The 57428-nt window shown below is 61.0% G+C and carries 49 protein-coding genes, 1 tRNA gene and 3 pseudogenes (1 of these 53 only partly in view); 29 read left to right on the forward strand and 24 right to left on the reverse strand.

The features are described from left to right. Positions 1 to 638: 638 nt before the first annotated feature. Together AB3X96_RS33710 and AB3X96_RS33715 are read left to right on the forward strand one after the other, a co-directional pair. Positions 639 to 1592, forward strand: a complete 954-nt coding sequence (locus AB3X96_RS33710; RefSeq protein ID WP_368593072.1) for a carbon-nitrogen hydrolase family protein — start codon at positions 639 to 641, stop codon at positions 1590 to 1592. 342 nt (positions 1593 to 1934) lie between these two features. Continuing rightward, complete coding sequence (locus AB3X96_RS33715; RefSeq protein ID WP_368593073.1) at positions 1935 to 2432, forward strand: RidA family protein; 498 nt, start codon at positions 1935 to 1937, stop codon at positions 2430 to 2432. Between the two features lie 303 nt (positions 2433 to 2735). Here AB3X96_RS33715 and AB3X96_RS33720 read toward each other — a convergent pair whose 3' ends face one another. Continuing rightward, positions 2736 to 3605 carry a sugar phosphate isomerase/epimerase family protein gene (locus tag AB3X96_RS33720; RefSeq protein WP_368593074.1) on the reverse strand — a complete coding sequence of 290 codons (870 nt, stop codon included), beginning with the start codon at positions 3603 to 3605 and terminating at the stop codon, positions 2736 to 2738. 329 nt (positions 3606 to 3934) lie between these two features. On the opposite strand from AB3X96_RS33720, the gene AB3X96_RS33725 reads away from it, so the two are divergent. The 5 genes from AB3X96_RS33725 (at position 3935) to AB3X96_RS33745 (ending at position 10154) form a co-directional block, all read left to right on the forward strand. Beyond that, a complete protein-coding gene (locus AB3X96_RS33725; protein WP_368593075.1) occupies positions 3935 to 4900 on the forward strand; it encodes a sugar ABC transporter substrate-binding protein in 966 nt (321 codons plus the stop codon). Positions 4901 to 4989: 89 nt separating this feature from the next. After that, on the forward strand, positions 4990 to 6111 hold the full coding sequence (locus AB3X96_RS33730) for a Gfo/Idh/MocA family protein (RefSeq protein ID WP_368593076.1): 1122 nt from the start codon (positions 4990 to 4992) through the stop codon (positions 6109 to 6111). A 462-nt stretch (positions 6112 to 6573) separates the two neighbouring features. After that, the gene (locus AB3X96_RS33735) at positions 6574 to 8157 is read left to right on the forward strand and encodes a sugar ABC transporter ATP-binding protein (RefSeq protein WP_368593077.1); all 1584 of its coding nucleotides are present in this window, start codon (positions 6574 to 6576) and stop codon (positions 8155 to 8157) included. Next, positions 8150 to 9160 (forward strand): ABC transporter permease, encoded by a 1011-nt coding sequence (locus AB3X96_RS33740; RefSeq protein ID WP_368593078.1) that lies wholly within the window; start codon positions 8150 to 8152, stop codon positions 9158 to 9160. Before AB3X96_RS33735 ends, AB3X96_RS33740 begins: the two co-directional genes overlap by 8 nt. A 13-nt stretch (positions 9161 to 9173) precedes the next feature. Continuing rightward, positions 9174 to 10154 carry an ABC transporter permease gene (locus AB3X96_RS33745; RefSeq protein ID WP_368593079.1) on the forward strand — a complete coding sequence of 327 codons (981 nt, stop codon included), beginning with the start codon at positions 9174 to 9176 and terminating at the stop codon, positions 10152 to 10154. Positions 10155 to 10565: 411 nt separating this feature from the next. Here the strand turns inward: AB3X96_RS33745 and AB3X96_RS33750 are convergent, their stop codons facing one another. After that, a complete protein-coding gene (locus AB3X96_RS33750) occupies positions 10566 to 11489 on the reverse strand; it encodes a LysR family transcriptional regulator (protein ID WP_368593080.1) in 924 nt (307 codons plus the stop codon). A gap of 299 nt (positions 11490 to 11788) precedes the next feature. On the opposite strand from AB3X96_RS33750, the gene AB3X96_RS33755 reads away from it, so the two are divergent. The 7 genes from AB3X96_RS33755 to AB3X96_RS33785 all read left to right on the forward strand — a co-directional run bounded on the left by AB3X96_RS33755 (position 11789) and on the right by AB3X96_RS33785 (position 17842). Continuing rightward, positions 11789 to 12670 carry an intradiol ring-cleavage dioxygenase gene (locus AB3X96_RS33755; protein ID WP_368593081.1) on the forward strand — a complete coding sequence of 294 codons (882 nt, stop codon included), beginning with the start codon at positions 11789 to 11791 and terminating at the stop codon, positions 12668 to 12670. Beyond that, positions 12667 to 13017: a Dabb family protein gene (locus AB3X96_RS33760; protein ID WP_368593082.1), complete on the forward strand. Its 351-nt coding sequence runs from the start codon at positions 12667 to 12669 to the stop codon at positions 13015 to 13017. Before AB3X96_RS33755 ends, AB3X96_RS33760 begins: the two co-directional genes overlap by 4 nt. Then, positions 13004 to 14080, forward strand: coding sequence for a maleylacetate reductase (locus AB3X96_RS33765; RefSeq protein ID WP_368593083.1), 1077 nt, complete (start codon positions 13004 to 13006; stop codon positions 14078 to 14080). The genes AB3X96_RS33760 and AB3X96_RS33765 overlap by 14 nt, the downstream gene beginning before the upstream one ends. Positions 14081 to 14123: 43 nt before the next feature. Next, a complete protein-coding gene (locus tag AB3X96_RS33770) occupies positions 14124 to 14408 on the forward strand; it encodes a YciI family protein (RefSeq protein WP_368593084.1) in 285 nt (94 codons plus the stop codon). A 151-nt stretch (positions 14409 to 14559) separates the two neighbouring features. Then, positions 14560 to 15363: an SDR family NAD(P)-dependent oxidoreductase gene (locus AB3X96_RS33775; RefSeq protein WP_368593085.1), complete on the forward strand. Its 804-nt coding sequence runs from the start codon at positions 14560 to 14562 to the stop codon at positions 15361 to 15363. Between the two features lie 471 nt (positions 15364 to 15834). After that, a complete protein-coding gene (gene iolG, locus AB3X96_RS33780; RefSeq protein WP_368593086.1) occupies positions 15835 to 16827 on the forward strand; it encodes an inositol 2-dehydrogenase in 993 nt (330 codons plus the stop codon). A 106-nt stretch (positions 16828 to 16933) separates the two neighbouring features. Further along, the gene (locus tag AB3X96_RS33785; protein ID WP_368593087.1) at positions 16934 to 17842 is read left to right on the forward strand and encodes a LysR family transcriptional regulator; all 909 of its coding nucleotides are present in this window, start codon (positions 16934 to 16936) and stop codon (positions 17840 to 17842) included. Positions 17843 to 18297: 455 nt separating this feature from the next. On the opposite strand, the gene AB3X96_RS33790 is transcribed toward AB3X96_RS33785, so the two are convergent. Both AB3X96_RS33790 and AB3X96_RS33795 read right to left on the reverse strand, forming a co-directional pair. Further along, a complete protein-coding gene (locus tag AB3X96_RS33790; RefSeq protein ID WP_368593088.1) occupies positions 18298 to 18723 on the reverse strand; it encodes a heme-binding protein in 426 nt (141 codons plus the stop codon). A 24-nt stretch (positions 18724 to 18747) separates the two neighbouring features. After that, the gene (locus AB3X96_RS33795; protein ID WP_368593089.1) at positions 18748 to 19761 is read right to left on the reverse strand and encodes a zinc-binding alcohol dehydrogenase family protein; all 1014 of its coding nucleotides are present in this window, start codon (positions 19759 to 19761) and stop codon (positions 18748 to 18750) included. 96 nt (positions 19762 to 19857) lie between these two features. Between AB3X96_RS33795 and AB3X96_RS33800 the strand changes: the two genes are divergently transcribed. Further along, positions 19858 to 20829 (forward strand): LysR family transcriptional regulator, encoded by a 972-nt coding sequence (locus AB3X96_RS33800; RefSeq protein ID WP_368593122.1) that lies wholly within the window; start codon positions 19858 to 19860, stop codon positions 20827 to 20829. 9 nt (positions 20830 to 20838) lie between these two features. Here the strand turns inward: AB3X96_RS33800 and AB3X96_RS33805 are convergent. From AB3X96_RS33805 to AB3X96_RS33820, 4 genes and pseudogenes are all read right to left on the reverse strand, one after another. Further along, positions 20839 to 21258, reverse strand: a pseudogene (locus AB3X96_RS33805) (filamentous hemagglutinin); the annotation flags it as partial. 137 nt (positions 21259 to 21395) lie between these two features. Beyond that, positions 21396 to 22271: an amidohydrolase gene (locus AB3X96_RS33810; RefSeq protein WP_368593090.1), complete on the reverse strand. Its 876-nt coding sequence runs from the start codon at positions 22269 to 22271 to the stop codon at positions 21396 to 21398. Positions 22272 to 22322: 51 nt separating this feature from the next. Next, positions 22323 to 23615 carry an MFS transporter gene (locus AB3X96_RS33815; RefSeq protein ID WP_368593091.1) on the reverse strand — a complete coding sequence of 431 codons (1293 nt, stop codon included), beginning with the start codon at positions 23613 to 23615 and terminating at the stop codon, positions 22323 to 22325. A gap of 61 nt (positions 23616 to 23676) precedes the next feature. After that, positions 23677 to 24399, reverse strand: coding sequence for a GntR family transcriptional regulator (locus AB3X96_RS33820; RefSeq protein ID WP_008922347.1), 723 nt, complete (start codon positions 24397 to 24399; stop codon positions 23677 to 23679). 167 nt (positions 24400 to 24566) lie between these two features. Between AB3X96_RS33820 and AB3X96_RS33825 the strand changes: the two genes are divergently transcribed. The 3 genes from AB3X96_RS33825 (at position 24567) to AB3X96_RS33835 (ending at position 28460) form a co-directional block, all read left to right on the forward strand. Further along, complete coding sequence (locus AB3X96_RS33825) at positions 24567 to 25871, forward strand: MFS transporter (RefSeq protein WP_368593092.1); 1305 nt, start codon at positions 24567 to 24569, stop codon at positions 25869 to 25871. A gap of 740 nt (positions 25872 to 26611) precedes the next feature. Then, on the forward strand, positions 26612 to 27265 hold the full coding sequence (locus tag AB3X96_RS33830; RefSeq protein ID WP_176107311.1) for an isochorismatase family protein: 654 nt from the start codon (positions 26612 to 26614) through the stop codon (positions 27263 to 27265). A gap of 181 nt (positions 27266 to 27446) precedes the next feature. Next, entirely contained in the window at positions 27447 to 28460 is a 1014-nt protein-coding gene (locus AB3X96_RS33835; protein ID WP_368593093.1) for an SLAC1 anion channel family protein, read from the forward strand. Positions 28461 to 28729: 269 nt separating this feature from the next. Here the strand turns inward: AB3X96_RS33835 and AB3X96_RS33840 are convergent, their stop codons facing one another. Continuing rightward, on the reverse strand, positions 28730 to 29980 hold the full coding sequence (locus AB3X96_RS33840) for an aminotransferase class I/II-fold pyridoxal phosphate-dependent enzyme (RefSeq protein ID WP_368593094.1): 1251 nt from the start codon (positions 29978 to 29980) through the stop codon (positions 28730 to 28732). Between the two features lie 568 nt (positions 29981 to 30548). Between AB3X96_RS33840 and AB3X96_RS33845 the strand changes: the two are divergent. Then, positions 30549 to 30682, forward strand: a pseudogene (locus AB3X96_RS33845) (acyl-CoA dehydrogenase); the annotation flags it as partial. Positions 30683 to 30713: 31 nt separating this feature from the next. Here the strand turns inward: AB3X96_RS33845 and AB3X96_RS33850 are convergent. The 3 genes and pseudogenes from AB3X96_RS33850 to AB3X96_RS33860 form a co-directional block, all read right to left on the reverse strand. After that, positions 30714 to 31544 carry a CmcJ/NvfI family oxidoreductase gene (locus AB3X96_RS33850; RefSeq protein WP_368593095.1) on the reverse strand — a complete coding sequence of 277 codons (831 nt, stop codon included), beginning with the start codon at positions 31542 to 31544 and terminating at the stop codon, positions 30714 to 30716. 37 nt (positions 31545 to 31581) lie between these two features. Then, positions 31582 to 31803: a hypothetical protein gene (locus tag AB3X96_RS33855; RefSeq protein ID WP_368593096.1), complete on the reverse strand. Its 222-nt coding sequence runs from the start codon at positions 31801 to 31803 to the stop codon at positions 31582 to 31584. 148 nt (positions 31804 to 31951) lie between these two features. Beyond that, positions 31952 to 32161: pseudogene (locus AB3X96_RS33860) on the reverse strand (alkanesulfonate monooxygenase); the annotation flags it as partial. Between the two features lie 189 nt (positions 32162 to 32350). Between AB3X96_RS33860 and AB3X96_RS33865 the strand changes: the two are divergent. From AB3X96_RS33865 to AB3X96_RS33880, 4 genes are read left to right on the forward strand one after another with little or no spacing between them, the layout of a single operon-like run. Then, positions 32351 to 33427, forward strand: coding sequence for an LLM class flavin-dependent oxidoreductase (locus tag AB3X96_RS33865; protein WP_176107308.1), 1077 nt, complete (start codon positions 32351 to 32353; stop codon positions 33425 to 33427). Between the two features lie 11 nt (positions 33428 to 33438). Next, on the forward strand, positions 33439 to 34197 hold the full coding sequence (locus AB3X96_RS33870; protein WP_368593097.1) for a class II aldolase/adducin family protein: 759 nt from the start codon (positions 33439 to 33441) through the stop codon (positions 34195 to 34197). Beyond that, positions 34197 to 34793 carry a cysteine dioxygenase gene (locus tag AB3X96_RS33875; RefSeq protein WP_176125213.1) on the forward strand — a complete coding sequence of 199 codons (597 nt, stop codon included), beginning with the start codon at positions 34197 to 34199 and terminating at the stop codon, positions 34791 to 34793. Before AB3X96_RS33870 ends, AB3X96_RS33875 begins: the two co-directional genes overlap by 1 nt. Further along, positions 34790 to 36397 (forward strand): rhodanese-related sulfurtransferase, encoded by a 1608-nt coding sequence (locus AB3X96_RS33880; RefSeq protein ID WP_368593098.1) that lies wholly within the window; start codon positions 34790 to 34792, stop codon positions 36395 to 36397. Before AB3X96_RS33875 ends, AB3X96_RS33880 begins: the two co-directional genes overlap by 4 nt. Before the next feature lie 7 nt (positions 36398 to 36404). Here AB3X96_RS33880 and AB3X96_RS33885 read toward each other — a convergent pair whose 3' ends face one another. Continuing rightward, entirely contained in the window at positions 36405 to 37316 is a 912-nt protein-coding gene (locus AB3X96_RS33885; protein ID WP_368593099.1) for a LysR substrate-binding domain-containing protein, read from the reverse strand. 191 nt (positions 37317 to 37507) lie between these two features. On the opposite strand from AB3X96_RS33885, the gene AB3X96_RS33890 reads away from it, so the two are divergent. Genes AB3X96_RS33890 through AB3X96_RS33900 form a run of 3 tightly spaced genes read left to right on the forward strand, consistent with a single transcriptional unit; the run spans position 37508 to position 40802 of the window. Next, positions 37508 to 38464, forward strand: coding sequence for an ABC transporter substrate-binding protein (locus AB3X96_RS33890; RefSeq protein ID WP_368593100.1), 957 nt, complete (start codon positions 37508 to 37510; stop codon positions 38462 to 38464). 11 nt (positions 38465 to 38475) lie between these two features. Next, positions 38476 to 39702, forward strand: coding sequence for an acyl-CoA dehydrogenase family protein (locus AB3X96_RS33895; RefSeq protein WP_368593101.1), 1227 nt, complete (start codon positions 38476 to 38478; stop codon positions 39700 to 39702). Continuing rightward, the gene (locus AB3X96_RS33900) at positions 39699 to 40802 is read left to right on the forward strand and encodes an LLM class flavin-dependent oxidoreductase (protein ID WP_368593102.1); all 1104 of its coding nucleotides are present in this window, start codon (positions 39699 to 39701) and stop codon (positions 40800 to 40802) included. The genes AB3X96_RS33895 and AB3X96_RS33900 overlap by 4 nt, the downstream gene beginning before the upstream one ends. Positions 40803 to 40862: 60 nt before the next feature. On the opposite strand, the gene AB3X96_RS33905 is transcribed toward AB3X96_RS33900, so the two are convergent. From AB3X96_RS33905 to fdnG, 11 genes are all read right to left on the reverse strand, one after another. After that, a complete protein-coding gene (locus AB3X96_RS33905; protein ID WP_368593103.1) occupies positions 40863 to 41897 on the reverse strand; it encodes an ABC transporter substrate-binding protein in 1035 nt (344 codons plus the stop codon). 43 nt (positions 41898 to 41940) lie between these two features. Continuing rightward, positions 41941 to 42729 carry an ABC transporter ATP-binding protein gene (locus AB3X96_RS33910; RefSeq protein WP_368593104.1) on the reverse strand — a complete coding sequence of 263 codons (789 nt, stop codon included), beginning with the start codon at positions 42727 to 42729 and terminating at the stop codon, positions 41941 to 41943. After that, positions 42723 to 43748 carry an ABC transporter permease gene (locus AB3X96_RS33915; protein ID WP_368593105.1) on the reverse strand — a complete coding sequence of 342 codons (1026 nt, stop codon included), beginning with the start codon at positions 43746 to 43748 and terminating at the stop codon, positions 42723 to 42725. The genes AB3X96_RS33910 and AB3X96_RS33915 overlap by 7 nt, the downstream gene beginning before the upstream one ends. Before the next feature lie 29 nt (positions 43749 to 43777). Further along, the gene (locus tag AB3X96_RS33920; RefSeq protein WP_368593106.1) at positions 43778 to 44779 is read right to left on the reverse strand and encodes an ABC transporter substrate-binding protein; all 1002 of its coding nucleotides are present in this window, start codon (positions 44777 to 44779) and stop codon (positions 43778 to 43780) included. Between the two features lie 676 nt (positions 44780 to 45455). Further along, a tRNA-Sec gene (locus AB3X96_RS33925) sits at positions 45456 to 45548 on the reverse strand. Between the two features lie 51 nt (positions 45549 to 45599). Further along, on the reverse strand, positions 45600 to 47513 hold the full coding sequence (selB, locus tag AB3X96_RS33930; protein WP_368593107.1) for a selenocysteine-specific translation elongation factor: 1914 nt from the start codon (positions 47511 to 47513) through the stop codon (positions 45600 to 45602). 13 nt (positions 47514 to 47526) lie between these two features. Further along, on the reverse strand, positions 47527 to 48975 hold the full coding sequence (gene selA, locus AB3X96_RS33935) for an L-seryl-tRNA(Sec) selenium transferase (RefSeq protein ID WP_368593108.1): 1449 nt from the start codon (positions 48973 to 48975) through the stop codon (positions 47527 to 47529). 46 nt (positions 48976 to 49021) lie between these two features. Further along, positions 49022 to 50020, reverse strand: a complete 999-nt coding sequence (gene fdhE, locus AB3X96_RS33940) for a formate dehydrogenase accessory protein FdhE (protein ID WP_368593109.1) — start codon at positions 50018 to 50020, stop codon at positions 49022 to 49024. Positions 50021 to 50144: 124 nt separating this feature from the next. Beyond that, on the reverse strand, positions 50145 to 50801 hold the full coding sequence (locus AB3X96_RS33945; protein WP_368593110.1) for a formate dehydrogenase subunit gamma: 657 nt from the start codon (positions 50799 to 50801) through the stop codon (positions 50145 to 50147). Next, positions 50798 to 51721, reverse strand: coding sequence for a formate dehydrogenase subunit beta (gene fdxH, locus AB3X96_RS33950; RefSeq protein WP_368593111.1), 924 nt, complete (start codon positions 51719 to 51721; stop codon positions 50798 to 50800). Before fdxH ends, AB3X96_RS33945 begins: the two co-directional genes overlap by 4 nt. A 9-nt stretch (positions 51722 to 51730) precedes the next feature. Then, entirely contained in the window at positions 51731 to 54799 is a 3069-nt protein-coding gene (gene fdnG, locus AB3X96_RS33955; protein WP_368593112.1) for a formate dehydrogenase-N subunit alpha, read from the reverse strand. A gap of 225 nt (positions 54800 to 55024) precedes the next feature. Between fdnG and AB3X96_RS33960 the strand changes: the two genes are divergently transcribed. The 3 genes from AB3X96_RS33960 to mnmH form a co-directional block, all read left to right on the forward strand. After that, positions 55025 to 55351 carry a beta-xylosidase gene (locus AB3X96_RS33960; protein WP_368593113.1) on the forward strand — a complete coding sequence of 109 codons (327 nt, stop codon included), beginning with the start codon at positions 55025 to 55027 and terminating at the stop codon, positions 55349 to 55351. A 256-nt stretch (positions 55352 to 55607) separates the two neighbouring features. After that, complete coding sequence (selD, locus tag AB3X96_RS33965) at positions 55608 to 56666, forward strand: selenide, water dikinase SelD (RefSeq protein ID WP_368593114.1); 1059 nt, start codon at positions 55608 to 55610, stop codon at positions 56664 to 56666. A gap of 119 nt (positions 56667 to 56785) precedes the next feature. After that, positions 56786 to 57428, forward strand: the 5' portion of a protein-coding gene (mnmH, locus tag AB3X96_RS33970) for a tRNA 2-selenouridine(34) synthase MnmH (protein ID WP_368593115.1). 425 nt of this gene lie beyond the right edge of the window; the window shows 643 of its 1068 coding nt (coding positions 1-643); its start codon is at positions 56786 to 56788; the stop codon falls past the right edge of the window.

Below are 57428 nucleotides of genomic sequence, written 5' to 3' on the forward strand. Positions count from 1 at the left end.
GCCACCACTGGCATTGATGCCGATCGGTTCTGGAGGGCCTCGACGTTTGAGCAGGGCCCAGCGTCCTTGGAGGGGGCTGTTCCATTCCATCTCGTCCAGTTACGTTTGACCTTTGGCGGGAGGGAAATGCCAATTTCCGCCCGGTGCTAGCGGATTGCCGCCACATGCTCCTAGGCGTAATAAGCAGACTGCGAATTTCATCCGGAGCTACTATCATAGTCGGCAGCGTTGGGGCGGAGTGGAACGGACGCTTATCTCCTCATCGTTGAAGCCGGGAGCGAAAATGTCACTGCAGAAAATGCCGCATAACAAATCATCGCGTCCGAGCATGTAGCGATTGGTCGAACCTAAATACCGGCAGCATTTATTGCGACTATGAGGGCATACCTTTCCTTGCGGGAATGCTTTATCAAAGAAGGTGAAAAAAGCGAGACTAATGCTTGTCACCGTCGCCGTACTTATACGATGGCTCGGGTTCAAAGCGATAAGCTTTATTGCGACCGGCAATGTTACTGGCTCACTTTCAAGAACGTTGCTCTTGGAACGCGGAAAGTGACGGCAGCGACCGCGCTGACACAATTTTTGTTCTGGTGCTGGTGGCACGAAATCTTGATGTCTAACATCGAGGGAGAATTCTGATGCAACGGAAAGTACGTGCTGCTGTCGTGCAATCGGGATCCGTCGTCTTCGATGCGGACAGAACCATTGACAAGGTCGCAACGTTCGTCGCTGACGCCGCGCGACAGGACACTCAACTTATCGTATTCCCTGAAGCGTTTGTCTCTGCCTATCCAAAGGGACTCGATTTCGGGTCGACAATTGGTGGAAGAACAGCTGCCGGACGCGACGACTTTCGGCGTTACTACGACAGCGCCGTCGAAGTGCGAAGCCCCGGCACTCGACGATTGGGCGAGATTGCCGCCGACCACAACCAATACCTCGTGATCGGCGTAATCGAGCGGGACCATGGCACGTTGTATTGCACCGCGTTGTTTTATGGTCCGGACGGTACGATGCTCGGCAAGCACCGCAAGCTGATGCCAACAGGTGGCGAGAGACTCATCTGGGGCTATGGCGATGGCTCGACGCTCCCGGTTTTTGACACACCGTTCGGCAGGCTCGGCGCAGTCATTTGCTGGGAAAACTACATGCCATTAATGCGTATGGCGATGTATGCCAAGGGTGTCCAGATTTACTGCGCTCCCACCGCCGACAGTCGGCCGACATGGGCTTCCTCCATGCAGCATGTTGCCTTGGAGGGACGTTGCTTTGTTTTATCGGCCTGCCAACACCTGCGCCGATCAGATTGCCCAGCCGACTATGCTGCTATCCAGGGCAGCGATCCGTCGACAGTGCTGATGAGCGGCGGAAGCTGCATCGTCGACCCACTGGGCCAGTTCATTGCGGATCCTGTCTTTGAGCGGGATGCGCTACTCGTGGCCGACCTCGACCTCAATGACCTCGCCCGCGCGAAATATGACTTTGACGTCGCAGGTCACTACTCGCGTCCGGACATCTTTCGTCTGCATGTCAACGAAGCGGCGACGCCGCCCGTCGTGTTCAAGAAAAACGGATTTGACAACGAATCCTGAAAGTCAACGCAGGATCGAACGGCTTGGCTGGTCTCGCCGCCAAAACTAGTCATGATCGAAGTGCCCAAGTGCAGCGCTGGCTCGCTGCTTCGTCTCGAACTACTGGGTTCGGCCGGCAACGGTCGGCGGTTCTTTGTGTGCTCGGACGACCGCTCGCATCGCAGCGTCGGTTCTGACTGCCACTGACGCGTTCTTTGCACCAGCGAGATTGCACGCAGCCTGTTCCTCGGGGCCGCCTTATTGTTGGGATCGGTCCTCCGGGTTTTCGAGATTGAGGCAGCACGACTTGAAAAGCCGACCGCCAGCATCTAACGTTCTTCGCAGGCTCCCGAGGAGACGGCCATGGCAAGAATCGAAGCAAAGCTGGCGGAGATGGGATTGACGTTGCCGCAGACGCTAAAGATGCCTGCAAACGTAAACATGTCATTGCCATTTGCATGGGTGCGCGTGAGCGGCACACGAGCGTTTGTCTCCGGACACGTGCCGCTCAGCCTCGATGGGACGCTTGCGCAACCGGTCGGTAAGGTCGGCGCCGAAGTTTCTTCAGATGAAGGCTACGCAGCAGCACGCCTTGTGGCGCTTGCCCACTTGGCGAGTCTTCAGAAGGCGCTCGGAGATCTGGATCGCATTACGGCCTGGTTGCGCGTATTCGCAATGATCAACGCAGCGCCCGGTTTCGACCAGATGCCACGGATTGCAAATGGCTTCTCGGATTTGATCCTTGAACTGTTCGGGCCGGACATAGGTATGCATGCACGTTCAGCCGTCGGCGTCGCGCTCCCTCTGAACGTCCCCGTCGAATGCGAAGCGGAAGTTGAGATTGACGGACTGCGCCTGTAATCGAGGATTGCCGCCGAGAGCCGGTCTCATACGCGCGTATAGGAGCCATCGTTTCGGGTCGATCCAAGAACCGACGGTCAGGGACAGCATCTGGGTGACTCAGAAAGGTCGGTTTGGCGCATTCGCCGACCGCCGGTAGCGGCCTGGTGCCAGCGTACTGTTTGCGATGCAAGCATGTCAGACGAGCGCTTGTCTCTGTTGAAGGACATCGCGTCGAGCAGGCGAAGCGTCGTACTCATGGAAGAAAACGGCCGCAAGCACACTGTCGCAGCCGTTTTATTCACCGCTTCCTGCTGTTGCCGCTTAGTTCTCGAACTGTCGAATCGTCGCGTTATACGCACGCGCTGCCATCTCGTCCAACGGCAGTTTGCGCTCGACTTCCGACAGAATTTCGACGCCCCAGGGACCATCGAAGCCCGTTGCCTGGACGGCCTTGATGAATCCCTTCACGTCAAGTGCGCCTTCACCCGGCAGGCGGCGCTTGTGGATGGTGTCCATCCACAGCGGCTCGATTGCATAGTGGTCGGCGTCGTCGAGTTCAATCCCCTTGATGAATTCCGGCTTGATCGTGGCGATTTCCTTGAAGTCGACGTTGCCACGGCTCAGATGCCAGATATCGAGCAATAACCCCGCGTTCGCCTTGTTCGCCCCCTCGACGATGGCCTTACCCGTTTCAATCGTGCGTACGTTGCTGAACGGCATGATTTCCAGCATGACTTGCGTGCCGCGCTTCTCCGCATCTTCGGCCAGCTTGCCAAACTCATCGACCATGAGCGGGACATTTGCAGTCTCCTCGCCGATGCCGGGGCCGACCTTCACAATGCGGGCGCGAAGTTCTTCCGCAGCCTTGAGATAGTAGTAACGCATGCTGTCGGACGTGCGGCGTCGCTCACCGGTTTGATACCAGTCGACGAGAAACTCGAACTCAATGTGCTTGATGTCGTTGGCTTCAAGAATTCGGCGCATTTCCGGAAAGCCAATCTTGTCAGCAGTCGCGTAGATATCGGAGTGAATCAGACCGATGCCATCCCAACCTGCCTTCGCGGCGGCTTCAACGCGGTCTTTAAAGCCGAACGGACTGATTTCGGTCGGGCCGAATGGAAAGACATCACCGGACAGCGTGAAGTAGGCGACAACAAGCTCGACTTTGGACCTGGACATTTGAACCCTCATGAAGGACGCTGCGACGAACCCAACGCGGGAGTCGCCTAGAGACGATGTCCATCACTATCACGTAGAAGCGGCGGGAGATAAACAGACCAGAAATCGTCTTTCCGTAGAGCGAAAGTTGACAATCCGGTCGCGCGTGCTAACCCAGCTCGCTGGCTCGATTGTTCGGGCTTGGCGCCCCTATCGCTTGGGGAGCGCGATGATTCTTCCGGTGGGAGGAAATTACTTTTCGTTCTGTTGCATTTTTCTTTCCAATGCGAACCCGTACTGTGCACTCCACCACAACACGGAAACCCGCTCGGCGATTCGACCGGGCCTTCAGGAGACACAGCATGAACTTGCGCAAATCCGTTATCTCTTGTCTCGCTCTTGGGACCATCGCGGCCGCTCTCAGTACAGGCGCCAATGCGGCGAACCAGCCGCACGTCGCTTTGCTCATGCCGACCCAGAGCGTTGAGTACTGGGCGCTCTACGTCAAGGGCTTTGAAAAGGAGGCTCAGGCACAAGGATTCAAGCTCGATGTGAAGGTAACCAACTACGACCCGAACGAGCAGGCGACCCAGGTTGAGCAGACACTCGCTCAAAAGCCTGATGTCATCGTCCTCGTGCCCGTGGATTCGAGCGCGATGGTCCCGTCCATTCGCAAGATTGACCAGGCGAAAATCCCGCTCGTCATTTCCAACTCCATGCCCGACCAGAAGTATTCGCGCTACTGGAAAGTCTTCACCGGGCCCAATGACATCAATAACGGTCAGGTCGCCGCGAAAGCGATGATTCAGGGATTCAAGGACAAGGGTTACGGGGACAAAGGGAAGGTCATCGTCATCAACGGCCAGATGGGTACGCCTCCTCAGATACAACGGTACCAAGGCTTCGTCGATGAGTTGAAGAAGGATGCTCCGGGTATCGAGGTGGTTGGCGCACAGCCAGCGGACTGGGATGCAGTGAAAGCAGAGGCCGCAGCATCTGCTCTTTTCACTCAGTTCAAGGATGTGAAAGGGGTCTACACGGAGAACGACTCGCAACTTCGTGGAGTGGTGACGGCCGCTCAGAGACTTGGACTGGACCCTTCGAAGCTCGTGATTGTGGGGCACGGATGTGACTCTGGGGGGGTCGAGGCTATCTCGGCAGGCAAGGCATACGCAACAGTCGAGCAATCCCCCTTCGACGATGGCGCTTACGCGGCGAGGGCCGCACAGGAACTGGCATCGGGCAAAACGCCGAAGGCAGTGCAGTATCTGCCAAACCCCGCGGCCACCAAGGCGAGCCTCAACGTCTGTTATTCCCAAAAGAAGTAATTTGCGCCGGCGGCTTTAGCCGCCGAGTCGTGAGTCGGACAAAACTGCGACCCCGCGGGGGTCGCTTTAGCTTCGAACTGGAGACAACAATGAGACGCGAGATTGGTGCAGCCGTGATTGGAACTGGCTTTATGGGCAAAGCGCACGCACTTGCTTACCGAGCGGTGCCCAATGCTTTCCCGAACTCGTTGAAACCGCGACTGGTTGCGGTGGCCGATGTCAGCGAGGCAGGTGCGCGGCAAGCCGCGGAGCAATATGGCTTCGAGCGCGCAACGTGCGACTGGAAGACGTTGCTCGATGACTCGAACGTGCAGGTGGTCTCAATCACAACGCCCTGCAGCTTGCATCGGGAAATGGCGCTTGCCGCAATTGCCGCCGGAAAGCATGTTCATTGTGAAAAGCCGATTGCGCCATCTGCCTCTGAGGCTCACGAGATGATGACAGCGGCCGAGGCTGCGAACGTCGTGACTCAAGTCGGCTACAACTACATCAAGAACCCAATCCTCAAGCTAGCGCGAGAAATGATTGCGTCCGGAGAACTGGGCGAAATCACGAGCTTCCGGGGCGTGCACGCAGAAGACTACATGGCGGACCCGGACATTCCCTACAGTTGGAGAGTAGACCCTCAGAACGGTGCCGGCGCTCTGGCTGAAATCGGCACCCATATCGTCGGTATGGCCCGCTTCCTTCTGGGCCCTATTGCCCAGGTGAACGCCCAACTCGAGACCGTTAATAAGACTCGCCCCGTCGCACCGGGGTCGGTCGAGGGTCGGGAGGTCAAGGTCGACGACATCGCGCGGTTGATTGTGAAGTTCGAGCGTGGGTGCTCGGGGTCAATCGAGGCTAACTGGGCCGCGACCGGGCGCAAGATGCAGCTTGAGTTCGAGGTGTACGGAACCAAGGGCGCGCTGTTGTTTAGCCAGGAGCGCTTCAACGAGCTGCAATACTTCAACGCTGGCGCCGACCCGCGGACAGCCGGATTTGCCCGAATCGAAGCCGGCCCCGCGCATCCTCCTTACGATAATTTCACCGTGGCTGGGGGGCACCAGCTCGGCTTCAACGACCTGAAGACGATTGAAATGGCAGAGTTTCTAGCGGCCATCGAGCACAGGTCTCCCACGTTCCCGGACTTCCGCGAGGCTTGGGAAATCCAGCGGGTTGTCGATGCGGCGAAACGGTCTTCGGCTGAAGGACAGCATATTCCTCTCTAAAAACGACTAGGGGTATCGAGGGTTGCGCGCGGTCTGTCAGGTATCGCGACCTGACTCCCGTGCGCTTTTTTTTGCTGTTCGCTGGTGCCTCAGATATTTCCTGCCACCGGAAATATCATTTCGCCTCAGTGCATTTTTCTTTCCTGAGCGAACGAATAATCTGTGACTCAACAACAACGAAGCCGCTGAAGCGACTGCTGGAGACGACCTTCATTCCTGCGCACGCAGCGATTCCTTGAATTCCTCTTCCAGTGAACCAATAGCGGCACCACTGATTCGACACCGCCATCAGGCAGGCCGAGCCCTCAGGAGAAGTCCGCCTCAGCGTCGATGCAAGGCTTCGTTGTTCGGTATGTGAGCCGTCACCCAGTTTGAGCAGTTGCGAGAACAGTCAGGTGGCCTTGACGGGTGTTCGCCCGTGTCAGCGGATGGCCAAAGATTGTCCGCTTATGGAGGAAGACAATGCTGCAAGACGCTAAAAACGGCGCCGACACGCACGCCGTGCCGAATCTGCTTTGCGCTCGCAATTTAACGAAACACTACGGCGGCGTGAAAGCGCTCACGGGAGTCAGCCTGGAGTTGGCGCCTGGTGAGATTCACGCGCTGTGCGGCGAAAACGGAGCAGGCAAAAGCACGTTCATCAAGATTCTTGGTGGCCTTGTTCAACCGGACGATGGCGAAATCACCGTCGACGGACATCAACTGAAGCTCGGTCATCGCACGGACCCCAAACTTATCTCAATTGTTCACCAGGAGCTTGCTATCGTCCCGACATTGTCGGTGCTCGACAACATCCTTCTTGGTGGCGCGGACCAGAGCGAAATCTACCGCCGAAGCCAATACCGCGATTCCGTTCGCGAACATCTGGATTCAGTCGGTCTGTCACACGTCAAGCTCGATTCGCCTGCATCGCGGCTCAGTCTTGCGGAATGCCAGCTCGTTGAAATCGCCCGTGGCATGTCGCGTCACGCGAAAGTGCTGCTTCTCGATGAACCTACCGCAACGCTGTCGGATGCGGAGATTGTCCGGGTGTTCGAGGTCGCACGCCGGTTGCGTGACCAGGGAACCGCTATGATTTTCGTGAGCCATCGACTTGACGAAGTGTTCGCGCTCACCGACCGCATTACGGTTTTCCGCAACGGCAAGCATGTTCTTACGCAGCGCACCGCTGACATGACGAGTGCCGAAGTGGTTAAGGCGATGATTGGCCGCGAACTCGTGCATAGCCAGGTCAAACCGCCCGAGAGTCGTGCCAATGTCACGCCGCGTCTCTCGATTGACAATCTGTCCGTTGCCGACAAGGTAAAGGACCTCTCGCTAGCTGTTGCGCCAGGAGAAATCCTCGCTGTGGTCGGACAATTGGGCTCGGGAGCGGAAGTAGTCGTCGAGGCATTGGCAGGCCTTCGAGGCGACATCTCCAACTCTGTGAAGCTCGATGGCCAGCAGGTCAAACTCGATGGCATCCACAGCTCGCTGCTAGCTGGTATCGGATACGTTGCAGAAGACCGCGCAGACAAAGGCGTCTTCCTGGACGCACCGATTTCCATCAATATCACTTCCTCTGTCATGGCGAAGTTCAGCCGTGCTGGTGTGATGCGACGAACCGGGGAGCAGGAGGAGGCGCTACGGCTAGCGTCGATGTTCACCATCGACCCCAAGCGCCTTCCGCATGAAGTATCCACGCTTAGCGGCGGAAACCAACAGAAGGTCTCTCTTGCGAAGGCCGTAGCGCTGTCGCCGCGCCTGCTGCTACTGAATGAGCCGACGCGCGGCGTCGATATTGGAGCGCGCAGCGAAATCTACGCGACGCTGCGCAAGATGGCAGATGAAGGTCTTTCGATTGTCTTTTACTCGACGGACCTCGAAGAAATCCTCGAGCTTGCAGACACTGTGCTGACTGTCTTCCGAGGCCGCATGGTCCGTCATAAGCCGAGATTCGAGGTAGATGGCGACACCCTCCTGCATGACATCGTTGCGGGTGGCGGTGACGCATCTCATGGTCACGTCTCTTTCCGAAGCCATCATGTGGAGGTGGGTAATGCATAAGACCGCTCTTGAGCCCACTGCGCAAGTATCGTCAACTGCGCCGCGACGTTGGGCAGCAGCGCTGCTTGGAACAACCAGTATTCACGCTGCGTCGATTCGAATCGCAACCCTTGTTCTTATCGTCGCTGCTGCAGCCGTCGTTCCGCACTTCACCGAGTTTGGCAACGTTCAATCGCTGATGTATTCGGTTGCTGCGGTCGGTGTTGGCGCTATCGGGATGGCACTCATCACGCTCAGCGGAAATCTCTTCATGCTGTCGATGGGCGCGACAGCAGCAGTCTCGACCGTGATGTTTGCCGCGCTCATTCATCTCGGTCTGGGAGCGACACTTCTACTTGTGGTGCTGAGCGGTCTACTGATGGGTGCGGTGCAAGGCGCCATCATCGCCTTGGGTAAAGCGAACCCCATCATCACCACCATTGCCACTTCCTCAATCATCATCGGTGCTGGCGTCATCTACACCGGTGGTTTGACCGTCATCGGGCGGGGTGACGCGACATGGCTCGGGCAAGGCAAGTTGTTTGGCTGGCTGCCGACTCAGATTGTCGTGTTGGCCCTCTTTGGTGCAATCGCGAGCTTCATCCTGCAAAAGTCACGAATTGGTCGTGAGATTCGACTGATTGGGATGCGAGCTGAAGTTGCGCGCATCGCTGGTCTCCGGTTGATGGCAGCGACGCTGGTTTGTTATGGGTTCGCTGGTGCTGCAGCTGCCCTCGCAGGCTCGTTGATTGCGTCGTCGTCGGCTCAAGGCAACCTGACGTACGGCATTGACCTGGACTTCAACGCGATTGCCGCGGTGCTCGTTGGCGGAATCTCGATTCGCGGTGGACGCGGCCAAATCTCTGACGCGGTAACCGGCGCTATCTTCCTGGCTGCCATCAGCAACATCCTCCTCGTCAGCGGCGTGAGCTACGAGTATCAACTGGTGGCGAAGGGCATCGTGGTTCTCGCGGCGGTGGTGTTTGGCGCATTGCTTGCCCGGCTTGGTCCGGGACGGAAATAACAGGAGACTCGAAATGGAACAAGCTCAACGATTTCTCAATCTGGCCATCCGCCTTGTCTTGCTCGTGGGAATGCCTGTCATCTTCGGTTTTAGCGTTGATCACTACTTTTCGCAGGCGAATCTGTACGCGATTTTTCAAGCGTTCGCGTTCCTCGGGATTGTGGCGCTCGGTCTCTCCGTGACGATGGTTGCGGGCGAGTTTGACTTGAGCGTCGCTGCAATCTCGACGGTCGCGGGCCTGATTACCGTTAAGTTCGGTGGCGATAGCGCGTGGCTCGGCGTACTTTATGCGGTTGTCTTCGGTGTGGTGGTCGGCATTGCCAACGCGGCGTTGCTGCCTTGGCTTGGCGTCTCCTCGTTGGTGACAACCGTGGGCTCGATGATGTTCCTGACTGGAATAGGCTACTGGCTCGCGGGTGGACGCGTGCTGAGTTACGGCAACCTCGACGTCAGCGACTTCCTCGACCAGAATGTCCTTGGCATCTTTTCGCCGCGTAGCTTTATCACGATTGCCTGCTTTATTGTCGTAGCACTCTTCTTGCGCTATACCACCTTGGGACGGGATATCTACGCCTCGGGGGGACATCGGAAGGCGGCAATTCAAAGCGGTGCGCGCGTGGGCAAGGCGTTGACAGTCGGCTTCGTCATCTCGGCCGGACTTTCGGCACTTGGCGGGGGCTTGCTCTCCCTCAGCCTTGCGACCGCCTCTGCAACGATGGGAAGCAACATACTGCTGCAGGCGGCCTCGGCGGCAATTGTCGGCGGCGTTGCATTAGGTGGCGGTATCGGCTCTCCGGTCGGCGTCGCGATGGGCGTGCTGATTCTTACTGTGCTGAACAACGGGCTCGGCCTCTTGAATGCGACGTCCACGCAGATTCTTCTCGTCAACGGCCTGTTGCTGCTTGTTGTCGTCTTGCTCGATGGTCGTCTGGGTGCGGTCTTGGCTGCTCCGCTCGGCCGATTCGCGCGAGGAAAGACAACCACTGCGACTTAATCCACGGACACTGCAGTACGGCCGACGTGTCTCGGACCCGTCGGTCGTTTTTCATTTTTCGATTCAAGGTCAATCCGGTCGCGCGTCATAGTCGATTCATCGTCAGTCATTGCTGCGACAGTTCGCAGGACGCGTCGAGGCTACCAGGGCAACATGCGGGAAAGGCACTTGTAGGGCACTTCCGTCCCCGACTTGCAGCGCACAACTTTTCTGCGTGTGCTTCAAAAACCTCGCGTTGAGCGAGGGGCTTACTGTAAATGCCGTCGGCGGGGACTTGAGTCCGAACGGTCGTGTACCGGGTTTGACATCGCCGGCGATTACCTGAGGCCGAAATCATATTTCCGCCTGCTGGAAATATCAGCGCACGGCAATGGGTTGCAAGGTTGCGAGAGTCCGAGGTTCGATGTTGTTTCAGGTTGCAAAAGTCATCCAACGCTCTTCGAGATTGAGGCTCTTGACACGCTCGATGAGAAAGTCGGTGAAGACTCTGATTTTTGCCGGCTGATAACGCCTGCTTTGATAAGCGAGGTTGATGGTCAGACGGGGAAGTCGCCAATCTTCGAGTACCGGCATTAGGCGTCCGGATACGATGTCATCATGGATGATGTAGAGCGGCTGAACGACGATGCCCAGCCCCGCGCGCCCCGCGGCAACGATGACCTGTCCTTCGTTCGAGTCGAGTGCGCTTGTGATTGCGATATTGCGCTCTTCCTTTTCTCGACGCAGGTGGAGGACATACGGGTCGACTGCCAGGTTGTAGACGAGCATCTCGTGCTGCTCCAGGTCCTCAGGAGTCTGAGGACGGCCATGAGCGGCAAGATATGCAGGCGATGCTGCGAGCACACGTCGAGTCTCGGCAAGCCGACGGATTGTGATGCAGGAATCGCCCTCATGTTCCTTCGTGCGGATAGCGATATCTATCCCGGCCTCGATGAAATTCTGATACTGATTGGCGGCGATGATTTGAACTGACAGGTTGGGATAGCGCCTTAGGAATTCTGGAAGCGCTGGAGCGAGGTGCATCATCGCGAACGATACAGAGCTAGTCACCCGGAGCACGCCTCTTGGGCTGACGGCTTCTTCGGAAGCGATTGAGTCCGCTTCGGCTAGCTCAGAGATTACGGCGGTGCATCGGCGATGATATTCGCGGCCAGCGTCCGTCAGCCACATCCGCCGGGTCGTCCGTTCTATCAATCTGGCACCGAGTCGCTCTTCAAGCGAGCTTAGGGTTCGGCTTGCTGCTGCGTTTGACATATCGAGCTGCTCCGCGGCCTTCGACAAGCTGCCGAGGTCGGCGGTAAGCACAAACAGATGCATTTGCGTCCAGCGGTCCATCGTTTCCCTCTGCCTTCCTGTTGGAACAATCTGAAGGGATTTTTCCAGCCCGTTTGCGGGCAAATATGCCGCAGTGTGGCGGAGAGATAAACCGACTGAAACTCGCAAGTTTGTAGAGTCGATTTCTACAATCAGTTGGCAGGCTGCGTCTCCGGTGAGTCGCCAAAAAGAGGCTGAATGGGAGCGGAGCCGATTTTTCCGGCACGAGGAAATGTCATTTCGTCTGGCGGCATTTTATTTACCGAAACGAAGCTTTACCTTTCGTTTTCAGACGCCTTAGCGCACAAGGAGACTGCACGATGCGCAACATCAACGAAGACACTATTACCCAAGCCGTTATCGCCTCATTTGCGGACTGCAAAAACGGAAGGTTGAGGACTGTGATGACGAGTCTCGTTCAACATCTCCATGCTTTTGCTCGAGATGTCCATCTCACCGAGGACGAATGGTTCAAAGCAATCCAGTTCCTGACGGAGGTGGGTCACATCACCGACGACAAGCGGCAGGAGTTCATTCTGCTGTCTGACACGCTTGGCCTTTCGATGTTGGTCATGTCGCAGAACAACCGCAAACCGTCCAACTGCACAGAGGCCACCGTGTTCGGACCGTTCTATGTTGAGGGCGCGCCTATTTACGACAACGGCGATGACATCTCGAATGGCGCAAAGGGCGCACCCTGCTATATAAGTGGGCAGGTGCGTGGCGCGGACGGGGAAGTCATTGCCGATGCGCAGATTGACGTGTGGCAATCGGACGAAGACGGCTTCTATGATGTCCAGAACCTCGACGAGGCCGGCAACGCCATCCATCGCGCTCGAGGTCGGCTGAAGGCCGACGCTGAAGGCTTTTTCAACTTCCGCTCGATTCTCGCGGAGGCTTACCCCATCCCACACGACGGGCCCGTTGGTCGCATGTTGGCGGCCGTCGGCCGCCACCCGTGGCGCCCTGCACACCTGCATTTCATGATTGAAGCGCCTGGATACGAGACGCTCATCACGCATGTGTTCCGCGATTGCGACAAGTATCTCGATTCCGACGTCGTGTTCGGCGTTCGCTCGACGTTGATTGCGGAGTGGAAGCGACACGAAGCAGGTGTGGCACCGGATGGTCGGGAAATCGGCGTTCCGTGGTATTCGCTTGAGTACGACTTTGTGCTTAACCCTTCGGAGGTTCCCGCATGATTAGGCATATTGTGATGTGGCGTGTTCGCGGGGACACGCCCGCGGAACGGGAAACTGCGTCGAATCTTGTCAAGAGGAAGTTCGAGGGCTTGCGGGGTCGTATTCCCGGGATGCGGCACCTCGAAGTCGGACTCGACTACAGTCGGGTCGACTACGCGTGCGACGCGGTTCTCGTCACGGAATTCGATTCTCAGGAGGCGCTAGAAGCCTATGCGTCTCACCCAGAGCATCTGCGTGTGCGCAATGAACTCGGCGACCTGCGTACAGCGAGATTCCAGGTTGACTATCAAGCAGATGCAGCCTTGATTGCAGACCGCACACCGGAGCATCTTGATGCAAAAGCGTGAATTCGTTTATCAGGCACTGGCAGGTAGGGTCGTGTTTGGTCCAGGCAGTTTGCAGCACCTCGAGCGCGAAGTGCTCCAGCTAAGCTCGGAGAGAGCACTCATTCTGTGTAGCCCCGAGCAGAAAGAAACGGGTGAAGCCGTTGCCACGCGACTCGGCAAGCGTGCCGCTGGTATCTTCGCCCGCGCGGTCATGCATGTGCCACTCGAGCTGGCTAAGGAGGCTCGCGGCCTCGCACGGGAACTGCGGGCGGACTGCGCCATTGCCGTTGGAGGCGGCTCGACGATTGGGCTCGGCAAGGCGATTGCGCTTGAATCGGACCTCCCGATTCTCGCTGTGCCGACGACATACGCCGGCAGCGAAATGACGCCCATCTATGGCATCACGGATGCCGGACTGAAAAAGACCGGTACAGACCTGCGAGTCTTGCCGAGGACCGTGATTTACGACACCGACCTGACAATGTCTCTTCCGGTCGCACTGTCGGTTACGAGCGGAATCAACGCGATTGCGCACGCTGCAGAGGGTCTTTATTCGCGTGATGCGAATCCAGTCGTCAGCATGATGGCTGAAGAGGGAATCGCCGCCCTTGCGCGTGCATTGCCGGCAATCGTCAACGACTCGCAAAGCGTCGAAGCCCGCTCTGATGCGTTGTATGGCGCCTGGCTGTGCGGGACCGTTCTGGGCAGCGTTGGCATGGCGCTTCACCATAAGCTTTGCCATACGTTGGGCGGGAGTTTCAACCTGCCGCACGCGCAGACGCACACCATCGTTCTTCCGCATGCACTCGGCTACAACCGGCAGGCTGCACCCGATGCGATGAAACGGATTGCACGCGCGCTTGGCTCGGACGACGCGGCACTGGGCGTGTATGAACTGGCGAAACGTTGCGGCGCACCGCTTGCGCTTAAAGACATCGGTATGTCTGCCCTGGACGTTTCGAAGGCCGCTGATATCGCCAGTTCCAACCCGTACTGGAATCCGCGTCCAATTGAACGCGAGGCGCTCCTGGAAATTTTGCAGGATGCTTTTGATGGCGTCGCGCCACGCGCGGCGACGACCTGACGCTTGACGACCCGTATGCTCAAATCACAGCAAGGAGACGAAAATGCACTTCACTGTCTATTGCCTTGACCATCCGAACATGGTCGAGCGTCGCCTGGAAAACTACGACGCGCACAAGGCCTATCTGCAGACCGCACCTGTCAAGACGCTGATTTCTGGTCCGCTGACGAGGTCCGACGGTCAGACGATGATTGGCAGCTTCTTTCTCTACGAAGCAGACGCCATCGAGGAAATCGTAAAGTTTGTCGACGCCGACCCGTTCAACAAGGCAGGAATCTGGAACACAGTCGACATCAGACCGTTCATCAAGCGGGTCGATAACCGCTAAACCTGTCGCTTCACTGAGTTTTGAAATTGCAGCCTCGCGTCGGCGAGGAGCGGGTGGCGCTCGTCCTCGAATATCCGAGGACTTCAATCTGGGGGAGACCATTGATTCTCCGGGCGCTTGAAACAGTACACAAAATCGAATCGGAGACATCATGGAAACCGGCCTCGACGGAAAGATTGTTCTTATCACGGGCGCCGCGCAAGGCATCGGTCGTGCGACGGCGTTGGGATTTGCGCGCGAAGACGCGCGTCTCTGCCTCATCGATATCGACGCAAATGCGCTTGAGGAAACCCATTCGGAACTGCGTTCGCTCGGAGCGCACGTAACGATTGCACAAGCGGATTTGTCCACGGCTGACGGAGTCAAAGGCGGCGTTGATGCGGCGCTGAACTCATATGGCGGCGAAGTGGACATCCTCGTCAACAACGTGGGGGCCGGGAAAGTCCGCACGTTCGAAGAACTCTCGGACAAAGAATGGGACTTCACGATGAATCTGAACTTCATGAGCTACGTGCGGACGTGTCGCTATCTGTTGCCGGTGCTGCGTACTCGTGAAAAGGCGGTGATTATCAATAACGCGTCGGACCTGGCACGCCAGCCTGAACCTGTACCAATTGACTATTCCGCATCGAAGGCGGCTGTCCTCGCTCTCACGAAAGGCCTCGCGCGCGCAGAAGCTCCCAAGATTCGTGTCAACGCCGTTGCGCCGGGCCCAGTGTGGACGCCCTTCTGGACGAAGCAAGGCGGATTTGCAGACACAATGGGCAAATTTCATGGAATGGCGCCGAAGGAAGCCGTTGAGCACGAGTTGTCTCTGCGCCAGTTGCCGCTGAATCGACTGGGGCAACCCGACGAGGTGGCGAATGTGATTGTCTTCCTCGCCTCCGACCTCGCATCGTTCGTCACGTCGGCAGTCTGGGGCGTCGACGGCGGCAGCATTCGCAGTCTGATTTGATGGCGCCGAGCCTTTGTCGAACCTGTTGCAGCCCGTTGTTTCGCGGTACTCGGGCTGACAGGAAGCAGCAAGTGGACGGCGTTGACGTCCACATCGTTCTGAGGACCAGAATATGTCTGCCTACAACCACGTGATTGACTCGGACACTTCGCAGCTTGAGCGGGCGTTTCTCGTCGAAGCGCTCGAATTGCTGATTCGTGAGCGCTCGAACGCGCTGCGCATGGCAACGGCCGTCGCAAAAGACCGTGGGGACCGAGTGCCTGAAGTAAGGGACTTTGGTCTTGAAGACATTCTGCGGCTCAGCCGACAGATAGCCGAGGTTCCGTCCGCTGAACCGACCATCCGGCAATCGCATGCATCGCAGCAGAATTTGACGAATACGAGCGCTGGCAGACGGAAGCCGAACTGACCCGTATCAATTGGAAGAATCGTCGGTGCGCCTGAGACGCCGGCAGAATATAGGAGACTGACATGTTGCGTATCGCCGTTCTCGGCGCTGGGCGCATTGGCAAGATTCATGCGGCTAACGTTGCGGCTGACCGCCGGGTGAAACTTGTTGCTGTAGCCGACCCCAACGAGGAAGCGGTCCGGGCGCTTGCCGCGGACCTTCATTGCGACGCATCCGTCGATTGCAAGGCGGTCGTTGACCGCAAAGACGTCGATGCCATTATTGTTGGCACACCGACTGATACGCATATCGACCTGACGTTGCGGGCGGTTCGGCTGGGAAAACCGGTTCTCTGCGAGAAGCCCATCGACCTGGACATCGACCGCGCGCTGGCTGCGGTGGAGGAAATCGAACGTCTCAACGGAAGGGTAATGCTGGCTTTCAATCGGCGCTTCGACCCCGACGCGATGCGCCTCAAGCAGGCTATAGAAGATGGGGAAGTGGGCGACGTGCGGCAGGTTGTCATTACGAGCCGTGACCCAGGCCTGGCACCGCGCGAGTATCTTCGACACTCGGGCGGAATCTTCCGAGACATGACGATTCATGATTTCGATACAGCCCGCTGGCTGCTCGGTGAGGAGCCAGTTGAAGTGATGGCGATGGGCAGCCGGCTTGTCGACCCAGGTCTGGAAGAGCTTCCCGATTACGACAGCGTGATGGTGTTGTTGCGCACAGCGTCAGGCAAGCAATGTCATATCAACGGGTCGCGCCAGGCGATATATGGCTTTGACCAACGGGTCGAGGTCTTCGGTTCGAAGGGCATGGTGCAAAATGAAAATCATCGGCCTTCGAGCCTGCGCCGCTGGACGAGCGATAGGACGGAGGCGCGGGAGCCGCTCCTCAATTTCTTCCTCGAGCGACACGCGGACTCATACAAAGTGGAGCTCGACCGCTTTCTGACGGCGCTAGAAACCGATGCGCCCATGCCTGCGACGCCACGGGATGGGATTCGAGCACTGCGAATCGCGAACTGCGCGCTCGAAGCGGCCACCAAGGGCTGCGCCGTTAGGATTTAGACACTACAGGTGCGGTGGTTGGAGCGGTATTGATTACCGCCCGAAGGTTGACAATCCGCTATATTCGGCGCTAGATGAAGAATAAAACTCTTCAATAGGCGGAGAAATGGCGCTGGTTGATACATTCAGCGGGGTCGTCATTTTCGTCACCGCCGCAAAATCTCGTAGCTTCACTGATGCTGCCGAGCAACTTGGGTTGACCAAATCAGCGGTCGGGAAGGCCATTGCAAAGCTGGAAGACCGCCTTGGCGCGCAGCTATTCCATCGGACCACCCGAAGCATTTCACTCACGGCGGACGGGGAAGCCTATTTCGCTGCCTGCACATCGGCACTCGACGAAATCTCAACGGCGGAAACTGCAATCGGCCCAGGCCATCAGCAGCCAGTAGGTCGATTGCGGATTGATATGCCCGCTGCCTTCGGGCGGCGCATTCTTGTGCCAATCCTGCTGGACATCGGTCGCAAGTATCCCGACTTGCTATTCACGATGACCTTCTCGGACTATCTGATTGACCCGATAGAAGAAGGCGTTGACCTTGTAATCCGCTTTGGCGAACTTCAAAGCTCGAGTGGTCTGATAGCACGTCGACTGACACGTCAACGGATGGTGATTGCAGCATCGCCTGACTACCTCTCGCAGCGTGGAACTCCCGGGAGTCTTGAAGAGCTGCAGCATCATGCGTGCATCGTCGGGTATCGGCGCGGTCAACCACTTCCATGGCGTGTGCATATTGACGGGCAAACGCAACGCATTTCGCCGCCTGGGACTCATCAGATTAGCGATGGAGACTCAATTGTGGAAGCTGCAGTCGCGGGCATGGGGGTGTGCCAGATGCCGATGTCCCTCATAAGGCCACATCTCGAGTCAGCCGCATTGGTGTCAGTCCTCGACGAAATTTCAAATGAGCTTATAGACGTGCACGCAGTGTGGCCGAAGGTCGCTCATTTGCGACCCAAGGTGCGCCATGTGGTCGACACCTTGGTAGAACTTGCAGGCCAAGGACGATTGGACTGAAGCATTTCTGCGAGGGCCGACGCGACATCCGTAAGCTGCGAGCACACCGCTGAAATCAATGCCGGCCAATGACATCTTCGACGCACAGATTTGCGCGCCTCGCCCCGAGGGACGTGAGTTCACAGATGTTGAAAGCCGCCATGGTCGGCAATGGGACACATTGCTGACCTAAAACCCAGCACGTTCCAATGCCGGCTTTGGCCGACAACTGCGCGTTGAGCATCGGGCGGGTTTCGGCGTGGACCGGTCGTTCGAACGACCACCGCATGACTCAGGCGAACGGCAGAAAGTGGCCGAACCTAGTCCGACGCCGAACCGAAGATCGGGGCTGTCGTCGATCCGGAGGTATCCGGCAAGAGTCGACCCTGAACCGCCGCTCGAGCCGCCACAGCATCGACGGGAGCTATCGAAGTGATCCGGTCATTCGCGGCGGCGCCTCATGGATAGCACACGGTTTATTGCAGAAATCCTGCGTTACGCAGTGCTTCCTCAGCAGCCTCATGATCTTGAAGGGATGCTCCGCCAGAAATGCCGATGCCCCCAACCAGACGCCCTTCGTGGAAGATCGGTACGCCACCGCCGACCGGCGTCAGCCGCGGATGGTGTGCCAGCGGGGCAACGGCGGGCTCGGCCATGTACTGATTCCATTGGTGCGTGGCCATGCCGAACGACGCGGCGGTCCATGCCTTGTCGATGGCGACGTCAACGGTGAGGAACGGGGCGGTATCCGCGCGCTCGAAAGCGCGCAGGTGGCCTCCTGCATCTGTAATGGCGATTGTCGCGGCGAATCCGCGCGCGGCGCAGGCGCGCCGCGCCTCTGCCAGCAATGCCTGGGCAGCTTCCAGGCTGATCGTTGTCGTGCTGATGGTTTGCGATGTCATGTTGATGCTCGTTGTCAGTAAGGTTCAGAAGTTGGCGACGACGACTTTGCCAATCATGTTGCCGGCCTCGACCAGCGCATGCGCCTCGATCAGACCTGCGGCGTTGATGCCGTCAATGCGGCGGGTCAGCGTGTGCTTGAGGCGGCCCAGATCGACCAGATGCGCCGCGCGGCGCAGCAACGCTTGTTGCCGTGCGAGGGTGTCGGTGGTGAACATCGCACGGGTGAACATCAGCTCCCAGTGAATCGAGATGGATTTCCCCTTGAACGGACCGATGTCCAGACCCACCGGGTCGTCGATGAGGGCGAACTGGCCTTCCGGGCGCAGCACGGCGGCGATCTGGGGCACATAGGCGGCGCTGTTGTTCAACCCGGCAACATGGGTGACATGCTCGATACCGAGCGCGGCCAGCTGGGCTGCCCAGGGCTGATGGTGATCGAGGACGTAATGCGCCCCATGAGCCAGCACCCACTCGCGGGTTTCCGGCCGCGAGGCCGTGCCGATGACAGTCATGCCGGTCAACTCGCGCGCCAGTTGGGTCAGAATCGAGCCGACGCCGCCCGCCGCTCCGATGACGAGCAGCACGTTGTTGTCGGTCGGATCCGCTGCCTGAACACGCAGACGGTCGAACAGCAGTTCCCACGCGGTGATCGCGGTCAGCGGCAACGAAGCGGCTTCTGCGAAATCCAGTGATGTCGGCATGGGTCCGACGATGCGTTCGTCCACGGCGTGCAGTTCGCTGTTGCAGCCGGGCCGCTTGATGTCACCCGCGTACCAGACACGGTCGCCTGGCTTGAAGCGGGTGGCCAGCGGACCGGTCGCGCGGACGATTCCCGCCGCGTCCCAGCCGGCGATGCGCGCACCGCCTTCCGGAATATCTCCACCGCGCCGGATTTTGGTATCGACCGGGTTGACCGATACCGCTTTCACTTCCACCAGCAGATCGTGGTCGCGCAGTTCCGGCGTCGGCAACTCGATGTCCTGCAGCGCCTGCGGGTGGCTGATGGGATGGTTCTGATAGAAGCCGATGACTCTCATACACGTGGTCTCCAAGGGGTATGAGACCATGTTATCTTTCGTCGATATACGGATAAATACCCGCGCAGCCCAAACAGTTTCAGCATTTCAATGAAAATGATTCGACTCGATGACGTTCAGATCTTCGTGCACACGGTGGACTACGGCAGCTTCTCGGAGGCGGCGCGCCAGTTGAATATCGCGCCCGCACATGCGAGTGCGTCAGTGCAGCGACTCGAAAAGGCGCTGGACACGCGCCTGTTCACCCGTTCGACGCGGAGCATGCAACTGTCGGACGCCGGGGAGCGATACCTGCCGCATGCGCGGGTCATGATTGGTGCGCTGGAGCAAGGCGAGCAGGCCCTGGCAAACAGCCGGGGGGCGCTGACCGGGCCGCTGCGGCTGTCCGCTCCGTCTGACTTTGGTCGAAACCTGCTGGTGCCGTGGCTGGATGAATTTCAGCACCTGCACCCTGGACTGTCGCTGCACCTGAAAATGAGCGACAGGGCGGCCGACCTGACCCGCCAGCCGCTGGATGCCGTCGTGCGCTACGGAGCGCTACCTGATTCGTCTCTTCTGGCCATGAAGCTGGTCGACAACAACCGACGTGCATTGTGTGCCGCGCCGTCATACCTCGAACGGCATGGCGTACCGGCCAAAGTTGAGGACCTGCGGCGACACAACTGCCTTCGGTATGTCTGGAGCGAGCAGATACATGAACGCTGGCGCTTCACGCTGCCCGGGGGCGAGCGCACCGTGGCAGTCACGGGTAATCGCATCAGCGACGATGCCGATGTCGTCCGTCGCTGGGCGATAGCCGGGGAAGGACTTGTCTATAAGTCGCGGCTGGACCTCATTGACGATCTAAAGGCAGGTCGACTGGTGGAGTTATTTCCCCCGGAGTATTGCGAGCCTGCGCCGCTGCACCTGATTTGTGCTCACCGTGCGCAACTGTCGCCGGCGATTAACGCGTTGCATGCTTTCTTGCGGGAGCGATGTGCTGCATTGCTCGCCAGCTATCCATTGAGGGGGCACTCAGGCTGTACTCGCGATTTAAATGGCCGCCTCCAGGGCGCAACGGACGTCTGAATGCCGAACCCCTGCATCGACCACCGCGTGCCTGCCGAACGTCAGTTGTGCCGCTTGTGTATCGACGGTTCCGCCGCTGCCGTCCGCGTTGCTTGCGGCGATCTTGCCGAGTTGCTCCACACCACCGCTGTCGGCGACGAGCCAGACCTGCTCGTCGCGGCTGGCCGTGCCGGTTGCGCGAATGCGCGTGCCGCCGCCTGCGAGCGCGTACACGTTGCCGTCGGCGGCCTGCAGGCTGACCTGCGCGGCCGTTATCCTCCCCTTGTTGACGACCGTGCCCTGACTGCCCGTCTGCACGAACACCTGCCGGCTGCTCGCGGAGTCCTGCAGCAGCACCTGCCCGCCTGCGGCCAGTTCCGCCGTGCCATTGGGCGCCGCCACGGTGCCGGCGTTGATGACTGCGTCTCGCGCAACCAGGAACACATCGCCGCACCAAGCCGACCCGTTGCAGACGATCGGGTTGTTGTGCCTCCAACGGCTGGTATCTCGCACACTGAGACCTTGTCGCCGCTGCGCGGCTAGGCAACCCGTTTAGCCAGTCCTGCCGTTGCAATGCGCCATGTGAATCACGCAATGTCGAACCTGTAAAGTCTTGCTGGCGTGTCTGCCAGGACAACTCTGCGCTCTTCTTCAACCGGGAGCAGCGCGCGTAGAAGTTCGAGCGCGTGAGCAAAATCCTCCTCCGCTTCAAACTGCGTATGCGGCCAGTCGCTGCCCCACATAAGGTGATGCACGCCAAAGGCCGCTTTCAGAAAATGAAATGCCTCATGCGCATCATGGTCATCCGGGCGAAGCTGCCGTCGATTCCGGTACGCGGCCGATATCTTCACCCACACACGCCGCGTGTCAGCCAGTTCAAGAAGACGGCGAAAGCCTACGTCTTTTACACCGATATCCGGATCGGGCCTGCCGAAGTGATCGACGACGACATTCATGCCAGCGTCCAGAAGCGGCTCGACGATGCCCTGCAGCCGCGCAGCTTCCGCATGCACTTCGACATGCCATTTCAGATCGCGGACATGGGCGAGCGTTTGCGCGCTCACCCATCTGTCGAGCGGCTGATCGGCATGTCCGATCAGGTTCAGCCGAATCCCTGCAATGCCCGCATTCGCCATCTCCGTCAGTGTGTCGATCCGACAATCACGCTCGATCACCGCGACACCGCGTAGCCGCTGCGGCGCGCGGCGCAACGCATCGAGCATATAACTGCAATCGGTGCCGAGAAAGCTGGGCTGCACAAGCACGCCGTGTGATACGCCGTGCGTGTCAAGTTGGGCAAGGTATGCGTCGAGCGTGGCGTCGTAGTCGGGCACGTAGCGACGCTTTTGGGCGAGCGGCAGGCCGCGCTCGAAAACATGAGCATGAGTGTCGATAGATGCAATGTGGGCTGGACGATACACAGCCTGCCGGTGGCTCGCCTCCATCCTCGACTTCTCCATCATGGACGTTCCTTCATCACCAGTCTTGCGCGGTTACGGCGAGTGCCTTGCCCGTCAATGCCTTTGCGCGTGAGAAAGCGCGCCTGTGTGTTCGGGCTCGAACGTGGCTTCGCCCAGCGTGCGGCCGCGTGTCTCGGGCAGCATCAGCACGGACAGGACGACAATTGCGTATGCGAGTCCCGCATCGATGCCAATCGCCGTTCCAAGCGACATGGTCGCGGACATGTGCCCGACGAGCACCGGAAATCCCGCCGACACGACGCGACCGAAGTTGTAGCAAAACCCGACGCCCGTGCCACGCATCCCGCGCGGATACAGCTCGTTGAACAGCGCGCCCATGCTTGCCGGAATGCCCGCTGCAAAAAAGCCTAGCGGAAATCCGAAGAACAGCATCGCGGTATTGCCGAGCGGTAGGAACAGATACGCGATCACCGTTATCACGCAGCAGATCGCAAACGTGAGTATGGTCTTGCGGCGTCCGATGCGATCCAGCAGCTGCGCACTCACGAGGCACCCGCAAAAGAACGCGACGATCACGACGGCGAGGTAGCCGCCCGTACTCAAGACCGACAGATGGCGCTCGCTTTTCAGAAACGTCGGCAGCCAGGTCATCAGCGCGTAATAGCCGCCATGCGCACCAACGCCGAGCAGTGCGCCGATCAGCGTCATGCGCAGCACTTGCGGAGAAAAGATGCCGACGACAAGGCCAGGCGTCGGCTGCTGACGCGCCCGCGCATCGCGCGTTGCGCGGGCCGGCGCGGCAGGCTCCTGCACGCCGCGTCGGACGTACAGAATCAGAAGCGCCGGAACGATGCCAACCCCAAACATCATGCGCCACGCAGTATCCGCGGGCAGCAGCGAGAACATCAGCGCATACAGCAGCACCGCTGCGCCCCAGCCGACCGCCCATGCGCTCTGCACGCTGCCCATCGCCTTGCCGCGATGCTCATTGCGGATGGTCTCGGCCATCAGCACGGCGCCCGCCGCCCATTCTCCGCCAAAGCCGAACCCCTGCAGTGTCTTCAGCACCAGGAACTGTGGATAGTTCTGCGCGAACGCGCACAGGAACGTGAATACGGAAAAACACGCGACCGTCCATTGCAGCGTCTTTACGCGCCCCAGCCGGTCCGACATCATGCCCGCGATCCAGCCACCCAGCGCCGACGCCACCAGCGTGACGCCGCTGACGAGCCCCGCTTGCGTGCGGCTGATCGACCACTCGGCGATGATCGCCGGAATCACGAGGCTGAACATCTGCACATCGAGCGAATCAAGCGCCCATCCGCCGAAGCACGCCCAGAACGTCCGGCGTTCATTGCCTGAAATCTGGCTGAACCACTTGAACATTGCTGTCTCCCAGGTCGTCGTTCCTGCGTGGGAACAACTTGTTTGTGAAGGCGCGCGATCGCTAGCGGATCTCGGCCTGATAGATGAATTCGCTGGCAGGCCCGCGTGAGCGGCGCCATTCGAGCGGCTGTCTGTCGTAGCCGTATGCAAGACGCTCGATGACGACGGCGGGCGTACCCGGCTCTATGCGTAACAGCCGTGCATGCAACGGGCCAATGGCTTCGACTGTCAGAGTTTCCGTGGCAGACGCCACGACCTGATTGCATTGCGCTTCGTACACGGGGTACAGCAGGTCACCGACTTCATTCAGGTCCATCTGCGCAAACGCCGCAAAACGGACATAGGGCAGCCAGATTTCTTCAGCGAGCATCGGCACGCCGTCGATCAGCCGCAGGCGAGTCATCTGGATCACGCGCGCGCTACTCGAAATCTGCAAGATCGCGGCGACAGCCGACGGCGCATCGACGACCTCGCGTCGCAAGATGCGGCTCTCTGGAATGCGTCGTTCGCCTTGCCGTGTCTGGAAGCGGAAGAAACGAAACAGGGAGCTGTCGAAGCTCGCGCGGCGCACGAACGTCCCTCTGCCCTGAAAGCGTTCCAGCAGGCCTTCCGCGACGAGTAGATCGACGGCCTTGCGGACCGTCCCGACCGCCACGTCGTAGCTTTTGGCGAGCGCCTGCTCGGTAGGGATCGCTTCACCCGGCCGCCAATGGCGGGCCGCGATCAGAGCGACCATTTCGTCGCGCAAACGCTGGTAACGGGGCAACCGGTCATCGGCAGGCATCGTAGTCTCCGTTGAATTCATATATATGATTCCATGATCAAGGCCAACAGCAGATCAGTGATAACCCTAGGTATGCGGTTAAATCTTGCGCAAGCGGGTTTCTACCCATTGTCGATAAAACAGATTCACATAAACATATATATGAATTTTTCGAACGGAGATTGATTGTGAGCCAAACCATGATTGCCGAGCAGGCTGTCGTGAAAAAGGTCGCCTGGCGGCTCATGCCGCTGTTGATCGTGATGTTCCTGATCGCCTTTATCGACCGGCAGAACGTCGGCTTTGCCAAGCTGCAGATGGTGCATGCGCTGGGAATGTCGGAAGCGTCATATGGTCTGGGCGCGTCGCTCTTTTTTATCGGCTACCTGCTGTTCGAGGTGCCGAGCACGCTTGCGCTGCATCGTTTCGGCGCTCGCCTTTGGCTCGCACGCATCATGGCGACCTGGGGCGCCATTACCGTGGCGATGGCATTCACACATTCAACGGGACTCTTCTATGTGTTCCGGTTCGCACTGGGTGTCGCCGAAGCTGGCTTCTATCCGGGCGTGATCTTCTATTTGACGCTCTGGTTTCCGCAGAGTCATCGCACACGCATGCTCGGCTTCTTCACGCTCGGCAGCGCGCTCGCCAACATGCTCGGCTCACTCGCGGGCGGCTTGCTGTTGTCGCTGGACGGCAATCTGGGTCTCGCTGGCTGGCAATGGGTGTTCGTGGCAACCGGGACACCTGCTGTCCTCGTCGCACTCGTCGCGTTGCGCTTTCTGCCTGAGTCCGTCGAACGCGCCCCGTTCCTGTCGAACGAAGAAAAGGCCCTGATGATCGCGGCGTTGCGGCGCGAGGCGCCGGCGCAAGCGGCCGCCGGGCATCCGTGGCGGGCGCTCGTCGACAAACGCGTGCTGATGTTCGCGTGCGGCTACATGCTGATGTCCACCTCGCTCTACGGGGTGACGTACTGGTTGCCCACGCTGCTGAAAAGCGGCGGCGTCTCGCATTCGTCGCTCAATGGCCTGCTCAACATGATTCCGTGGATGCTCTCCGCGCTGCTTCTGCTGTGGTTGCCCGCGAAGTTGAAACGCGAGGGTGTGGTGCTCAGGTCGATGGCGTTGGTTGCGGGCGTCGGCGTGATCGGCTTCGCGCTAAGTCTCGTGCTGCCGGGTCTGCCGTTGCAATTTGCCGCGCTCGTGCTGGGCGGCGCATGCATTCCCCTGCTCTATCCATGCTTCTGGTCGCTGCCCCCGCGATACTTCACGGGCGCCCGCGCTGCAGCCAGCATCGCGGCGATCAATTCGATTGGCAATCTCGGAGGCTTCTTCGCGCAGAACCTGATGCCTTACATAGGAAAGGTCGCGGGCAACGCAAGCGCTCCGATGCTGGTGCCCGTCGTCTGCCTGACGTTGCTCGGCCTGGGCATGTCGGTCGCGTCGGCGCGAACCAAAGCGGGCGAGCGCGTGCGGATAGCGGCGCGGCAGTAAACCATCTTGCGACGCAGGTGCTGGATGGTGCATGGGCGAGCGTCGTTCACAGCGTCGACGGTTGGATCAGCAACACCAGAAAAATTCCCATAAAGGCCGACATGTTGTCGAGATGACTCCAACCGCGACGGTCTGGTGCCGGGTGCGAAGCCGACGCTTGAATGGCGATCTGCGCGTCGGAGGAACGACCGTAGTTGGCCGGACCCAAACGTTCGACGATACCTCGAGCCGAGTGCAATCGACCCGAGGGTCTTTGCCACTATTGGCAATATCCGTGCCGGCACGTGCACCGCTAGCCCCACGATGCAAACGCCTCACAGTGCGTATCGATGAATGACACGTTCTTTTAAAATCGGGACATCACTGTTGATAGTAGAAGAATAAACGGTGATTAAGCCATTATTCACATCGGATAAGCTTGTCCCATCAGAAATCTTTACTACAATAGTCGAATCACGTTGGCATAGGTCGTTGGCCGCGCTAATTCGCGGAATCCGGTATCTGGGGTTGCTCGCCGTCGGCGGACTGAAAGGGCCATACTGGGAAATGACCAACATGCTGCGAACGAATTTCAAAATCCCGGTGTTGTCATCTTGTTGTCTTTGTTTTGGCGTGGCTGCTCCCTTATTTCATCTTCCAGATAATCGTTATGGCGATCCTGAGGCGTATGAACGCCGAATAAGGTGCATCAAGGGGGCCAGTTTCGGCGGGCGTCTCAACTCCATTTTTAGGAGCGAATTATGAACTACGATCCGGCCGATACTGCCGTAGTATTCACTGATCCCCAGAACGACGTACTCAGCCCGAACGGGAAGAACTGGGGCGTTCTTGGCGCAAGCGTGACTGAAAATAAGACTGTCGAAAATATGCTGTCAATCTTCAGGGCAGCGAAAGCCGGGAAGTTCAGTGTTTTCATCTCCCCGCACTATTTTTATCCAACCGACACTCGGTGGCAATTCAATGGGCCGCTTGAGACGGGTGAGTTTCAAACGGGAACGTTCGCGCGAACGGGCGCGCTGAACCTGAGCGGGTTCCAGAAGTCGGGGGCTGACTGGCTGGAGGAATTCAAGCCATTCATTGACGATGGCGAAACTATCGTTGTGAGCCCACATAAGGTTTTCGGTCCACAGACCAACGATCTAACGCTGCAGCTTCGCAAGCGCAATGTGCAGAAAGTCGTGCTTGGCGGCATGCTAGCTAATATGTGTGTCGAAGCTCATCTACGTGATCTGATCGAGCAAGGTTTCGAAGTGACCGTCGTCGCCGACGCCACGGCGGGGCCGCGCCATCCGACGTGGGGCGACGGCTATAAGGCAGCACTTGTGAACTACGCGTTTCTCGCACACGCTGTGGTCACGACTCAGGACGTCGTGAAAGCCATGACGCAAGGGTAGTTACTACGGCGCCGATTTTGGGCGTCCTCTACACGATGCTTATGACATAAGCCCACAAGTCCGGTTTCTGGCGCGCATCTCGGCCTGATGGCAAGTTCCTGCGCACAGTATCGACATCGTAAAAGAAAGTTTCCATACCTTGATCAGTTCTGCCAGCGTCGCTCACTGGCATGGAGCTCGGATGAGTACCAACGACCAGGAAATGCAGATGCTCGCAAGTCGTCCGCCCCAGACTGGACAGGCGTTCGACTATCTGCCGATCGGACTATTTGGATCGGTCATGGGGCTGGTTGGACTCGCTGTTGCGTGGCGCGCTGCTTCGCAGATGTATGGCGTGCCGGGTTCGATCGCTGATGGCATCGGAGCTGTCGCCGTAGCGGTCTTCGTCTCGCTGGTTCTTGGATATGGTTGGAAATGCCTGACTGCCTGGCACGCGGTGAAGACGGAGTTTGGGCATCCGATTGCCGGCTGTCTGTTCGGAACGGTAGCAATCAGTCTTCTGCTGCTGCCAATCGTTCTGGTACGTGTAAGCCATGAACTTGCGTTCGGCATGTGGGTATTGGGTGCCGTCGGCATGGTGTTTTTAGCGTGGCTCATCGTCAGCCGATGGATAAGTCGCCGCCAGCAGTTGCCCCACGCTACTCCTGTGTGGATTATTCCGGTTGTTGGCATGCTCGACCTGCCATTGGCGATGCCCGCGCTGGGTCTACCAGCCACTTCGGAACTCGGCGTATTCGCACTCGCGGTTGGGCTATTCTTCGCCGTGCCCATCTTTACGCTGATCTTTGCGCGATTGTTGTTCGAGGACCGAATGCCGGACGGCTTGCGACCGACATTGATGATTCTCGTTGCGCCGTTTGCCGTCGGCTACTCGGCCTACATCGCGGTGACCGGTAGCCATGACCTGTTCGCGGAAGCACTCTACATGCTGACTTTGTTTTTCCTCGCGGTGCTGTTTGGACAAATGCGCTATCTTGCAGCCTGCTGTCCCTTTCGTCTTGCATGGTGGGCTGTCAGCTTCCCTCTCTCAGCGTCGGCGATCTGCTCTCTCAGAGTTGCAAGAGAGAGCCCCGGTCGTATCACCAATAGCATCGCCTTGCTTCTACTTTGTATCGCCAGCCTTGCTATTCTTGGTATCTTCCTGAGGACTTTGAAGGGGTTACTCTCTGGCGAATTGCGCACCTTGAGCACCTAGACATTGCGTATGCAGGGAACATGCAGTATCTATTTAGAGGAAGGGCGACTGGCGAAAGCGGTGGGGGAAGATTCCGAAAGCCGTTTATTCGTTTGCATTGGAATACCGGACCCATTCGAATGGCCGTTGTGGGGAACGTCAGCGACGCCCGAACGTCGTCAGGCGCGCGCAGGCGAATGCACCAAGCCGCCCCCCGTCCGCCGTTGACCATTTCATGATCAAACGGCCGCAATAACGCGCACATCGGGGAAAGGCACCGCGGGAGTAAGCTACGACACCGCCCTTGCGCCGATGCTTTCCATTACCGCGATGGCATGATCGATGTGCACCTTGGTATGTGCAGCATTCATCATGAAACGCAGTCGTGCTTGTCCGAGTGGCACGGCCGGAAACTGCACTGAGTCGACGTGGACACCTTCTTCACGCAGCACCTTGACGTAACGCGCGCACAGTTCCGTCTCGCCGATCAGCACGGGGACGATTGCCGTCTCGGTCGACAACAGCTGGTATCCGAGCGGGCGTATACGATCGATGAAATAACGCTGGTTGTCCCACAGTTTTTGCCGCCGTTGCGGCTCTTCGGCCAACAGGTCGAGCGCAGCAAGTAGGGCGCTAGCCTGGTCCGGCGGCGGCGGGCAGGTAAAACCATAGGCGGAACTAGTAAGCCGGATCACGTCGGCCATATCGCGATCGACTGCCACGAACCCGCCAATGGCGCCAAATGCCTTGCTCAACGTGCCCATCTGGATGATATGGGGGCTGTAGCAACCGAAATGTTCCGAGGTGCCCCCGCCATGCTCGCCTAGTACGCCGGTAGCATGCGCATCATCGATATACAGGATGGCGCCATAGCGCTCGGCCAGCGCCACCAGGTCCGGCAGGGGGGTAATCGTCCCTTCCATGCTGAACACGCCGTCGCTGACGATGATTGGTGTGGTGCGGTCCCCCTTCTGCAGGAGCGACTCCAGATGATTCAGGTCGCGGTGTCGGTAGGTGTGCCGCAGTGCGCCGGACATCTGGATGCCTTCCCGAATGCTGACGTGATTGAACTCATCCGAGTAGTAAGCATATTTCCGGCGAGTCTTGGGGCGGTAGCCGTGTAAGCGCGCCAGCGTAGCGGCTTTGACCAGCGTCGAGAGCACGCCGAGATTGGTCATGTAGCCAGTCACGAACAGTACTGCGTCACTTTTGTGCTTGAGTGCACCCAGGCGTGCCTCGAGTTCGCGGTAGACCTCTAGATCGCCGCCCAGAAGGCGCGACTCGCAGTTACCGACGCCATAGCGATCGAGTCCCTGCTTGGCGGCAGTCACCAATCGGGGATGATTCGCCAGTGCCAGATAATTGTTCGAACTGAACGAAACGAATTGACGCCCATTTGAAATGAAGGTGGGATCCGGCAGTGTTGCGTGAACGTCAGATACGTGGTGAATAGTGTGGCTCTCCAGCCATTGGGCGATTTCGCTTAAGTCATGCATGATATTTTTCGTTTCGGCGCCGCCGCAGATCGTGCGTGTGCGCATAGACGCGCGGCGCCTCGTCGTTGTCGCTGAGGCGGGTGGTCTCTGCTTACGCGCGGCGGCAACGTTAGTCGTGCGCCTTGTATTGTAGTCGTCGACGGGACAGGCGTCGCGATATGCCGGGAGGCGCGCGTATTGTAAACAGAATTTCCTACAGAATATTACGGCATAAACCCGCAGGCACGGTGCCCTGGGGAAGATGGGCGGTTTTTCAGATGAGCAAGTGAAAAGACGGAGGCAATGCAGCAAGCCCTGCCTTAGCCGGGCAGTTTCGCCCACCGTCGCGCGAATTCATTGCATCATCCAGGCGCCTGGCCACTTCGAGCATCCCGTTTGGGCCGCCTTGCTCTAACAGGGCCGAGGATGTCGAACCATCAATCGCCATAGCCACCCAAATTCCCAACCGCCTCGGACCACTCCGCGGTTTCCTCCCTCGAGGCTCATCCTTCGCCTGCCCGCAGGCGCCGCGGCACGCTCACAGCCATGTGAATAAGGGCAGGCATCGAATAACCCTAAACGCTTATCGCCTCTCGGGTCAAAAAAACGGGCTTCAGGATTCAAACGGAAGCTTCTCATCGATCTCGGCTCAGGCTCCGTCGTCCCCCGCGCGGGCGGGCTGGACCGGCACTGGCGCAATACAAGGAGAAGCCGCTCGGGCAAAGCGCATTGACAGGTCAGCTTCGGCCGACGGGCGGCTTCTTGTGAGTTTGAACTCGTACGGCGGTTCCGCAAACGCTCAGAAGAACAGTAGCGCGCGCAGTTCGATGCTTCGGCGTGGCTGCGCATCAAGCGGCGAGGACGGATCATCGAACGCCGTGTGTGCAGTCAGCCGCGCGACATCGTCGCCCGCCGAATCGTAGATTTTCAGCAGCAGCACTTCGTCCGGCGACATCAGCGGAAAGTAGTACCAGCGGTGCCGCGGGTTGAACACGAACGCATACGTCTCGCCGACCTTGTCGCGATAGATGAGGTCCGACGGCACGAGGTCATTGAGCGAGATGCTGCGCGAATCGCACAGTGCGAGCGGAGACGACTCGACTCTCCCTCCGATCGGTCGCCACAGATTGACGATCGCGACGCGGCCTTTCAGCAGATCTTCCGCCTCATGCGGTGGAAGATGATCGCGCACGCGGCGCGGGCCCGAGAGGAAAGTCTGATCGTTGTGGATGAACTTCACGGGTTCGCGCACCCCGTCGGCCCGCTCGGTCCGGCCATCGCGAAGCGTGTGATCGAAAATCACGGTGCGCTTTGCGCCCGTCGCCCGTTTGAGCAGCGTTTCAGACTCCGGGTAATAAACGCGTTCGATCGCCGTCGGGTCGGAAAAATCGTTCAATGCACTTGCGTGATGGTGCAATTCGAAGCCGTTACGATCGAGCGACAAACCACCCGGCGGCGGCGCTATGCGCGCGTTGCTGACATTCACGCGCTGCGTCCGGTAGACGCCGCTACGCAACGGCGCACCATCGGGCGGCTCGTACGCATAGGTGGCGGGCTTTTCGCCGTTCGCAACCAGATAGTTCAACGCGGCCTCGACGACGGCCGGCTGCTCGACAACGATATCGTTCATTGCCTGCGCTCCATAACGGAGATTCGACACGCACCATTCACTCGGGCGCGAATTCTCCCAGTGCATGAAACATGTCTAGCGTGTATCCCAGATTGAAGTACCCGGCGCGCGCGTAATTCGCAATGCGTTCGAGCCGTTCCGGGTCGTTGCCGACGGCAGCATGCGGGCTTTCTCCTGGGGCTGCTGCGTGACTGGAGCCGATATCCGTGCGCTGCCGGACCACCGCAAATCGGCGGAAGATGGCGTGATCCATCGACATGGCGCGCCCTCCTGTTCGTTACGTTCATTGAATCTAGTCACCCAAAGGCGCTTCCACAAACAAGCATTTATGCAATGCTTTTTAGCGTGGCGTGCACCTAGGCAGCAGCACTCAAGGACGGAACCAGTCGGTATAGATCGAGCGTGAGCGGTTGGAACTGAAGCATGAACGGTTCGATACCCGCGCGATGAAACGCCGCGATGCGCTGCGCGACCGTGTCGTAATCGCCGACGAGTCCCGCTGCTGTGCCGCCGTTCGATCCGACTCGAGCCGATCGCGCAAAAGTTTGAATCATGACCACGTTCGGATCGATGTTCGCCTTGTGACGCTCGCGCAGCGGCTTGTCGAGTTCGGCCAGCTCGAGCGCTCGACGCCAAAGCGCGCTGCGGGACAACATGCGCATCCTATATGTTTATCTGAATTTACTATTTAGCGTCCGCATAACGCAGTGTTAGCCTCGACGGGTTCGTCCACTGACGCGCGTTCATCGCTGCGTCTGTTGCGGCATGCATTTCTCCATCGAAACGGATTTCCGCAAGGAGCTAACATGAGCGTCGAATTCATCGGCATGATCCAACAGCGCAAGGTATCGGAAACGCATCTTCCACAAGGCCCCGCTATCGACACCGACTATGTGCGCGCCTTCGCGCAGGCGCACGAGAACGCCGGCTTCGATCGCATCCTGGTTCCGCACAGTTCGACGAGCCCCGATGCGACGATCACGATCGCTTACGCGGCGAGCGTGACATCGAAGGTGCATTTCATGCTCGCACATCGTCCGGGCTTTGTTGCGCCGACACTCGCGGCCCGGCAAATCGCCACGCTCGACCACTTCTCAGGCGGACGGCTCGCCGTGCATTTCATCTCCGGCGGCAGCGACGAGGATCAACGGCGCGACGGCGACTTCCTGGGTCACGACGACCGTTACGCACGCACCGACGAATATCTGCAGATTCTGCGTCGCATGTGGACGGAAGATCAGCCGTTCGATCACGAAGGCCGCTTTTACCGCGTGGAAAAGGCCTTCTCCGAGGTCAAGCCGAAGCAGTCGCCGCATGTGCCGATCTATTTCGGCGGCGCATCCGAGCCAGCACTGGCCGTCGCTGGCAAGCACGCCGATGTCTACGCGCTGTGGGGCGAATCGAAACAGCAGGTCCACGAACAGGTGACGCGCGTGCGGGCCGAAGCAGCGAAGCATGGCCGCAGCGTGCGCTTCTCCGTGTCGTTCCGCCCGATTCTCGCCGCGACGGAAAAGGCCGCATGGGAGCGCGCAGAACACATCCTCGAAGAGACGCGTCGCCTGCGTGTCGAACAGGGCTTCTCGCGCGGCGGTCCGCAACAGAGCGAAGGGGCGCGCCGCCTGCTCGCTGCATCAGGTGAAGGCGTGCGCGCGGACGAGCGTCTCTGGACCGCCGTGGCGAAAGAAATCGGCGGACGCTCGAATTCGACGGCACTTGTCGGCACGCCTGCTCAGGTTGCACAGACGCTTGCCGAATATCATGAACTCGGCGTCACGACCTTCCTGATTCGCGGCTTCGATCCCTTGGAAGACGCCATCGACTATGGCCGCGAGCTGATTCCCGCGACCCGCGAACTTACGTCCCGCGCACGCCGCGCCGCCTGACAGGAGCGATCATGAGCACCGCACTCGCCGATCAACCGTCGCTCGCGCGGCGCGACACCCCCGTGCGCAAGAGCCAGCAACGTCTCGCGGGCGCGTTTCGACTGTTCGCACGATATGGCTTTGCGCAAGGGCTCGCGGGGCATATCACCGCGCGCGATCCCGAATGGACCGATCACTTCTGGGTCAATCCGCTGGGCCGGCACTTCGGCCGCATGCGCGTGTCGGATCTGCTGCTGGTGAATCGCCACGGCGAGATCGTCGTCGGGGATGGGCCCGTGAATCAGGCTGCATTTGCGATTCATGCGGCGATTCACGAGGCGCGCCCCGATGTCGTCGCGGCCGCTCATACGCATTCGCTATATGGCAAGGCATGGTCGACGCTCGGCCGCAAGCTCGATCCGTTGACACAAGACTCTTGCGCGTTCTACCAGGACCACGCGCTGTTTGATGATTTTCGCGGCGTCGTGCTCGATACGACGGAAGGCGCGCGCATCGCGGATGCGCTCGGCTCTCGCAAGGCCGTGATCCTGAAGAATCATGGCATCCTGACAGCGGGTCCGACAGTCGAAGCGGCTGCATGGTGGTACATCGCGCTCGACAACGCGTGTCATGCGCAACTGCTCGCGGAAGCGGCAGGCACGCCGCAGCCGATTCCTCACGATATGGCAGATCTCACGCATCAGCAGGTCGGCCGCGCAAACGGTGCGCGTCATGCATTCGACAGCCTGTATGAAGGGCTGATCGAAAGCGAACGGGAGTTGCTCGACTGATGGCCATTCACAAACTGCGGCACTTCGTTGGAGAGATTGCAGAACTCGTCGATGCCGGCGTCGATGAAGCCGGGCTGCTCCATCGGGGCGCGCTTGCGCTGCGCGAACTGATCCGCGTTGACGACTGGCTGCCCGATGCCTACGCGCAGCCGTCCCTCGAGCGCTACCAGCAATTTCTGCTCTACGCCGATGCGCGGCAACGCTTCAGCGTCGTCAGCTTCGTGTGGGGCCCGGGCCAGCAGACGCCGATTCACGATCACACCGTGTGGGGACTCATCGGTGTGCTGCGCGGCGCGGAACTTGCGGCACCCTATGCGCGCAACAACGACGGCGCGCTACGCGCGGCGGGTGCCGAAGTGCGTCTCGAAGCGGGCGATGTCGAAGCGGTGTCGCCCGCCATCGGCGACATTCATCGCGTGCGCAATGCGTACGACGACCGCACGTCCGTCAGCATCCACGTTTATGGTGCGAACATCGGCGCGGTGCGCCGCTCCACCTATCCGCCAGGCGAGCGGCCCAAGCCCTTTATTTCAGGCTACTCGAACGACACACTCCCCAACCTGTGGGATCTCAGCAAGGAACCGCATCTTTCATGACGTCATATCCCGTCCGCACATCTGAAGACGTACGTGAAGCGCTGCTCGCGCGCCGCGAAATCGCGCTGCTCGATGTCCGCGAAGAAGACCCGCACGCGCAGGCTCATCCGCTCTTCGCCGCGAACCTTCCGTTGTCGAAGATCGAACTCGATGCGTACACACGCTTGCCGCGCCGCGACGTACCGATCGTGCTGTTCGATGCAGGCGAAGGACTTGCGACGCGCGCCGCGGACAAGCTCACGTCCCTCGGATACACACAGGTCGCGCTGCTGGCGCGCGGACTCGACGGATGGATTCGCGCCGGCGGCGAAGTGTTTCGCGACGTCAACGTGCCGAGCAAGGCTTTCGGCGAATTCGTCGAAGCCCAGCGGCATACGCCTTCGCTTTCCGCCGAGGCGGTCGGAGCCTTGCTTGAAAACGGTGACGACGTCGTCGTGCTCGACGCGCGCCGCTTCGACGAATATCAGACGATGAACATTCCCGGCAGCATCAGCGTGCCGGGCGCGGAACTCGTGCTGCGCGCGCGGGCGCTCGCGCCGGACCCTAAGACGCGTGTGATCGTCAATTGCGCGGGGCGCACACGCAGCATCATCGGCACGCAATCGCTGCTCAATGCTGGGCTGCCGAATCCCGTCGCGGCGCTGCGCAACGGCACTATCGGCTGGACGCTCGCGGGGCAGACGCTGGAGCACGGCAGCAGCCGTCGGTTCGATGCCGAGGCCGGTCTCGATCAGACGAACCTCGATGCATCGCGCACCGCAGCGCGCGCGCTCGCCGACCGCGCGGGCGTCCAACGCACGACGCTCGATGAAGCCGCTCGCTGGGCGTCCGATCCGTCGCGCACCACGTATCGCTTCGATGTGCGCACGCCAGCCGAATACGAACGCGCGCATGCACCGGGGTTTCTGGGCGCGCCGGGCGGCCAGCTCGTGCAGGAGACGGACATGTTCGCGCCCGTGCGCGGCGCGCGCGTGGTGCTGTTCGACGATGACGGAGTACGCGCCAACATGACGGCCTCGTGGCTCGCGCAGATGAACATCGACGTCTATGTGATCGATGATGCTGCCGACCAGGATCTGACGGACAGCGGCGCCTGGCGCGGCGCAAAACCGGAGCCCGCGCATACACCTACCCTGTGCGCCGACGAACTCGCCGCGCTGCTCGCCGATCCATCGAGCGGCACCGTCGTGATCGACGTCACGTCGAGCGCCAATCACGTGAAGGAGCATATTCCAGGTGCGCACTGGATCGTGCGTTCGTGTCTGTTCAACGATGCCGACGATCTGCGCACGCTGCCCGACGCAAAACGCTATGTGGTCGCCTGCGCGACCAACGCGCTCGCACCGTTCGCCGCGCCTGAAGTCGCCGCGCTCACAGGTAAGCCCGTGCATGTGCTGGAGGGCGGCACATCGGCGTGGATACGTGCGGGCTTTCCGACCGAATCGGGAGAGTCCCGGCTCGCTTCGCCGCGTATCGATCGCTATCGTCGTCCGTATGAAGGCACCGACAATGCGCACGAAGCGATGAACGCCTATCTGGAATGGGAATACGGCCTCGTCGCGCAACTCGATCGCGACGGCACGCATGGCTTTTTCGTGGTCTGATCGGGGATCAGGCGGCGCGCGACAGACGTGCCGCCTTGAAGCTTTGTTCGACGCTTTCCGCGAGCACGCCGAGCGCCGACTGCATCTTGCCCAACGCGCTCGAACGTACTATCCACACCGCAATTTCTGGTTTGAAGTCGGTGATCTGAATCACGTCGAGCTGCGCGGCGTGCGCGCTATTGCGCAGCAGCGGCAGCGGAACCAGCCCCAGGCCAACGCCATCTGCGACGAGCCCGAGCTGCAATTCGGTGCCGAGCGTTTCGAGGTTGAGCTTTAACGTGTAGCCTTGTGACGCGAGCGCCTGCTGCAAACCCGCGCGAAAACCGCAGCCATCGGGATTCAGCACCCAGCCATAGGATTGGCATTCCGCCAGCGTATGCGCGCGCTTCTTCAGGCTGCCCTTTTGCGCGACTACAGCCAGCTTCAGTTCGCCAAGCGTTTCGCCCGTTAGCGTATCGGGCAACGTACGGTTGGCCGGCAGCAGCACGATCGCGGCATCCAGCTCTCCTTCAACGACTCTCTGTAGCAGCGGATTGCCCCATCCAGTCGACACGCGCGCCTGCAACTCGGGATGCGCACCACGCAGCGCATGGAGAGCCTTCAGCATGGCCACATCGGCGACCGTCTGCGCGACGCCGAGTCGCAACACGCCCGCGAGTGGTGCGTCGTCCGAGACCAGATGCCTGAGCGCGTCCACCTCGCGCACGATGGCACGGCATTGCTCGAAAACGACGCGGCCCATCGGCGTCGTCTTCAGCGGTTTCGTATTGCGATCGAGCAGCTCGACGCCGAGCGCCTCTTCGAAGTTCTGGATGCGGCGCGTGACGGCAGGTTGCGTCAGCGCGAGAGAATCAGCGGCCTGACTCAGCGACTGGCTGCGCACGACGGCAACGAAGGCCTCGATTTCATCGAGTTTCATGGATGGTCTTGTCTTCAAATGAAGTATTGATGGAGCGACATTAGCCTGCGACCGCCCGTACGCTCAAGCGGTATTTCCAGCTTTCCGTTTTCCTCTCACGCATATTAACAAAGAAGAACAATGCGTTTGCCTTATAAAACATGCGACCGTATCGTGTGTTTTTATCCAACTACCTCATGCTGCGCTCCCTCATGCCCTTCCTTCTCAAGCGATTTCTGCAAATATTTTCCGGCCTTCTGATTTGCGCGATCGTCGCGAGCGCATCGCCTGCCGCGCTGGCGGACACGACGCTTAAAGTCGGCGACCAGCAGTTGCAGACGCGCGGCATACTCGAAGCGTCAGGCCAGTTGAAGGACGTGCCGTACAAGATCGAATGGTTCAACTTCCCTGCTGCGCAACCGCTAGGAGAGGCGCTCAATGCGGGGGCAATCGATGTCGGCGGCCTCGGCGATGCGCCGCTGATCTTCGCGTACGCGGCGGGCGCCCGAGTGCGTGCAGTAGCCGCAACGCGCTCGACGCCGACCGATCTCGCGATCATCGTGCCCTACGCATCGCCGATCAGAACGGCCGCCGATCTCAAGGGCAAGCGCATCGCGACCACGCGCGGTTCGATCGGCCATTACCTCGCGATTGCAACGCTCGAACGCGCGGGCATCAAGCTCTCGGATGTGTCGCTGCGATTCATGCAGCCCGCCGACGCAAAAGCTGCGCTCGCGTCCGGTAACGTCGACGCGTGGTCCACGTGGGATCCGTATGTCGCGCTTGCCGAGCAGCGCGATCACGATCGCAGCATCGCGAATGGCGTCAATCTGTCTTCTGGCCTTAGCTTCCAGGCTGCGACGGAAACGTCCATCAAGGACAAGCATGCCGAAATCGCCGATTTCCTCAAGCGCGTCGCGGCCGGCCAGCGCTGGGCGCTCTCGCATCCGGACGAAGTGGCCGCGATGCAATCGAAAGTGACAGGCTTGCCGCCCGAAGTGTTGATGACCGTCTATCAGCGCGCGCAACTGCATCCCGTCGTCATCGACGATGGCCTCATCGCCGAACAGCAAAAGACGGCCGATCTCTATCACCGTGCGGATGTGATCAAGACACCGCTCGATGTCACGAAGAGTTTCGATCGGCAATTTCCGCTTAGCGCACAGTGAACCGACCGACCATGACCAGCCGTCAACCCGAAGGCGCGTTTGCTGATGCGGAGCGCGACCGCGAAGCGCTCGAAGCACTCGCCGATCTCGACAGTCCGCAAGCCGATGCGTGGCTCGCCGCGCTGACAGCCGAATTCGGCGCAGGCGCCGCCGCGCTCGACGCCGGCCCGATCTTCCCGCATGAGAACCTCGCCCGTCTGCGTCGCGCGGGCCTGCTTTCGCTGACCGTGCCGCGTGCGCTCGGCGGACGCGAGGCCACACTTGCACAAGCGCTCAAGGTGATTCGCGCGGTCGCACGCGGCGAACCTTCAACGGCGCTGATTCTCGTGATGCAGTGTCTCTATCATCTGCGTTTGCAGGCCAATCCGAACTGGCCGATAGCGCTGAAAGAACGCATTGCGCGCGATGCCGTCGAACGCGGCGCGCTGATCAACTCGTTGCGCGTCGAACCCGAACTCGGCTCGCCGTCGCGTGGCGGCCTGCCTGCCACGGTTGGCCGCAGCGAAGGCGATCACTGGATACTGAACGGCCGCAAGCTGTATTCGACGGGCAGTCCCGGCCTGACCTGGTTCGCCGTGTGGGGACGCACGGACGAAGCGGCGCTGCGAGTCGGCACGTGGCTCGTTCATCGCGAAACGCCCGGCATCCGTTTCGGCGAGCCGTGGAATCATCTCGGCATGCGCGCGACGGGCAGCCATGAAGTGATCTTCGACAACGTGCGCGTACCCTTCGAGCAGGCCGTCGATCTCCAACCGCCCGGCCCGACCAACGGCATGGACCCGGTGACAAGCCTGTGGATGAATGTGCTGCTGCCTTCGATCTACGACGGCATCGCACGCGCCGCGCGCGACTGGTTCGTGCAGTGGGCGGCGCAACGCGTGCCTTCGGGACTGAACGCCCCGCTATCGACGCTCGACAGTTTTCAGCAGACGGTGGGGCGCATCGACGCGCTGCTGTTCAACAACCGCGTCCTGCTCGATGCAGGCGCAGCCGGCCAGATCGGCACTGTCGAAGCGCCGACCATCAAGTATCTCGTCAGCAAGCACGCTATCGATGTCGTCGAACTCGCACTCGAAGCGAGCGGCAATCCCGGCCTGAGTCGCAACAACGCACTGGAGCGCCACTACCGCGACGTGCTGTGCGCGCGCATTCACACGCCGCAGAATGACACCGTGCTCGGCACTCTGGGCCGCGCCGCATTCACCACCACTTTACCCACAAGGAGCGAACCCAGATGAGCGTCGAATTCATCGGCTATGTGAGCCATCAGGAAGCGAGCGAGATTCATTTGCCGAAAGGACCCGCCGTCAATCTGCCGTACATTGCCGCCGTGGCGCAAGCGCATGAATATGGCGGCTTCGACCGTGTGCTGATTGCGCATTCGAGCGCGTCGCCCGACGGCTTTCAGATCGCCTCGTTCGTCGCGCAACAGACAAAGCGCCTCGGCATCCTGCTCGCGCATCGTCCGGGCTTCGTCGCACCGACACTCGCGGCACGTCAGCTTGCTACGCTCGATCATTTCAGCGGGGGACGCACGGCCGTCCATATCATTTCGGGCGGCGGCGACGTCGAGCAGCAGCGCGACGGCGATTTTCTGTCGCACGACGAGCGCTATCGGCGCACGGACGAATATCTCGACGTCGTCAAGCGTTCATGGACGAGTGAAACACCGTTCGATCACGAAGGCGGTTACTATCGTGTCGCGGGTCACAAGTCGCAGATCCGTCCGTTGCAGCAGCCGCATTTGCCCGTGTATTTCGGCGGCTCGTCGGACGCCGCAATCGAGGTCGCGGGCAAGCATGCCGATGTGTATGCGCTGTGGGGCGAATCGCTCGCCGCCGTCGAAGAAACGATAGCGAAGGTGCGCCAGTCTGCTGCGCGCCATGGACGGGAAAATCTCATCCGCTTCAGCCTGTCGCTTCGCCCGATCATCGCCGCGACGGAAGAGGCCGCATGGGCGCGCGCCGAGTCGATCCTGGAGCGTGCGAAGGGTGTCGTCGGTGCCTCGCCGAATTTCACGCGCAGGCCAAAGGAGCCGAAGAATGTCGGCGCATTGCGATTGCTCGCTGAAGCGGACAAGGGAAGCGTGGTCGACACGCGTCTGTGGACGGGAATCACCGCACTCACGCGGGCAGCGGGAAATTCGACGTCGCTTGTCGGCACACCGCAACAGGTTTCCGACGCGCTGGTCGAATATCACAAACTTGGAGTAACGACCTTCCTCATTCGTGGATTTGATCCGCTCGAGGATGCATTGGCCTACGGGCGTGATCTACTGCCGCTCGTACGCAACGCGGTCTCAGAGAGGAACAGGACGCGAGAAGCCCTTCCCGCTTAGCTCATTTTCCGCACTCTCCGCAAACGCAGCGCGCCGAAGCCGGCGCGCTGCGTTCCTCCATCAAGCCAATACGTCGGCAAACACCCGCGTAGCAAACCGGTCCGAGTTCGCCCCCGAATTCAACACGCCTACGGATTTCAGATCGTCGGCGTACAGCGAGATCTCTTTCTTGAAGGCATCGCCCACGGGATGATGGTGATCCGTGTGGCTCTTCAACATCTCCGTCAGTTGCGCGACGTTCGCGCCAGGCGCGTTCGGCGCGAAGATCGCCGCGGCCTCAGCGGGATGATTCGCGGTCCATTCGGTGGCTTCCAGCAAGGCCTGCGTCAGCGCCTGAGCCGTCGCGCGGTCCTTGCGGACCAGAGAGCCACGAACGCCCAGCACACAACACACGCGGTTCGCATACTCGCCGCACAGGTTGTTCGACACTTCCTGCAGATGATCGGCCTCGCGCAATGTCCAGATGGTCGGGTCGCCATCGGCGATCGCGTGCACTTCACCCTTCTTCAGCGCTTCACCCAGCAGCGGCGCCGGATACTGGCGCCAGTGCACGTCGTTGTCGGGATCGACGCCGATCTTCTTCAGCGAGACCGCGAAGAAGTTCTTTGCCGGGCTCGCCAAGTCGCTCACGCCGACAGTGCGGCCCTTCAACCCTTGCAGATCGACGATGCCCGATGCGCGGGTCGCGAGCAGGCGCATGCAGCCGCCGTGGATGCCTGCCGTCAGCTTGACGTCGAAGCCCTGCTCCAGCGGCTTGATCCAGCGCAGCGCCATGCCGACGCCCGCATCCGATTTGCCCGTTGCGATCGCTTCGAGCAACTGGTCGGTCGAACCCGCGAAGTTGATCAGTTCGACCTGCAAGCCATGCTTGCGGAAAAACCCCTGCTGCACGGCGACGGGCACGGGCGCCGTGCAGATGGCGCCCGCATTCCATGAGAGTTTGAGCGGTTTCAATGCTTCGTCGGCGGATGCGCGCACGCCGGGCAGTCCGAACGTCGCGCCGCCGACCGCCGCAGCGCCCATTGTCCATGCCGTGTTGCGCAGCCAGGTGCGGCGCGCGGTGTTCGATGGTGTGTTGTCGCCTGAATGCTTCATCGCGTGATTTCCCCTAAGTGAAGGTGTTTTGGTTGCGCGCCGCTCAGGTGTCGAGGCCGAGCAGCCCCAGCACTTCGCGGCGCAACCTGACGAGATCGGGGTCGTCGCGATGGCGCGGATACGGTGCGTCGTTGTGCACTTGCGAGACGATGCGCGCCGGGCGTTCGCTCAGCACGATCACCCGGTTCGCGACATACAGCGCTTCTTCGACGTCGTGCGTGACGAGCAGCGTCGAAAAGTTTTCGGCCTGCCAGAGACGTACCAACTCGGACTGCATCCGGATGCGCGTCAACGAGTCGAGCTTGCCGAACGGTTCGTCGAGCACGAGAAGTTGCGGATCGTTGACGAGAGCGCGCGCGAGCGCCGCGCGCTGCGCCATCCCTCCCGAGAGCTGATGCGGAAAGGCTTTCGCGAACGCCGACAGGCCCACGAGTTCGAGCGCGGCATCGATACGCTTTGCCGCATCGCGCTGCGCACGCTGAGCCTGCGGACCGAGCGCCACGTTGTCGCGCACCGTGCGCCACGGAAACAGCGTCGGGTCCTGGAACACGACCACACGCGACGGATCGGGTCCTGTGACGGTTTCACCGTCCGCATGAATGACGCCTTGCGCGGGTGCATCGAGACCCGCCACGAGCCGCAGCAAGGTGGACTTCCCGCAACCGCTCGGTCCGAGCAGCGCGACAAATTCGCCGGGTTCGATTGTCAGACTGATGTCGTCGAGCACGGGCAGCGCTTCACCGCGCAGCGCAAACCGATGTGTGACGTTGCGCACGTCGATGCGCGCGCCCTGCTTCGCGTGAGACGTATGAGACAAAGAAGCGGCTACCATTTCAGCATTCCTTTTTGCCAGATGAGCAATCGGTCACGAACGCGGAACAGCAAGGTGATCAGGCCGGAACACATCAACGCCATCACCAGCAGCGCGGCGTACATGTTCGGATAGGCAGCCCACCCCTGCGCCCATTGCAGATACCAGCCGAGGCCCGCTTTCACGCCCATCATCTCCGCGACGATCAACACGGCGAACGAGGCACCAAGTCCCATGAACAGCCCGACGAAAACAAGCGGCAACGCAGCGGGAATCGCGACGCGCAGGATCAGAAACGAAGGCTTCGCGCCGAGCGTGCGCGCCACGTCGTAGAACGCGGAATTGACGCTCGCGACGCCCGACCACGTGAGCACCGCAACGGGAAACGCCGTCGCCAGCGCGATCAGGAACACGCTCGCGCTGAAACTCGACGGAAAGAAGAAGAACGCAAGCGGCAGCCAGGCAGCAGCCGGCAGCGGACCGATCAGCCGCAGCACAGGATGCAGCCAGTAGCCGACTGCCTTCGACCAGCCGATGCTCACGCCGATCACGAAGCCCGTCAGCGCGCCCAGCACGTAGCCATATGCGAGCAATTCGAACGAATGTGCGACGCTCGCGGCGAGGCGTGGGAGGTCGTCGGCATATACGGCGATCAACGCTTGAGGCGGCGCAAAGAATGGCCGCGGCAGCCATTCGAGTTGCGCGGTGACGACTTCCCATGCGGTCAATCCGATGGATAGCGCGAGCAGCCACGGCGCACCGTTGAGCCACGCTTCGACGCGCGCGCTTCGGGTATTGCTCGTACGCCAACCCGCGATGCCTATGGCAAGCGACAATGCCGCCAACAGCAGCTTGAGAATCGACAACTCGTGTGTATAAGGCCAGTCGTCGAGCGCGGGCCACCATTGTGTAACGGCCGCGCCGCCGAGCCAGCCGAGCGCGGCCACCAACGCGACCAGGCGTTTGCCGTGCTCGCGTGCGTCGCGCTTGCCCTCTTCTGCGACACCTGCAAGCTCAAGCGTTTGTGTTTGCGTGGACATGTCATCGTGCTCCGTCGATCAATCCAGGTTCATGCGCTGGCAAGATGCGTCTCCGAGATCGCGCGCACGTCGATGCGGCGCGGCAGGATCGCATCCTGATGCGCACGATCCGCTACTTTTTGCAGTGCTGCGATATCGGCGTCGGTGACGAAATGCTGCTTGAGCGACGCGCGCTGCGTGATCTGCCTGGCGGCATCGAGCGGCGTGCGTGTGAGCGTCGCGTAGATTTGCGCGTAGGCGTCGGGATTCGCGAGCGCCCAGTCGCCCGCACGTTGATAGCGAACGAGCACGTCAGCGATAGCGGCATGCTTGCGCGGATCAGCCAGCGATGCGCCCGAAGCGGTGATAAAGCCCAATCCGCTATTGATGCCCGAGCCGTCGCGCAGGATGCGGCCGCCACGTTGCACAGCGATGCCGTAGTACGGATCAAACGTCGCCCACACTTCGATCGCGCCGGATGCGAAGGCTGCAAATGCATCTACGGGCAGGATGAAGCGCACCGTCACGTCGTCTTTCGTGAGTCCGGCTTCCGCGAGTGCACCGTATAGCTGAAACTGCGAAATGCTGCCGCGTGCCGACGAAACGAACACCGTGCGGCCTTTCAGATCCGCGATGGTGCGGAGGGTCGATTTCGGTGCCACCAGAATGCCGAGTTGAGCGCCCGAACCGATGCGCGTCGCCACGATCTTCAGCGTCGGGTCGCCGACGGCGGCCGCCAGCACTGGAAGGTCGCCCGCTGGCGCGAGATCGACGGAGCCCGCGCGCTGCGCTTCGAACAACGGCGCGGCGCCCTGGAAGTTGGCCCATCGGAACGCGTAGGGCGCACCGTCGAGTACCTTCGCAGCTTCGACGAGCGCGCGCGTGCCGCCCGCCTGATCGCCGAGCACGATGGTTACATCGTCTGCCGCACGGGCGTTACGTGCGCCTGTCAACGCACTCGCCATTGCAAGCGGCGCGGCGGCAAGCGAACGAAGCACACGTCGGCGCGAGTGCACCGACGTTGATAAAGACGTTGAAACAGAAGCGGTCATAAGTCCTCGCTGTGCATATTACGCACAGCGTAACGACGACCGTCCGCCTTGAGAATTATTCAATTTCGATATGTTTATATCGACTCAATATTTATCGTTTGCATTTTCTCCGGGGTATGCGGGCACGGTGGAAATCCATCGACGTTCACCGTCTACCGACTGCGCGTCCCGGTCGGACTGTAGCCTGAAGGCCGATGTTTTTACGAGCGCAGTAAGCAGGTGCTCGAAGAATATGCTGATGCCATCGCCGACGTGCGCGGGCAAACGAAGCGACCGGTCGGCAGATTGACAATCAGCGCGCCGATGGGCCTTGGTGAACTGCGTCTGAACACATTAGTTCTTGAATTTCTGGCGCAATATAAGCTTCGCGCTCTCCAAGGCACTCCGTAGTGTCGGGCATGGCAGAGAAGCGTTCGCGGAGCGGCAACCGGCCCGCTCCTGAAAGCGGATGGAAGCCACTCATCAGACGGGGTTCTCGTCGCCGCGTCGCCCGAGCGAAACGGCCCGTATAGCAGCTTAACTGCACTCGGAAGACGTACCAAGCCGAATTTGTACGGTGAAGCGCACCGCGCCGAGGCCCTCATTTACCGTCAACTTTGCGTGTTACAACTTACGGAAAAAAATTCACCAAATAGCTTCCAACAACATGTCGGAATGCCCGGGAAGCCTTGCCGGGCGGAAGGCAGCCGGAGTCGAACCGACCTAAGAGCGTCTGACGCCCTCAACTGGGTTTGAAGCCCAGCCGCACCACCGGATACGAATGCCTTCCTACGTTGATTGAATGACGCGTGCCCGATAGAAACAGGCCGCAGAAGCCAGATCAACGCAGATCGAGCCAGCGGCTATCCGTGCGCACGAGGTGCAGGCCACGGTGGAAGCGAGTATACCCAACCCGGTCGAAGAACTCCAAAAGCTGGATCGCGCGTTTTCGGCCGAGTCCGGTCGCGTCGCGAAACGGCGCGGCCGCCACGGTGCCGGCGTTCTTGTGCGCCTCCGTCGCCGCGATCGACGCAAGTTCGCGAATCACCTGCTGGTGATAGAACAGGTCATGCACGACCTGGAACAGCTCGCCCTGACGCGCGAGCTTGCGCAGCAACTGACGCACGCGCTCCTCCGGCACACCGTGCCCGTTCGCGAGCTCGCGCACCCACGGCGGATCGAAACGTCCCGCCTCGATCTCGGGCAGCAGCGTCGCGGCAAGCGCCTGATCGGCGGCATCGAGTGTCACGGTGTGGCCGGGCAAATGCAGCCATGGCCCGCGTCTGATCAGCTCGCCACGCGCCGCCGCATCGTCGACCAACGCGCGCCACAGCGCGTCGTCGACCAGTGGCGCCGCGATGCGCCGCAAGCGCGACACGTCCGGGCCCAACTCATCCGGCGAGCGCTCGTGGTATTGCGCGAGCGCACTCGTCACGCGCCCGGCCAGTGCATGCCATGCCGCGTCCGCGAGCAGCAGTGCGTCATGGCCCGGCAGTTCGATCGTGCGCGTCCCCGCGGGCAACGCGAGCGCGGCTGCCGGCATCCCCGTCAAGCGCTCCAGCAACGCCCGCGACAAACCGTGTGGCGCGCGCGCGAACAGCGCATCGAGTGAGCCGGTGTCGAGCAGCGTCTGCATCGCGTCGAGCCAGTCGAAGCGTACCGCCGAGCGCCGCTTGCGCGCCGGAGCGAACGGATCGAGCACATGGCCGCCGCCCACCGTGCGATTGGCCTGAGCGTTACGCACGACGAAGCGATCGCCCGGTACCGCGCACAGCGGCCGCTCGAACACGAGTTGCACGCGCGCGCGCTGACCGGGCGCGAGCATGTCGCCTTCGAGCAGCGCGACATGCGCAACCTGATGCTGCGTGCCGAGATGCACGTGCAGCGGCGTCCAGTGTTCGAGCGGGTGCGGCGCGTCGGCGAGCAGCGTCAACATGACGTCGATACGCTCACTCGCTTGCGACAGTTGCGGATCGACGATCCAGTCGCCGCGCTCGATCGCACTCTTGTCGATGCCCGCCAGATTCAGCGCGCAGCGCTGGCCGGCGCGGCCGGTTTCGGCGGGGCGATTCTGCGTGTGGATACTGCGCACACGCACCGGCTGATTTTTCGGCGCGAGCAGCATCGTGTCGCCGGCGCTCACGCTGCCTGCCACTACGGTCCCGGTCACGATCGTGCCCTGCCCCGCGAGCGTGAAGACGCGATCGACGGCGAGGCGGAACAGGCCGTCGTCGCGCTTCATACGCCATGTGGCGGCCTGCTCGCGCAGATGCGCATTCAACGCGGCGACGCCCGCATCGCCCGCGCGAGTCGCGCAGGTATCGAATACCGGCGCGTCGCGCAGCACGCTATTGCCGACGAACGCACTCACTTCGTCGTGCACTTCGCGCAGTCGCTCCTCGTCGACGCGATCCACTTTCGTCAACGCGATCGCACCGCGCCGGATGCCGAGCAGTTCGACGATCGCCAGATGTTCGCGCGTTTGCGGCATCACGCCGTCGTCGGCGGCGATCACGAGCAGCGCGAAGTCGATGCCGCTCGCGCCCGCGGTCATCGTATGCACGAGCTTTTCGTGGCCCGGCACGTCGATCAGACCGAGCACGTCGCCGTTCTCGAGCGGCACGTATGCGTAACCGAGCTCGATCGAAATGCCGCGTGCTTTTTCTTCCTTGAGCCGGTCCGTATCGACGCCGCTCAGTGCCTTCACGAGGCTGGTTTTGCCGTGGTCGATATGCCCCGCTGTACCGACGATCATGCGTGCCTGTCCTTCAGTTGCTTTTCGGTTGCGCGATTAGCTGTGCGATCAATTGCGCTTCGTCGGCGGCTTCGAGGCAGCGCAGATCGAGCCGCAACGCGTCGTCCGCGATCCGGCCGATCACCGGCCGCGCCATCTCGCGCAACTGCTTTTCGAGCGCGAGCAGATGACGGCCGCCGCGCTTGCCGTCGGTCATCCTGATGACGAGGCCGTGGCTCGGCAGCACGTCGACTGGCAATGCACCACTGCCGATCTGGCTGAACATCGGCTCCGCCGCCACGGTGTAGCGCGCGCCGATCGCCTGCTGCAGCGCCGGTAGCACGCGCTGCGCGGCAGCGTGAATGTCCTCGGCGGGACGCGTGAGGAGCCGTAGCGTGGTCAGCCGCTCCGCCAACTTCTCGGGCGCGCGATACAGCCGCAGCACAGGCTCCAACGCCGCGAGCGTCAGCTTGCCCACGCGCAGTGCGCGCTTCAGCGGATGCTTCTTGATCTTAGCGATCAGATCGCGCCGCCCGACGATCAACCCGGCCTGCGGTCCGCCGAGCAGTTTGTCGCCGCTGAAGGTGACGACATCGGCGCCGGCCGCGACGGTCTCGCGCACCGTCGGCTCGCGCGGCAAGCCCCATTCGGCGAGATCGACCAGCGTGCCGCTGCCGAGATCGACGGCGACCGCGAGCCTGCGCTCGTGCGCGAGCGGCGCGATCTCGTCGGTACCGACTTCCTTCGTGAAGCCGCTGATCGCATAGTTGCTCGCGTGGACTTTCATCAGCAGCGCGGTGCGCGCGTTGATCGCCTGTTCATAGTCCTTCAGATGGGTGCGGTTCGTCGTGCCGACTTCGCGCAGCTTCGCGCCCGCGCGGCTCATGATGTCGGGAATGCGAAACGCGCCGCCGATTTCGACGAGCTCGCCGCGCGACACCACCACTTCCTTCTTCGCCGCGAGCGCGGACAGCGTGAGCAGCACCGCGGCCGCGTTGTTGTTGACGATGGTTGCCGCCTCGGCGCCGGTCAGCTCGCAGATCAGATCGTCGACCAGGTCGTCGCGATCGCCGCGCATGCCGGTGGCGAGATCGAACTCGAGGTTGGCCGGTTGCGTGAGCGCGGTCATCACGGCGCGCACCGACTCGTCGGGCAGCAGCGCGCGGCCGAGGTTCGTGTGCAATACAGTGCCGGTCAGATTGAACACACTGCGCAGCCGCGACGCGTTGCGCGCGAGCAGCGCCGCAGCGACCGTCGCATGCAGCTGCGGGGTTTCGAGCGCGCTCACCGCCGGGTTGGCCGCCGCATCGCCCGATTGCGCGTTGATACGCCACGCGTCGAGCGCGTCGCGCAACGCATCGAGCACCTGAGTGCGGCCGTATTCGCCGATCAGCGGCGCGAATTCGGCCGACGCCATCACCTTGTCCACCGATGGCACGCGCGCCATCAGCGCGCGCAATTCCGAGCCGCTCACATCGCTCACGAGCAATCCTTATGTCGTGTTGAACTTGCGTCCGGCCAGGTCGCCGTCAGGCGGACTCGTCGTCCTCCGCGTCCGTCGCGCCGGCCGTCTGCTCCGGCCACAGCCAGGGATGCGGCGACGCGCGCCGGTAACCTTCCGCGCCCATCAGCAGATCGAGCGTGAGGCTCGCGAGGTCGTCCGCGAATGGATCGAACTCGTAGTCCTTCGCCTGGATGCCGATCTTGCGGTAAGTATGGCATTCGTCGCACGACTCCGCCTTCAGCACGGCGTTTTTCGTTTCGGCTTCGCGCGTGGCCGCGTCGGCGTCGGGCGAGCCGGCCACGTGGTACGCAATGCCTTTCGTCGAATCGCAGTTCGAGCATTTGCTTCGGACCATATGCCATTCGGTTGCGCATAGTCCGCATTGCAGATAGCGATAGTTGTCGTACGCGCCGCCGATGCGCAGCGTGCTGGCCACCGGATGCGAGCCGCATACCGGGCACAGGCCCGGTGTGTCGAGGTACGGTACGGCGCGCTTGTCGATGTCGGCGGCGAGGTCGGTCCATACGACTTGCAGCGCGGCCATGATGAATGGCGCGCTCGCCGGCTCGACGTCGGCGAAGCGCTGCGCGAAGATTGCGTCGGCCTGCGCTTCGAGCGTGGCGACGTCGAGCGAGCGCAGTTGCGTGAACACCGCGACGAGCGGCGGCGTCAACGGACCCGCGGCTTCGATCTTGTCGAGCAGTTGCAGCAGCACGTCGCGCCACGCCGGATCGCGCGCGCCGGACAGCGCCGGAATCAGCGGCATCGAATACTGCTGCGCGCTCGCGATCAGCTCGGGGCTCGGCGGCTGCGCCTTGAAGTGCGCGAGCACCGCCTGCTGCGCATCGGCGAGCGCCGCCATCAGCCGCAGATAGCCGGCAATCGGATTGCCGCGCGAGGCGAGCTGGCGCAGGCGCGCGGCGCGCGGCGCGAACACCGCGAGCCGCTCCGGCATGCGGATGCGGGGGATTGCCGAGGGATCGAGCGACTCGATGTCGGCGGCTTCGAGAATTCGTTGAGCCAAGTTATCGACCTCTGAAAACTGAAGAGCCGCCGCCCGTCATCGACGTGGCGCGGCGGCCCTGTGCGCGGGGTGCTGCGTGCGGCGCATTGAAACACACGCTGGGGCAGCGCCGATTGAGCATACTTTACTTGCCGATGATTTCCCTGAACCAGTTCGGATGGTGCTTGCGCGCCCAGCCATAAGTAACGGTGCCGCGCGTCATCGCACCTACGGAGCCCTTGACCCACAGCGCCGCATAGACATGCACGATGATGCCGACGATCAGCAAAAACGCCGTCACCGCGTGCACGACCGCGGAGAGCCGGATCAGGTCAATCGGGAAGTAGAGCGAAAAGTAGCGCCGCCAGATCACGATGCCGCTCAGCAACAGCAGCAGCATACAGATCACCATCACGAAGAACAGCAGCTTCTGCCCGGCGTTGTACCTGCCGATTGCGGGCAGGCGCTCCTCGCGGTTGTTCAGCACGTCGCGGTACTGCTTCATCCACTGGATATCCGCCTGGTCCAGGTAGTTGTGATGCCAGAAGCGCAACGCAAGAATCAGGAACGAGATGAACATCACGCAGCCGATGAACGGGTGCAGGATCCGCGTCCACTGTCCGCCGCCAAGCACGAAGTACAGAAACGCCATCGCCGGATGGAACATCGCGAGACCGGACAGCGCGAGCAGGATGAAACAGATCGCGGTGATCCAATGATTCGTGCGCTCGTTCGGCGTATAGCGCACGATCAGGCGGTTGCCCTTCACGTCCGTGAAGTCGGTGTGCTCAGAGTGGTTCATTGCTTACCCTCCCGCGAACGGCGCGCTTCTTCGGCTTCCTTGACGGCGGCGGCTTCGTCGGCCTCGGTCACCTCGTTCGGACCGACGCGCGTGTAGTGGAAGAAGCCCGCGAGCGCGGCGATCCCCATGATGGCGAGCCCGATCGGCTTGGCTATACCCTTCCACAACGTCACCATCGGACTGATGCGCGGATCGTCCGGCAGGCCGTGATACAGCGATGGCCGGTCGGCGTGATGCAGCACGTACATCACATGCGTGCCGCCGACCTTTTCCGGGTTATACAGGCCAGCGTTCTGGAAGCCGCGCTCCTTCAGATCGACGATGCGGTCCTCGGCCTGCAGCTTCATGTCCTCCTTGGTGCCGAACATGATCGCGCCGGTCGGGCAGGTCTTCACGCAGGCCGGCTCCTGGCCGACCGCGACGCGGTCCGAACACAGCGTGCACTTGTACACGCGGCGATCCTTCTTCGACATACGCGGTATGTTGAATGGGCAGCCGGCGATGCAGAAGCCGCAGCCAATGCAATTCTCCTCGTGGAAATCCACGATGCCGTTCGTGTACTGCACGATCGCGCCCGGCGAGGGACAGGCCTTCAGACAGCCCGGGTCTTCGCAGTGCATGCAGCCGTCCTTGCGGATCAGCCATTCGAGATCGCCGGCGGAGTTCTCGTACTCCGCAAACCGCATGACGGTCCACGAATTCTCGGTCAGATCGGGCGGGTTATCGTAGACGCCCACGTTCACGCCGATCTCGTCGCGCAGATCGTTCCACTCCATGCAGGCCGTCTGACACGCCTTGCAGCCGATGCACTTCGAAACGTCGATGAGCTTCGCGACCTGCGCGGTGGCCGGCGCGCGAGCCACCGGCGGCTGCGTGGTGGTGGCCGAGACGCGTCTGATGTCTAGTGATTGCAGTGCCATCTCTTTACCTTATGCCTTTTCGACCTTGACGAGGAACGACTTGGTTTCCGGTGTCTGAGAGTTCCCGTCGCCCACCGGGGGTGTCAGCGCATTGACGAGATAGCCCGGCCTCGCGAGCCCCATGAAGCCCCAATGAATCGGCAGCCCGACGGTCTGCACCTTCTTGCCTTCGACAGTCAGCGGTTTGATGCGCTTCGTCACGACCGCGACGGCTATCAGGTGCCCGCGGTTCGAGCTCACCTTGACCCGGTCGCCGGCCACCACGCCGATCTCCTTCGCGAGGTCTTCGCCGATCTCGACGAACTGCTCTGGCTGGATGATCGCGTTCAGCTTCGCGTGCTTCGTCCAGTAGTGGAAATGCTCGGTCAGACGATAGCTGGTCCCCGTATGCGGGAAGTTCTCGTGCGTGCCGAACGTGGCCTTGTCGCCCGGGAATACGCGCGCCGCCGGGTTGCTGACGACCAGCTTGTTGTCCGGATGCAGCGGGTTGTAGCCGAGCGGCGTCTCGAACGGTTCATAGTGCTCGGGGAACGGCCCTTCGACCATCGCGTCGCGCGCGAAGAACCGCGCGACGCCTTCCGGATTCATGATGAACGGATTCATGCCGCTGTCAGGCGGCTCGTCGACCTTGAAGTCCGGAATGTCGGCGCCCGACCACGTGCTGCCGTTCCACGCGATCAGCTTGCGGGTCGGATCGAACGGCTTGCCGTTGAGATCGCACGACGCGCGGTTGTACAGAACCCGCCGGTTCACCGGCCATGCCCACGCCCAGTTCAGCGTGTTGCCGATGCCGGTCGGGTCCGAGTTGTCGCGGCGGCCCATCTGGTTGCCCGCCTGGGTCCACGCCCCGCAGAAGATCCAGCAGCCGCTCGAAGTCGAGCCGTCGTCGCGCAGCAGCGCGAAACTCGCGAGCTGCTCGCCTTTCTTCGCGAGCACCTTGGTCGGGTCCTTCGGATCGGTGACGTCCGCGAGCGCCTTGCCGTTGAACTCCATTGCGAGTTCTTCCGGCGTCGGGCTGTCCGGCTTCGCATAAGGCCAGCTCATGTTCAGGATCGGATCGGGATACTTGCCGCCGTCCTTGCGATAAGCGTCGCGAATCCGCAGCCACAGCCCAGCCATGATCTCGAGGTCGCTCTTCGCTTCGCCCGGGCCGTCCGCGCCCTGCCAGTGCCATTGCAGCACGCGGCTCGAACTGACGAGCGAGCCGCGTTCCTCGGCGAAGCAGGTGGTCGGCAGACGGAACACCTCGGTCTGGATCGATGCGCTGTCGACGTCGTTGAACGGGCCGTGGTTCTTCCAGAACTCCGACGTTTCGGTCGCGAGCGGATCCATGATCACGAGCCATTTCAGTTTGGCCAGAGCCGCGCCGTTCTTGGACTTGTACGGCGCGGCGGCAAGCGGGTTGAAGCCCTGCGCGATGTAGCCGTTCATCTTGCCCTGACTCATCAGCTCGAATACCTGCAGCAGGTCGTAGGACTTGTCGAGCTTCGGCAGATAGTCGAAAGCGAAGTTGTTCTCGGCGGTCGCCTTGTCGCCCCACCACGACTTCATGAAGCTAACGTGGAACGCGCGATAGTTGCGCCAGTAGCTCAGCTGGTTCGGCCGCAGCGGTTGCTGGGTGCGCTTCTCGATGTAGGCGTCAAAGTCCTGCTCCGCTTCCATCGGCAGCGTCATGTAGCCAGGCAGCAGGTTCGACATCAGGCCGAGGTCCGTCAGGCCCTGGATGTTCGAGTGACCGCGCAGCGCATTCATGCCGCCGCCCGCGATGCCGATGTTGCCGAGCAGCAGCTGTACCATCGCGCCGGTGCGGATGATCTGCGAGCCGATCGAGTGCTGGGTCCAGCCGAGCGCGTACATGATCGTGGTCGCACGTCCCGGCACCGACGTCGCCGCGAGCATCTCGCACACGTGCAGGAACTTGTCCTTCGGCGTGCCGCAGATTTTTTCGACCTGCTCGGGCGTGTAGCGCGAGTAATGCTTCTTCATCAGCTGATAGACACAGCGTGGGTCCTGCAGCGTCGGGTCGACCTTGGCGAAGCCGTCGTCGCCGCGCTCGTAGTTCCACGAGGTCTTGTCGTAGCTGCGCTTGTCGGCGTTGTAGCCGGAGAACAGGCCGTCGTTGAACGCAAAGTCATCACGGACGATAAACGACACGTCCGTGTAGTTCTTCACGTACTCGTGCTGGATCTTGTCGTTCGTCAGCAGATAGTTGATCACCCCGCCGAGGAACGCGATGTCCGTGCCGGTGCGGATCGGCACGTAGTAGTCCGCGACCGACGCCGTGCGATTGAAGCGCGGGTCGACCACGATCAGGCGCGCCTTGCGGTGCGCCTTCGCTTCGGTGACCCATTTGAAACCGCACGGGTGGGCCTCGGCCGCATTGCCGCCCATCACGAGAATCAAGTCCGCGTTTCTGATGTCGACCCAATGGTTCGTCATCGCTCCACGGCCAAACGTCGGGGCAAGACCTGCCACCGTCGGGCCATGTCAGACACGCGCCTGATTGTCGAATCCGAGCATGCCAAGACTGCGAGCAGTCTTGTGCGTCAGATAACCCACCTCGTTACTGCTGGCCGACGCCGCGAGCATCCCGGTAGTCAGCCAGCGGTTGACCTTTTTGCCGTCTGCGGTCGTCTCGACGAAGTTCGCGTCCCGGTCTTCCTTCATCAGCTTCGCGATGCGGTCCAGCGCGTCTTCCCACGAGATGCGCTTCCACTCGTTCGCCCCGGCCGCGCGGTACTCGGGATAGCGCAGACGGCTCGGGCTATGGATGAAGTCGATCAGGCTCGCGCCCTTCGGGCACAGCGTGCCGCGATTGACCGGATGGTCGGGATCGCCCTCGATGTGGAAGATGCTCGTCTTCACGTTCTTGGCTTCGTCGCCGAGGCCGTACATCAGGACGCCGCAGCCCACCGAGCAGTAAGGGCAGGTGTTGCGGGTTTCGGTAGCACGCGACAATTTGTACTGACGGACTTCGGCCAGCGCGGGGGTCGGCGAGAAGCCCATCAGGGCTAGGCTCGATCCGGCGAGCGAGGTGGCAGAAACCTTCAGGAATTGTCGCCGAGTCATTTGCGTCATTGCATGGCCTCGGCTCTTTTGGGAACAAAATTGATTATAGATGCCGTTTCACGACACGTAGCTCGATCGTAGTGCATTCGCCACCCGGGTAAATCAGACACGCGAAAGTCACCTGAATGAACGGCGCTCTCTGCCTGCACGATTTATTCCACGCGCCGGGCACCGTTCATGCTGAATCTGCGAATGGTAATTCGATTGACCTTTTCGACGGATTATTGCGCTCCTATGAACTACTCTCCTTACTCCTGTCGCGCGGCAGCCGGCGCAGCCTCGCTTGCGCTTCTCGGCGCCGCACTGCTGGCCGCGAACTCCCCCAGCCTTGCGCAGATTCCCCAGTCGGGCGGCTCTTCGCACATGGAAAGCCGCTCGTCCGGGATGGGTTCGACGCCCGACCCGGCCGCGTCGGCGGTTCACGAATCGCAAAAACCTCAGTCGAAAGACAGCGGACAAGGTAACGCGCGCGGCAAAACCGCCGGCCAGGGACAAAAAGCCGAGGGCGCCGGCGGATTTAACAATGGCTTGTATGGGACCGGCGCAGGCAGCAATAAATAAGGCATTGCAATCGTGCGGTAATTGGTTTGCTAATTGCCGACGGCGATCAATTCGCGCGGCGGTGCGCAATTGCGTTGGCGCGTGAAGAATTCGTTTCATGGCGCGCAGCTGCCGTTTGCATTTGCTCCGGCATTGGTACTTTCTACGCGGGCGTTTATCGTTCGGATAAAGCCAGTTTGCGGCCCGCGCCGACGCTGCACAGTGTGAAAACTACCCTCATAATGCGGTCATTCGACGAACCCGAACTCCCGCCCTCATGACCCAAGTCCAAGCAAGCCAGTCGCCCCGCCTTACGAGCCTGTCGCATGGTGGCGGCTGCGGCTGCAAGATCGCGCCCGGCCTGCTCGCCGATCTGCTCAAGCGCAGCGCGCCGCTGCCGTTTTTCCCCGACCTGCTGGTTGGCAACGACACCGCCGACGACGCCGCCGTCTACAAGCTCAACGAAGACCAGGCGATCGTCGCGACCACCGATTTCTTCATGCCGATCGTCGACGATCCGTTCGACTTCGGCCGCATCGCCGCGACTAATGCGATTTCCGACGTCTACGCGATGGGCGGCAAGCCGATCATGGCGCTTGCGATCGTCGGCATGCCGATCAACGTGCTGCCGCATGACGTGATTGCGGCCGTGCTGAAAGGCGGCGAATCGGTGTGCGCGGACGCGGGCATCCCGCTCGCGGGGGGCCATTCGATCGATTCGGTCGAGCCGATATACGGCCTCGTCGCGCTGGGCATCGTCGATCCGAAGCGCGTCAAGCGCAATGCGGGCGGCCGGGCCGGCGACGTGCTGATCCTCGGCAAGCCGCTCGGCGTCGGCATTCTGTCCGCGGCACTGAAAAAAGACCGGCTCGACGAGGCCGGCTACGCGGCCATGATCGGCGCCACCACCAAGCTGAACCGGCCGGGCGCCGAGCTGGCGCGGCTCGACGGCGTGCATGCGCTGACCGACATCACCGGCTTCGGCCTGCTCGGCCACACGCTGGAACTGGCGCGCGGCTCGAAGCTGACCGCGCGCGTGCACTATGCGGACCTGCCGTGGCTGCCGAACGTCGCGAGCCTCGCGGAAGCCGGTATTTTCACCGGCGCATCGGGCCGCAACTGGGATGCCTATGGCCACGACGTGGTGCTGCCCGCCACGTTGCCATCGGCCGGCCGTGCGTTGTTGACCGATCCGCAGACGTCGGGCGGGCTGCTGGTGTCGTGCGCGCCCGAGGCGGTCGAAGAGGTGCTCGCACTGTTCCGCGCCGATGGCTTCGCCGACGCGCGAGTGATCGGCGAGCTTGTGAGCGGTGAAGCGCGGGTCGAGGTCATCTGAGGCAGGCGGTTGAAGGAACGCGTCACTAGAGAACGCCTGAAAGGACGCATAACCGGCCCGAACGAGCCGCGCATGCGATAATTTCGGTCTTCCCGCGGTCCGTTTTCGTCCCTACTCCCTTGAAAAGTCTTCTAGTCAGCCTCGATAAAGCCGGCGATTTCGATGAAATCGTCGACGTTCGCACGCCGCTCGAGTTCGAGGAAGACCATATTCCGGGCGCGACCAACGCGCCAGTGCTGAGCAACGAGGAACGCGTGCTGGTCGGCACGACCTACAAGCAGGTGTCGCCGTTCGAGGGCACGCGGCTCGGAGCGGCGCTCGTCGCACGCAACATCGCGCATCATCTGGAAACCACGTTCGCCGACCGGCCGCGCACCTGGCGCCCGCTGATCTACTGCTGGCGCGGCGGCAAGCGCTCGGGGTCGGTCACGACGCTGTTCAACATGATCGGCTGGTCGGCGCGCCAACTCGAGGGCGGCTACAAGAGCTACCGGCGCGCCACGCTGGAGAGGCTCGAAACCCTGCCGCGCCGTTTCAGCTACATCGCGCTCGTCGGCCCGACCGGCAGCGGCAAGACACGGCTGCTGTCGGCGCTGCATGAGGCCGGCGCGCAAACGCTCGACCTCGAGGCGCTCGCCTCGCATCGCGGCTCGCTGCTCGGCGCGTACACGGGCGTGCAGCAGCCGTCGCAAAAGCGTTTCGACACGCTGCTCGTCACCGCGCTGCAAGACTTCGACGTGAACCGGCCAGTGTTCGTCGAGG

Origin of the sequence: Paraburkholderia sp. BR13439 (genome assembly GCF_040948805.1) — a bacterium.
GTDB lineage: Bacteria > Pseudomonadota > Gammaproteobacteria > Burkholderiales > Burkholderiaceae > Paraburkholderia > Paraburkholderia youngii.

Excerpts from the sequence above, each read along its gene's own strand:
- AB3X96_RS33865 (WP_176107308.1), top strand. The coding sequence starts at position 32,351 with ATGAGCGTCGAATTCATCGGCATGATCCAACAGCGCAAGGTATCGGAA.
- AB3X96_RS33765 (WP_368593083.1), top strand. The coding sequence starts at position 13,004 with ATGCAAAAGCGTGAATTCGTTTATCAGGCACTGGCAGGTAGGGTCGTG.
- AB3X96_RS33755 (WP_368593081.1), top strand. The coding sequence starts at position 11,789 with ATGCGCAACATCAACGAAGACACTATTACCCAAGCCGTTATCGCCTCA.
- AB3X96_RS33760 (WP_368593082.1), top strand. The coding sequence starts at position 12,667 with ATGATTAGGCATATTGTGATGTGGCGTGTTCGCGGGGACACGCCCGCG.
- AB3X96_RS33910 (WP_368593104.1), bottom strand. The coding sequence starts at position 42,729 with ATGGTAGCCGCTTCTTTGTCTCATACGTCTCACGCGAAGCAGGGCGCG.
- AB3X96_RS33900 (WP_368593102.1), top strand. The coding sequence starts at position 39,699 with ATGAGCGTCGAATTCATCGGCTATGTGAGCCATCAGGAAGCGAGCGAG.
- AB3X96_RS33830 (WP_176107311.1), top strand. The coding sequence starts at position 26,612 with ATGAACTACGATCCGGCCGATACTGCCGTAGTATTCACTGATCCCCAG.
- AB3X96_RS33735 (WP_368593077.1), top strand. The coding sequence starts at position 6,574 with ATGCTGCAAGACGCTAAAAACGGCGCCGACACGCACGCCGTGCCGAAT.
- AB3X96_RS33920 (WP_368593106.1), bottom strand. The coding sequence starts at position 44,779 with ATGACCGCTTCTGTTTCAACGTCTTTATCAACGTCGGTGCACTCGCGC.
- AB3X96_RS33820 (WP_008922347.1), bottom strand. The coding sequence starts at position 24,399 with ATGCCTGCCGATGACCGGTTGCCCCGTTACCAGCGTTTGCGCGACGAA.
- selB (WP_368593107.1), bottom strand. The coding sequence starts at position 47,513 with ATGATCGTCGGTACAGCGGGGCATATCGACCACGGCAAAACCAGCCTC.
- AB3X96_RS33960 (WP_368593113.1), top strand. The coding sequence starts at position 55,025 with ATGAACTACTCTCCTTACTCCTGTCGCGCGGCAGCCGGCGCAGCCTCG.
- AB3X96_RS33710 (WP_368593072.1), top strand. The coding sequence starts at position 639 with ATGCAACGGAAAGTACGTGCTGCTGTCGTGCAATCGGGATCCGTCGTC.
- AB3X96_RS33870 (WP_368593097.1), top strand. The coding sequence starts at position 33,439 with ATGAGCACCGCACTCGCCGATCAACCGTCGCTCGCGCGGCGCGACACC.
- AB3X96_RS33795 (WP_368593089.1), bottom strand. The coding sequence starts at position 19,761 with ATGAGAGTCATCGGCTTCTATCAGAACCATCCCATCAGCCACCCGCAG.
- AB3X96_RS33850 (WP_368593095.1), bottom strand. The coding sequence starts at position 31,544 with ATGAACGATATCGTTGTCGAGCAGCCGGCCGTCGTCGAGGCCGCGTTG.
- AB3X96_RS33880 (WP_368593098.1), top strand. The coding sequence starts at position 34,790 with ATGACGTCATATCCCGTCCGCACATCTGAAGACGTACGTGAAGCGCTG.
- AB3X96_RS33800 (WP_368593122.1), top strand. The coding sequence starts at position 19,858 with ATGATTCGACTCGATGACGTTCAGATCTTCGTGCACACGGTGGACTAC.
- AB3X96_RS33810 (WP_368593090.1), bottom strand. The coding sequence starts at position 22,271 with ATGATGGAGAAGTCGAGGATGGAGGCGAGCCACCGGCAGGCTGTGTAT.
- AB3X96_RS33855 (WP_368593096.1), bottom strand. The coding sequence starts at position 31,803 with ATGTCGATGGATCACGCCATCTTCCGCCGATTTGCGGTGGTCCGGCAG.
- iolG (WP_368593086.1), top strand. The coding sequence starts at position 15,835 with ATGTTGCGTATCGCCGTTCTCGGCGCTGGGCGCATTGGCAAGATTCAT.
- AB3X96_RS33770 (WP_368593084.1), top strand. The coding sequence starts at position 14,124 with ATGCACTTCACTGTCTATTGCCTTGACCATCCGAACATGGTCGAGCGT.
- AB3X96_RS33785 (WP_368593087.1), top strand. The coding sequence starts at position 16,934 with ATGGCGCTGGTTGATACATTCAGCGGGGTCGTCATTTTCGTCACCGCC.
- AB3X96_RS33915 (WP_368593105.1), bottom strand. The coding sequence starts at position 43,748 with ATGTCCACGCAAACACAAACGCTTGAGCTTGCAGGTGTCGCAGAAGAG.
- AB3X96_RS33945 (WP_368593110.1), bottom strand. The coding sequence starts at position 50,801 with ATGAACCACTCTGAGCACACCGACTTCACGGACGTGAAGGGCAACCGC.
- AB3X96_RS33775 (WP_368593085.1), top strand. The coding sequence starts at position 14,560 with ATGGAAACCGGCCTCGACGGAAAGATTGTTCTTATCACGGGCGCCGCG.
- AB3X96_RS33895 (WP_368593101.1), top strand. The coding sequence starts at position 38,476 with ATGACCAGCCGTCAACCCGAAGGCGCGTTTGCTGATGCGGAGCGCGAC.
- AB3X96_RS33875 (WP_176125213.1), top strand. The coding sequence starts at position 34,197 with ATGGCCATTCACAAACTGCGGCACTTCGTTGGAGAGATTGCAGAACTC.
- AB3X96_RS33745 (WP_368593079.1), top strand. The coding sequence starts at position 9,174 with ATGGAACAAGCTCAACGATTTCTCAATCTGGCCATCCGCCTTGTCTTG.
- selD (WP_368593114.1), top strand. The coding sequence starts at position 55,608 with ATGACCCAAGTCCAAGCAAGCCAGTCGCCCCGCCTTACGAGCCTGTCG.
- AB3X96_RS33720 (WP_368593074.1), bottom strand. The coding sequence starts at position 3,605 with ATGAGGGTTCAAATGTCCAGGTCCAAAGTCGAGCTTGTTGTCGCCTAC.
- AB3X96_RS33790 (WP_368593088.1), bottom strand. The coding sequence starts at position 18,723 with ATGACATCGCAAACCATCAGCACGACAACGATCAGCCTGGAAGCTGCC.
- AB3X96_RS33815 (WP_368593091.1), bottom strand. The coding sequence starts at position 23,615 with ATGTTCAAGTGGTTCAGCCAGATTTCAGGCAATGAACGCCGGACGTTC.
- AB3X96_RS33835 (WP_368593093.1), top strand. The coding sequence starts at position 27,447 with ATGAGTACCAACGACCAGGAAATGCAGATGCTCGCAAGTCGTCCGCCC.
- AB3X96_RS33890 (WP_368593100.1), top strand. The coding sequence starts at position 37,508 with ATGCCCTTCCTTCTCAAGCGATTTCTGCAAATATTTTCCGGCCTTCTG.
- AB3X96_RS33740 (WP_368593078.1), top strand. The coding sequence starts at position 8,150 with ATGCATAAGACCGCTCTTGAGCCCACTGCGCAAGTATCGTCAACTGCG.
- AB3X96_RS33725 (WP_368593075.1), top strand. The coding sequence starts at position 3,935 with ATGAACTTGCGCAAATCCGTTATCTCTTGTCTCGCTCTTGGGACCATC.
- AB3X96_RS33715 (WP_368593073.1), top strand. The coding sequence starts at position 1,935 with ATGGCAAGAATCGAAGCAAAGCTGGCGGAGATGGGATTGACGTTGCCG.
- AB3X96_RS33905 (WP_368593103.1), bottom strand. The coding sequence starts at position 41,897 with ATGAAGCATTCAGGCGACAACACACCATCGAACACCGCGCGCCGCACC.
- fdxH (WP_368593111.1), bottom strand. The coding sequence starts at position 51,721 with ATGGCACTGCAATCACTAGACATCAGACGCGTCTCGGCCACCACCACG.
- AB3X96_RS33750 (WP_368593080.1), bottom strand. The coding sequence starts at position 11,489 with ATGGACCGCTGGACGCAAATGCATCTGTTTGTGCTTACCGCCGACCTC.
- AB3X96_RS33885 (WP_368593099.1), bottom strand. The coding sequence starts at position 37,316 with ATGAAACTCGATGAAATCGAGGCCTTCGTTGCCGTCGTGCGCAGCCAG.
- AB3X96_RS33730 (WP_368593076.1), top strand. The coding sequence starts at position 4,990 with ATGAGACGCGAGATTGGTGCAGCCGTGATTGGAACTGGCTTTATGGGC.
- AB3X96_RS33840 (WP_368593094.1), bottom strand. The coding sequence starts at position 29,980 with ATGCGCACACGCACGATCTGCGGCGGCGCCGAAACGAAAAATATCATG.